Below are 50,396 nucleotides of genomic sequence, written 5' to 3'. Positions count from 1 at the left end.
GGGACGCTTGAGCTCCTTGGGGGCTCCGCGCCCCATCCCGTTGCACCACCGAGCCAGATGGGCTCAAATGCAGAACGGGCTCTACCCATCGCTGGATGAAACTCGGGGCTCAGGTCAGCCCGGCTGCCAGAAATTGACCTCGGCAAGGTCTGGCCTTTGGGAAAGGTACTGATACCAACCCCAGTCTGTGATCCCGACATAGAGAGAGATCATCGCTCTGTAACCCAGGCCACTTCACAAGGAGTTTAGGGACTGGAAACGCTCAGTAAGCGTTACTATAGGTCAGATATGCCGGTTCGAATTGTATCAACGCCAGTAATACCCTTGAGAGTAACTCTTTAGCGGCGAAAAATCTGGGCCAATGTCGGGGCCTCGCCCCCGCCCGCCTGGACACGCCCCATCCCCGGGCGCTAAAACCCCTGACCCCGGTAAAATCCCGGCAGGCTCCTTAGTTCGCAAGCCCTTGCCGGGCTTTGGATTCCGGCCGTCGAGGTTCTAAAGTCGATCCCATGCAAAGCGTCAACGACATCCGCCGCGCCTTCCTCGACTACTTCGCCCGCCACGGCCACCGGATCGTGGAATCGTCGCCGCTCGTGCCGCGCAACGACCCGACGCTGATGTTCGCGAACTCGGGCATGGTCCAGTTCAAGAACGTCTTCACCGGTCTCGAGGCGCGGCCGTATTCGCGCGCCACCACCGCGCAGAAGTGCGTGCGCGCGGGCGGCAAGCACAACGACCTCGAAAACGTCGGCCACACCGCGCGCCACCACACCTTCTTCGAGATGCTCGGCAACTTCTCGTTCGGCGACTATTTCAAGGACGTGGCGATCGAACTCGCCTGGAATCTGGTGACCAAGGAATTCGGCCTGCCGGTCGATCGCCTTTTGGTCACCGTCCACACCACCGACGAGGAAGCCGCCGGCCATTGGCGGAAAGTCGCCGGGCTTCCCGACGCCAAGATCATCCGCATCCCGACCTCCGACAACTTCTGGTCCATGGGCGAAACCGGGCCGTGCGGGCCCTGCACCGAAATCTTCTACGACCACGGCCCCCACATCCCGGGCGGCCCGCCCGGCACGCCGGACGCCGACGGCGACCGCTTCATCGAAATCTGGAATCTGGTCTTCATGCAGTTCGAGCAGGTCGACGCCCAGACGCGCCGGAACCTGCCCAAGCCCTCGGTCGACACCGGCATGGGGTTGGAGCGCATCGCCGCGGTGATGCAGGGCACCCACGACAACTACGCCATCGACCTCATGCGCGCGCTGATCGAGGAATCGGCCCGCGCCTCGGCCACCGAACCGGACGGCCCGCACGCCATCTCGCACCGGGTCATCGCCGATCATTTGCGCGCGTCGTGCTTCCTGATCGCCGACGGCGTGCTGCCCTCCAACGAAGGGCGCGGCTACGTGCTCCGCCGGATCATGCGCCGGGCCATGCGCCACGCCCACCTGATCGGCTGCACGGAACCCCTCATGCACCGCCTGGTGCCGGCGCTGGTGGCGCAGATGGGCGTCGCCTATCCGGAGTTGGAGCGCGCCGAGGCCCTGATGACCGAGGCGCTGAAGCTGGAGGAAACCCGCTTTCGCCGCACCCTCGAGCGCGGCCTCAAGCTGCTCGACGAGGCAACGGGGAAGATGGCGCAGGGCGCCAAGCTCGACGGCGAAACCGCGTTCCGGCTCTACGACACCTACGGCTTTCCCCTCGATCTCACCCAGGACGCGCTGAAATCGCGCGGCCTCGGCGTCGACGAGGCCGGCTTCCAGGCGGCGATGGAGCGCCAGCGCGCCGAGGCGCGCAAGGCCTGGGCCGGCTCGGGCGAGGCCGCGACCGAACAGGTCTGGTTCCAGGTGCGCGACGACGTGGGCGCCTCCGAATTTCTCGGCTACGCGACCGAGGCGGCCAAAGCCAAGATTGTTGCCATAGTTAAAAACGGTGCACCCGTAACCGAGGTTAAGACAGGCGAAGAGGCAGTTGTCGTCGTCAACCAGACACCTTTTTACGCCGAATCCGGCGGCCAGATGGGCGACACTGGATGGATGTCGACCGATGACGGTGTGACGTTTCAAGTCACGGATACTCAAAAGAAAGCCGGTGATCTACATGCGCATATAGGAACCGTTAGTGGAAACTGGGGAGCTTTACGCGTTGGGGATGAGGTAACGTTGGCGGTTAATGCAGACCGCCGCGGGGGCTTGCGCGCGCACCATTCGGCGACCCATCTGCTGCACGAAGCGCTGCGCCGCCGCCTCGGCGCGCATGTGACGCAAAAAGGCTCGCTGGTCGCCCCCGACCGGCTCCGTTTCGACATCAGCCACCCGAAAGCGCTCGCCGCCGACGAACTCGCCGACGTGGAGGCCGACGTCAACCGCCAGATCCGCCTCAACGAAGCGGTGGTCACGCGCCTGATGGACCCGGAAGAAGCGGTCAAGGCGGGCGCCATGGCGCTCTTCGGCGAAAAATACGGCAGCGAGGTGCGGGTGGTGTCGATGGGGGCGGGACGGGACAAGGATCCGGCCCATCCGTTTTCGGTCGAGCTGTGCGGCGGCACCCACGTCAGGCGCACCGGCGACATCGGCTTGCTGCATGTGGTCGGCGAAAGCGCGGTCGGCGCCGGCGTGCGCCGGATCGAGGCGGTGGCGGGTGCCGCCGCCGCCGATTACTTCCGCGCGCAGGAAACACTGCTGCGCGAAGCCGCCGACTCGCTGAAAGTGCAGCCGGGCGAGGTGCCCGCGCGCATCGCGGCGCTGATCGACGAGCGCCGCAAGCTGGAGCGCGAACTCGCCGAAACCCGCCAGAAGCTCGCGACCGGCGGCACCGGCGGCGGCGCGGCGGAAGCGAAGGACATCAAGGGCGTGCGCTTCGTGCCGCGCCTGTTGGAAGGGGTGCCGGCCAAGGACCTGAAGCCGATGGCCGACATCATCAAGAAGAACATCAAGTCCGGCGTGGTCGCCCTGGTTTCGGTCGAGGAGGGACGCGCCTCGCTGGTGGTCGGCGTGACCGAGGACATGGCGGCGAAGGTGAGCGCGGTCGACCTGGTCCGCGCCGGCGCCGCCGCGCTCGGCGGCAAGGGCGGCGGCGGGCGGCCCGACATGGCCCAGGCCGGCGGGCCCGACGGCGCCAAGGCGCCCGACGCCCTCAAGGCGATCGAAAGCGCGCTCGCGGGCGGAGGGTGACGATGGACCGCAAGCGCTTCGAGGGCACCGACACCTTCATCGCGACCGAGGACTTGCGCGTCGCGGTCAACGCCGCCGTCGCGTTGGAACGGCCGCTCCTGGTCAAGGGCGAACCCGGCACCGGCAAGACCGTACTCGCGCACGAAATTGCCAAGGCGCTCGGCGCGCCGCTGATCGCCTGGCACATCAAGTCCACCACCAAGGCCCAGCATGGGCTTTATGAATACGACGCGGTCGCGCGGCTGCGCGATTCCCAGCTCGGCGACGCGCGCGTGCACGACATCCGCAACTACATCCTCAAGGGCAAGCTCTGGCACGCCTTCACCTCGGACAAGCGCCCGGTGCTGCTGATCGACGAAATCGACAAGGCCGACATCGAGTTTCCCAACGACCTGCTGCTCGAACTCGACCGCATGGAATTCCACGTCTACGAAACCGACGAAACGGTGCGCGCCCGCGCCCGCCCGGTGGTGGTCATCACCTCCAACAACGAGAAGGAACTGCCCGACGCGTTCCTGCGCCGCTGTTTCTTCCACTACATCAGCTTCCCCGACCGCGACACCATGACGCGGATCGTCGACGTGCATTTCCCCGGCATCCAGAAGCGCCTGGTGCGGGAAGCGCTCACCCTGTTCTACGAGGTGCGCGAGGTGCCGGGCCTGAAGAAGCGCCCTTCGACCTCGGAGCTGCTCGACTGGATCAAGCTGCTGCTGGCCGAGGAGATTCCGCCCGAGGCGCTGCGCGCCGCCGACCGGCGCACGCTGATCCCGCCCCTGCACGGCGCGCTCCTGAAGAACGAGCAGGACGTGCAGCTGTTCGAGCGCCTCGCCTTCATCAACCGGCGGGAAGAACGCTGAGGCCGCCCGTGTTCGCGGGGTTCTTCTTCGAGTTGCGCGCGGCCAAGGTGCCGGTCAGTTTGCGCGAATACCTGACGCTGATGGAGGCGATGGATCGCAACGTCGCCGGCTATTCGGTCGAGGATTTCTATTTCCTCGCGCGCGCCGCGCTGGTGAAGGACGAACGCAACCTCGACAAGTTCGACCGCGTCTTCGGCCAGGTGTTCAAAGGCCTGGAAGGCGCGACCGGGCCGGGCGCCCCGTCGCTGGTCGCCGAAATTCCCGAGGAATGGCTGCGCAAGATCGCCGAGCGCGTGCTGACCGACGAGGAAAAGGCCCTGATCAAGTCCTTGGGCGGGTTCGACAAGCTGATGGAAACGCTGAGGAAACGCCTCGCCGAGCAACAAGGCCGCCACCAGGGCGGCAGCAAATGGATCGGCACCGGCGGCACCTCGCCGTTCGGCGCCTATGGCTACAACCCGGAAGGTGTGCGCATCGGCCAGCACGAAAACCGCCACCACCGCGCGGTCAAGGTCTGGGACAAGCGCGAATTCCGGAACCTCGACGACCAGGTCGAGATCGGCGTGCGCAACATCAAGATCGCGCTCCGCCGGCTCCGGCGTTTCGCGCGCGAGGGCGCGCACCTGGAACTGGATTTGCCCGATACCATTCGCTCGACCGCGCGCAAGGGCTGGCTCGACGTGCGCCTGGTGCCGGAGCGGCACAACGCGGTCAAGGTGCTGCTCTTTCTCGACATCGGCGGCTCGATGGACCCGCACGTGCGGGTGATGGAGGAGCTGTTCTCGGCGGCGCGCTCGGAATTCAAGCATCTCGAATACTTCTACTTCCACAACTTCCTCTACGAGCGGGTGTGGAAGGACAACCGCCGCCGCCACGCCGAGACGGTCGCGACCGCCGAGGTGTTGCGCACCTTTTCCGACGACTACCGGGTCCTGGTCGTCGGCGACGCGTCCATGAGCCCCTACGAGATCACCCATCCCGGCGGCAGCGTCGAACATTGGAACGAGGAGCCGGGCGCGGTGTGGATGCAGCGCCTGCTCGACGCCTATCCGCACGCCGTCTGGCTCAATCCGGTCGCGCCGCAGTGGTGGGGATCGACCGCGTCAATCGGCTTGGTCCGGCGGATCATGGGCGGGCGCATGTACCCGACCACCCTCGAAGGGCTCGATCGCGCCATGCGCGAACTCGCGCGCTAATAGGACCGGCGAACGCGCGGGCTACTGAAACAGCTTGTCGATTTCGTCCTGGGTGACGCCCTTGCCCTCGAGCTGCGGGCCGTGCAGCAGCTGCTCATCGGCGGTCTTTTCCTGGTCCGGCTTGACTTCGGTTTTCTCGACCTCGCCCCGGCCCCAGGTATCGATCAAGACATTGACGTGCTTTTCCACGTAGCCGAGGGATTTAGCGACCTTGCCGATGCGCTGGCCGGTGATGTCCTGGAATGAGCACGCCTCGAACACCGCCGCCGCGTTGTCGGCGATCTTGTCGAGCTTGGCGGCCAGCGCCTTGTCGGCGATCGCCTTCTTGACCTCGGCGACGATCTGCTCGTTTTCCTCCATCGCCGACATGATGGTGTTGGTCGCGTCGGCGGTCGCCTTGACGATGGCGTCGAGCTGTTCGGACATGCTGGCGAAGCGGTGCTCGTCGTCGGCCGGCTTGTAGAGCGCGGCGATTTCCTGGCGCACCCGCTGGATGTAGTGAAACAGGCCCGTGAGTTCGCTTTTGAGGACCTTGATTTCGGCGTCGCTGGTCATCGCCTCTCCCGGGCGCGGCCCTGCTGGGGTGCTGGCGGCCCGATGTTGGGTGGGCCGGTCGGCTTTGTCAAATGCGGGAGTTTCCCTAATCGGGGAAGAAATTGCGCTGTTAATGCTTGCGGCCGGGGTCCGAGTTGCGGCGCGGGCGGCGCAGTTCGCGTTCGATTTGGTCGGGCGGAATCCCGAACGCCTTGACGGCGGTGATGAGGAGCTTGGCCTTGGCGTCCTCGCTCAGATCGTCGAAGACGTGCTGCTTGGAGCGCTGCACCGCGAGCGCGCTGCGGATCAATTCCCGCCGGGCCTCGGTCATCGCCGGCGGCGACGCGGGTCCGGTCGCGGGTTTTTGAGGCGCGCCGGTCGACGGCGGGGCGGGCGGCGCGCTTTTTTTCGCCGCGTCGAGAGTCTCGCGCGCGCGCTTGTCCAGCACGAGGGTAAGCAGAGCCTTGGACACGAATTCGAACACGCGCGCCTCCCGGTTTCGGCGACCGGATCGTTGCAGCTTATGGTTAAGAAGGAGTTAACGCACGTTCGAATTCGGGCCGGTCTTGCCGGGACGCGTGTCCAGGCCCTAATCTCGGCGCAATATGCGACGTCGCCGCAGCGCAAAAATCATCGCCACCGTCGGCCCGGCCTGTTCGACCGAAGCCGTGCTGGCCAAGTTGTTCGAGGCGGGCGCCGACGTCTTTCGCCTCAATTTCAGTCACGGCAGCCACGAGGACCACAAGACGCGGTTCGACATCATCCGCGCGCTCGAGACGAAGCACGGCCGGCCGATCGGCATCCTGCTCGATTTGCAGGGGCCCAAGCTCCGGGTCGGCGAGTTCAAGGGCGGGCGGATCGAGCTCGCGCCGGGGGCCAAGTTCCGCCTCGATTTGAATCCGGATTGGGGCGACGAGCGCCGCGCGCCGTTGCCGCATCCCGAGGTCTTCCGCGCGCTTGCGGCGGGGACCGATTTGCTGCTCGACGACGGGCGGGTCCGCCTGCGGGTCGACCGGTGCGGCGCCGATTTCGCCGAAACGACGGTGATGGTCGGCGGCGAGATATCCGACCACAAGGGGCTGAACGTGCCGAGCGCGGTGCTCGATCTGTCGCCGCTCACGCGCAAGGACATCGAGGATCTCAACTACGGGCTCGAACTCGGCGTCGATTGGGTCGCGCTCTCGTTCGTGCAGCGGGCCGAGGACGTATCCGAGGCGCGCAAGCTGATCGCGGGCCGCGCCGGGATCATGACCAAGCTGGAAAAGCCGGCGGCGATCGAGCATCTCGACGAGATCGTGGCGCTGTCCGACGCGGTCATGGTCGCGCGCGGCGATCTCGGCGTCGAGCTGCCGCCCGAGGACGTGCCCGGCATCCAGAAACGCATCATCCGCGCCTGCCGCCAGGCCGGGCGGCCGGTGGTGGTGGCGACGCAGATGCTCGATTCCATGGTCCATTCGCCGACGCCGACGCGGGCCGAGGCGTCCGACGTGGCGACCGCCGTCTACGACGGGGCCGACGCGGTCATGCTGTCGGCGGAAACCGCGGTCGGCGAATATCCGGCCGAGGCCATCGCCATGATGGACCGGATCATCTATCGGGTCGAACGCGATCCCTTGTACCGCAAGATCATGCAGGCCGAACACCACGACCCCGAGGCGACGTCGGCCGACGCCATCACGGCGGCGGCTCGCCAGGTGGCCAAGACCATCTCGGCGGCGGCGATCGTGACGTTCAGCTCGACCGGCTCGACCACGCTGCGCTGCGCGCGCGAACGGCCGGGCGTGCCGATCCTCGGCCTGACGCCGCGCCCGGACACGGCGCGGCGCTTGGCGCTGGCCTGGGGCGTGCATTCGGTCCAGATCGACGACCTGCACAGTTTCAGCGAGATGGTGACCAAGGCGGTCGCCGCCGCGTCGCGCGAAGGCTTCGCCAAGCCCGGCCAACGGGTGGTCGTCACGGCGGGCGTTCCCTTCGGCACGCCGGGCGCGACCAACATCCTGCGCATCGCTCTGGTGCCTTGAGACAACTGGGCGCCGGCCCCGGGGGCGCGGGTCCGCACATGATCGGCCGGACATGATCGAGAAGCTGGTTGCCGTCGTCGCGCCCGTGTTCCTCTGCGCCGTCCTCGGCTACGCCTGGGCGCGCAGCGGCCGCCGTTACGACGCCGACGTCGTCACGGTGCTGGCCACCAACATTTCGCTGCCGGCGCTGGTATTCGCCACCCTGATCGATACGCGGCTCGACACGGCCGCGCTGAGCGTCATGGCCGCCGCGGCCCTCGCCGCCACCGCCGCGGTCGGCGTGGTCGCGGCCGCCGTACTCGCGGCGGCGCGAATTCCGCTGCGGTCGTTCCTGCCGGCCATGATGTTTCCCAACGTCGGCAACATGGGCCTGCCGCTCGCCGCGCTCGGCTTCGCCGCCGACGGCCTCGCGCTCGCCATCGTCTTTTTCACGGTATCGGTGGTGCTGCATCTGACCGTCGGCGTCGCCATCTCGGCGGGCACGTTCTCGCCGCGCGCGCTGGCGCGCATCCCCGCGCTCTACGCGGTCGCCGGGGCCGCGATCTTCATGGGCGGCGGGGTCGAGCCCCCCGCATGGCTGATGAACACGGCCCGCATCCTCGGCGGCATGATGGTGCCCCTGATGCTGATCACCCTTGGCGTCGCGCTCGCCGGGTTGAAGGTCGCCGGCTTCGCCAGGGGACTCGGCCTCGCGGTTCTCCGCTTTGCCCTCGGGGTGGCCGCCGGTTTCGGCGTCGGGCACGCGTTCGGGCTGGAGGGCACCGCGCTCGCCATCCTGGTGCTGCAATCGGCGATGCCGGTCGCGGTGATGAACTTCCTGTTCGCCCAGCGCTACGGCACCGATCCGTCCGAGGTCGCGGGACTGGTCATGCTGTCGACGTTGCTCGGCTTCGCCACCTTGCCGTTCCTGATCGGAGTCTTGTGGTGAGCGGATCGAGCGCCATCCCGCTGGCCGCCGGGGTCGTCACGTTCATAACCTGGGGCCTGTTGCCCATCTATTTCAAGGCGATGGCCGAGGCGCTGCCGACCGAGATCGTCGCGCATCGCATCGTCTGGGCCGCGCTGCTGGTCGCGGGTTTCGTGGTGCTGACCGGGCGTTGGGCGCGAACCGCGGCTCTTCTCGGTCGGCCGCGCGTGTTGCTCGGTCTTGCCGCGTCGGCCGCGTTGCTCGGGATCAACTGGCTGGTGTTCGTCTGGGCGGTCAACAACGACCGCGTGCTGGAAACGAGCCTCGGCTATTTCATCAACCCGCTGGTCAACGTCGCGCTCGGGGTCGCCGTCCTTGGCGAGAAGCTGACGCCGGTGCGCTGGGCCGCAGTCGGATTGGCCACGGCCGGGGTCGCGATCATGGCGACCGGGTCCGGCGTGCTGCCGTGGGTGGCGCTCGTGCTCGCGTTTTCGTTCGGCCTCTACGGCCTTATGCGCAAGATCCTGCCGGCGGACCCGGTCGGGGGGCTGCTGGTCGAAACCGCGATGCTGGCGCCGGCGTCGATCGCCTACATCGTCTGGCTCGCGGTCGCGGGCGAGGGATCTTTTCTCGTCAAATCGATTGCGCTCGACGCAATGTTGCTGGCGACGGGAGTGGCGACCGCCGTTCCGATCACTTTGTTCGTGATCGCCGCGCGGGGTTTGCCGCTCGCGACCCTCGGCCTTATCCAGTACCTGTCGCCGAGCACCACGTTCCTGCTTGGCGTTTTCCTGTACCACGAACCGTTGACCGGGGCGTCGATCGCGACGTTCGCCTTGGTTTGGGCGGGCCTCGCGCTCTACAGCTTCGATCTGCTGCGAAAGCGCTAAAGGGTTATTCGGCGGCGCGGGCGCGCGGGCCCGGTGTCGCGCGCAGGCGCGCGAGCAGGGCGGCTTCGGCCACCTTGACGCGCGCGATCGCCGCGCTCTTGATCGGGCCGAAGCCGCGGATGTCGAGCGGCAGGGCGGCGAGTTCGGTTGCCAGCGCGTGAGTTTCGGGCGCGAGCCGCCCGATCAATTCCGCGACCAGGGTTTCGTAGTCGGCGATCAGGCGGCGCTCCGCCTTGCGCTCGGCCGTGCGCCCGAAGGGGTCGAACGGCGTTCCGCGCAGCACCTTGAAGGGCGCGAGCAGGCGCATCGCCGCCAGCATCCACGGGCCGAACGCGCGCTTGACCGGGGCGCCGGTCGCCGGATCGCGTTCGCCCAGGAACGGCGGCGCCAGATAAACGGTAAGGCGCGGCGCGCCCTCGAACGTGTCGGCGAGCGCGCGGGCGAAGCGGCCGTCGCCGTAAAGCCTGGCGACCTCGTATTCGTCCTTGTAGGCGAGCAGCTTGTAATAGGCGCGGGCGACCGCCTCGGCGAAGCCGCGGCTATCGGGGGCGCGCGTCGCCTCGGCCGCGCGCGCGGCGGCCACCAGGGCGCGGTAGCGTTCGGCGTAGGCCGCGTTCTGGTAGAGGGCGAGATCGTTGGCACGGCGCGCGACGAAACCGTCGAGGCCGCCCTGGTCCGCGCGCGCGGGCAAGGCGGCGGCAAGCCCGGCCGCGCGGGCGACCGCGAGCGGATCGACGGCGAGCCGGCGGCCCCAGGCGAACGCCGCGAGGTTCATGTCGGTCGAAACCCCGTTGAGTTCGATGGCTTGTGCGATGGCCGAAGGCCCGACCGGCAGCAGGCCCTTCTGGCAGGCGAACCCGAGCAGCAGCACGTTGGCGCCGGCGGCGTCGCCGAGGAGCGCGCGGGCAAGGCCGGTCGCGTCCACCCAGTCGGGGTCGCGGCCCGCGGTCGCCGCCGCGATCGCCTGGCGCAGGCGCGTTTCCGGAAATTCGGCGTCGGGATCGTGGGTGAAGGCGGCGGTCATGGTTTCGTGGGTGTTGACCACCGCCCGCGCCCGGTCTGGGGCGAGAGTGGGCAGCGTTTCGGCGCTGGCCGCGGTGACCAGGTCGCAACCGAGCAGCAGGTCGGCCTCGCCCGCGCCGATGCGCGCGGCGCGCAAGTCCTCCGCGCTCGCGGCGATCCGCACGTGGCTGAAGACTTCGCCGTTCTTCTGGGCGAGGCCGGCGACGTCGAGCACGGAAACGCCCTTGCTTTCCATGTGAGCGGCCATGCCGAGCAGCGCGCCGATGGTGACGATGCCGGTACCGCCGATGCCGCTGACCACGATGCCGTAGGGACCCTTGCCGGACGCGCGCGCGGGTTCGGGCAGCGCGGCATCGAAGGCTTCGGCCGACGCGCCCGCGTTTCGGCGGCCGCGGAGCCGCCCGCCCTCGACGGTGACGAAGCTCGGGCAAAATCCCTTGAGGCAGGAGAAATCCTTGTTGCAGGAGTCCTGGTCGATGGCGCGCTTGCGTCCGAGTTCGGTCTCGACCGGCACGATGGCGACGCAGTTGGACTGCACGCCGCAATCGCCGCAGCCTTCGCACACCTCTTCGTTGATGAACGCGCGGAGCGGCGGGTCGGGTATCTTGCCGCGCTTGCGGCGGCGGCGCTTTTCCGCGGCGCAGGTCTGGGCGTAGACGATTGCCGACACGCCCGGCCATTCGCGCAAACTCCGCTGCACCTGATCCAATTCGTCGCGGTGATGCACGGTGGTGCCCGGCGCCAGGCCGGGATGGCCGCGGTAGAGTTCCGGCTCCTCGGCCACCAGCGCGATCCGCTCGACGCCTTCGGCGCGCACCTGGGCGATGATGCGCGGCGGATCGAGCGGCCCGTCCATCGGCTGGCCGCCGGTCATGGCGACGGCGTCGTTGTAGAGAATCTTGTAGGTGATGTTGACGCCGGCGGCGACCGCGGCGCGGATGGCAAGCAGGCCGGAATGGAAATAGGTGCCGTCGCCGATGTTGGCGAAAACGTGCGGCGTGGCGGAAAACGGCGCCTGGCCGATCCAGGCCGCGCCTTCGCCGCCCATGTGGGTGAAGGTGGCGGTCTCGCGATCCATCCACAGTGCCATGTAGTGGCAGCCGATGCCGGCGAGCGCGCGCGAACCCTCCGGCACCCGGGTCGAGGTGTTGTGCGGGCAGCCGGCGCAGAAATAGGGAATGCGTTTGGGAAGATTCGCGGGCGCAGCACGGCGCTTTTCGATCGCGTCGAGGCGGGCGAGGCGCTCGGCGATCCGGGCGCCGTCGCCCAAGCGGGCGAGCCGGGGCGCGAGCGCGCGCGCGATCGCTTCCGGTCCGACCTCGCCCGAAGGCGGAAACAGCCAGGAGCCCCCCTCGTCGCGCTTGCCGATCACGCGCGGCGCGCCGGCGCCGTAGAGAATGTCCTTCACCTGCGGTTCGAGCAGCGCGCGCTTTTCCTCGACCACCGCGATCTCCTCCAGCCCGCGCGCGAAATCGCGCACGGTCAGCGGATCGAGCGGCCAGGCGAACCCGATCTTGAGCAGGCGCACGCCGTGGGCCGCCGCCCAGGCTTGGTCGACGCCGAGAAGCGCCAGCGCCTCCGTCAGGTCGCGGAACGTCTTGCCGCCGGCGATCAGGCCGAGGCGGGCGTGGGTGCGGTTCCACATCGCCCGGTCGAATCCGTTGGCACGGGCGAAGGCGGCGGCGGCCGGAATCTTGAAGCGGTAGAGCCGGTCCTCCTGTTCCATCGGCGGATCCGGCCAGCGCGTGTGAAAGCCGCCCGGCGGTTGGGCGACATCGGAGGGAAGGACCGCCCGCGCCCGGGCCGGATCGAGAACCACGGAGGACGCGGCGTCGATCACGTCGGCGACCGCCTTGATTCCGACCCAGCAGCCGGAAAAGCGCGACAGCGCGAAGCCGAGCAGGCCGAAGTCGATCAATTCCTGCGTGTCCGCCGGATGGAGGAGCGGCATGCCGGCGTCGACCAGGGCGAAATCGCTCTGGCTCGGCACGGTCGAGGATTTGCACGCGGGATCGTCGCCGGCAAGCGCCAGCACGCCGCCGAGTCGCGAGGTGCCGGCGAGATTGGCGTGGCGGAAGACGTCGCCGGAGCGGTCGACGCCCGGGCCCTTGCCGTACCAGATCGCGAACACGCCGTCGCGGCGCGCGTCGCCGAACAACGGCAACTGCTGCGTGCCCCAGATGGCGGTGGCGGCGAGGTCTTCGTTGACCGCGGGGTGGAAGCGCACGTCGGCGGCGGCGAGAAACGGCTGCGCGCGCCCGAATTCCCGGTCGACGCCGCCGAGCGGCGAGCCGCGATAGCCGGTGACGTAGCCGGCGGTCGCGAACCCGGCTTCGGCGTCGCGCCGGCGCTGGTCGAGGCACAGGCGCACCAGCGCCTGGGTTCCGGTCATGAAGGCGCGGCCCTCGGTCAGGCGGTATTTGTCGTCGAGCGCGACGCGGACATGCGCCATGCGATCTCTCCTCCCCCGGAAAGGTTAGTCGCGGGCCCCGGGCGAAACAACGGCGACGGGTTTGCAAAGCTCGCGGGAGCCTGTATACGGAAGTTTATCCGGGCTTTCGGGCATTTTTCCCATGACCGTTCTCGTCACCGGCGCCGCCGGTTTCATCGGGTATCACGTCGCCGCGGCGTTGCTGGCGCGGGGCGAATCCGTGCTCGGGCTCGACAACGTCAACGCCTATTACGACGTGAAGCTGAAGGAAACGCGGCTTGAGCGGTTGCGCGCGGCCAAGAACTTCGCGTTCGTCCGGGCCGATGTCGCCGACGCCGACGCGCTCGCGGCCTCGTTCGCCGCCCATCCCGCGATCGATCGGATCGTGCATCTCGCCGCCCAGGCCGGCGTGCGCCATTCGCTGAAGGAGCCGATGGCCTATGTCCGGAGCAACGTCGGCGGCCAGGTCGCCCTCCTGGAGGCCGTCCGGCGCCAGCCGAAACTGCGCCATTTCGTCTACGCCTCCTCGTCGTCGGTTTACGGCGGCAACGCCAAGCTGCCGTTCTCGGTCCACGACCGGACCGACTCGCCCTTGTCGCTCTACGCCGCGAGCAAGAAGGAGCAGGAACTGATCGCCCACGCCTACGCCCACATCTGGCGGGTGCCGGCGACGGGCTTGCGCTTTTTCACCGTCTACGGGCCGTGGGGGCGTCCCGACATGGCGGCCTACATCTTCGCCCGCCGGATCGTCGCGGGCGAGCCGATCCCGGTCTTCAACAACGGCGACATGCGCCGCGACTTCACCTTCATCGACGACATCGTCGCCGGCGTGCTCGCCGCCCTTGATCGCCCGCCCGTCGACGACGGCCGCCACCCGCCAGCGAGGCTCTACAACCTCGGCAACAGCCGTTCCGAACCGCTGACGCGCTACATCGATCTGATCGAAAAGGCGCTGGGGCGCAAGGCGGCCATGGAGATGCTGCCGCTGCAGCCGGGCGACGTCACCGACACCTACGCCGACATCGAGGACAGCCGGCGCGATCTCGGCTTCGAGCCGCGCGTGACGATCGAAGAAGGCATTCCCCGCTTCGTCGCTTGGTTCCGCGACTACCACAAGCTCTGAGACTCAGCCGTACAACGCTTCCAGCCTCTCCCCGTAGATCGCGCGCAGCTTGTGGCGGCGGATTTTCAGCGTCGGGGTCAACAAGCCGTTTTCGATGGTGAAAGGTTCGGGAGCAACCAGGAAGCGGCGGATTCTTTCGATCGGCGACAGCCCGGCGTTGACCCGATCCACGGCGGAGGCGAGCGCGGCGACGAGGTCCGGGTCGGCCGCCAGCTCCGCCGCGTCCCCGGTCTTGCCCCGGGCGCGCGCCCAGCCGTGCAGCCATTCCGCGTCCGGCACCAGCAGCGCGACCAGGTGGGGATGGCGGTCGCCGTAGACCATGGCCTGGGCGATCTCGTGTTCGAGCGTGAGCAGGCCCTCGATCCGCTGGGGCGAGACGTTGTCGCCGCCGGACACGACGATGATGTCTTTCTTGCGGTCGGTGATGACCAGATGCCCGTCGCCGTCGAAATGGCCGATGTCCCCGGTGTGCAGCCAGCCGTCGCGGATCGCCTCGCGCGTCGCCGCCTCGTTGTTCCAATAGCCTTGCATGACCAGTTCGCCGCGCACGAGGATTTCGCCGTCGGCGGCGATCCGCACTTCGGTGTCCGCGAGCGGCGGGCCGACCGAATGCATCTTGGCCGCGTTCGGGCGGTTGACGCTGATGACCGGCGCGGATTCGGTCTGGCCGTAGCCCTGCAGGATGCGCAGGCCGAGCGCGGTGAAGTAGAGTCCGATCTCGGGGTTGAGCGGCGCGCCGCCCGACACCAGCGCCTTGAGCCGCCCGCCGAACCGGGCGCGAACCTTGTCGCGCACCAGCCGCTCCAGCAGTCCATCGAACAGGCGCGCGCCGAGGCCGAGCGCCTTTGGGTCCAAGTATCGGCGCCGACCAAGTTCGAGGGCCTTGGCGAACAGGAAGCGGCGCAGCGCGCCGCTCTTGGCGACCCCGCGCGAGATGCGGGCGTGCAGGGTTTCGTAGAGGCGCGGCACGGCGGTCATGATGGTCGGGCGCGCCTCGACCATGTTGGCGGCGAGTGCCTCGATGCTTTCGGCGTAATAGATTTCGGCGCCGATGGCGATGGGGAAGAACTGGCCGCCGGTATGCTCGTAGGAATGCGACAGCGGCAGGAAGGAGAGAAACACCTCGCGCTCGATCCCGAGTTCGGCCAGCGCCCGCGCGGCGCCGCGGCAGTTGTGCAGGATGGCGCCGTGGCTCAAGACGACGCCCTTGGGTACGCCGCCGGTGCCCGACGTGTAGATGATGCACGCGGCGCGCGAGCGCGGCCACGACCAAGCCTTCTCGACCACATTCTCGTGACGCGCGCGCCCGGTTTCTATCAACTGGTCGAGATGGACGAGGCGCGGGCCCCGCCGGGGCGGATCGGGCGGCGGGTCCATGGCGGCGATGAAGCGGAGATCGGGCGCCTGGTCGGCGGCGGCGGCGATCCGTTCCGCGAACCGGCGCTGGGAAACGATCACGCCTTTTGCGCCGCTGTCCCTCAGGATATGGGCATAATCGGCGACGGTGTTGGTGATGTAGGCGGGCACCGTGATGCCGCCGATCGCCATGATGGCGAGATCGGCGATCACCCACGCCGGGCGGTTTTCGGACGCCAGCACCACGCGATCGCCCGGCTCGACGCCGGCGGCGACCAGGCCGCGGGCGAGCGCGCTCACCCGCGCCGCGGCGTCGCCCCAGCTGAGCGGCCGCCAAACATTGTCGCGCTTGCCCCACAGGAACGGACGGTCGCCGAGCGCGTCGACTTGATCGAAAAACATGGCCGCGAGGTTCGGCCAGCGCTCGAATCGGTCGCTTCCGGGGTGCATGGAATCCTTCGAATTCACGGCCCTATGCGGATGTCCGTTTACCGTTGCCTCCGGACTAATCCACCCGTATAGCTCTCGCCTTGCAAGGAGATTTTCCGTCCATGGTCCGGGCTCCCAAGGCGCGGCGGTCGGCCCGCGCCGCCAAACCCAATAAGTCCAAAACGCCGCCGCGCTGGTCGCTCGCCGATCTCTACGCCGCGCCGGACGACCCCCGGATCGAGCACGATCTTGCCTGGGTGGAGGAACGATCTCGGGATATGAACCGGCGCTGGCGCGGCCGCGTCGCGGGCCTCGCCGGCGCCGAATTCGGCGAGGCGGTCGCCGCCTACGACGCGATCGCCGACCGCCGCGCGAAGATCCACGCTTATGCGTCGCTGCGCCATGCCGCCGATCTCGCCGACCCGGATACCGGCCGGATGCTGCAGAACGTGACCGAGCGCCTGACCGACGCCGCCAAGCACACCCTGTTCCTGACCCTCGAGCTCAATCGGATGGAGGAAGACGCGCTCGCCCGCGCGCTCGAAGACCCCGCCGCCCGGCGCTACGCCCCGTGGGCGCGCGACACGCGCGTCTTTCGCGATCACCAGCTGTCGGACGAATTGGAAAACTTCGAACTCGACCGCTCCGCCACCGACGGAGCTTGGCCGCGCCTGTTCGACGAGACGCTCGCCGGAATGCGCTTTCGCGTCGGCGCGAGGACGCTGACCATCTCCGGCGCTCTCGATCGGCTCTCGGATCCCCGGCGGCCGTTGCGCCGGCAGGCGGCGCGGGCGCTGGCCGAAGGGCTCGCCCAGCGCGGGTCCCTGTTCGCGCTGGTCCTCAATACGCTCGCCAAGGACAAGGAGATTTCCGACCGCTGGCGCAAGTACGCCAGCCCGCTCGCCTCCCGCAATCTCGCCAACCATGTCGAGGACGAGGTGGTGAAGGCGCTTGTCGATTCGGTGCGGGAATCTTTCCCCCGACTCGCGCACCGCTATTACCGGCTAAAGGCGCGCATGCTCGGTCTCAAGTCGCTCGACTATTGGGACCGCAACGCGCCGTTGCCCAAGGTGTCCGTCCGTACCTACGGTTGGGGCGAGGCCGAAGCGATCGTGCTTGATGCGTTCCGTGCCTTTTCGCCGCGCATGGCGGAGATCGCCGGACGATTTTTCAGGGAACGCTGGATCGACGCGGCGCCCGCGCCGGGCAAGGATTCGGGCGCCTTTTCCCATCCCACGGCGCCGTCGGTCCATCCCTACATCCTGATGAACTACCACGGCCGCGCCCGCGACGTGATGACGCTCGCCCACGAACTCGGCCACGGCGTCCATCAAGTCCTCGCCGCGCCGCAAGGAGCGCTGATGGCGGACGCGCCGTTGACGCTCGCCGAGACCGCTTCGGTGTTCGGCGAGATGCTGGTGTTCCAGGCGATGCTGCGCAGCGAAACCGATCCGGCGCGGCGGCGCGTGCTGCTCGCCGGCAAGATCGAGGACATGCTCAATACGGTCGTGCGCCAGGCCGCCTTTCACGAATTCGAGCGCCGCTTTCACGACGCCCGTCGCTCGGGCGAGCTCGCGCCGGAAAGCATCGGCGCGCTGTGGCTCGACGTGCAGCGCGAAAGCCTCGGTCCGGCGTTCCGCTTCGCGCCCGAGTACCGCTGGTACTGGGCCTACATCCCCCATTTCGTCCATTCGCCGTTCTACGTTTATGCCTACGCTTTCGGCGATTGCCTGGTGAACGCGCTCTATTCGGTCTACCGCGGCGGGTACCCCGATTTCGAGCGGAAGTATCTCGACATGCTTGCTGCGGGCGGGACGCTGCGCCACCGCGAGTTGCTCGCCCCGTTCGGACTCGACGCCGGCGATCCGGCGTTCTGGCGGCGCGGCCTCGACGTGATCGCCGGTCTGATCGACGATCTGGAGGCGACGTGAGCGCGAAGCGCGGCGGCAGCGAAGACTCGCTCCGGCGGCGCGCGATCCGCGTCGCCCGGGTCGGCACGGCCATGGGCGGGATCGCCGCCAAGGCCGCGGGCCGGCGCCTGCTGCGCCGCCGCCCCGATACCGCCGCCGACGCCGCCGCCCTCAAGGCCGTGCTCGGCGCGCTCAAGGGCCCATTGATGAAAGTCGGGCAGATTCTTTCGACCGTGCCCGACCTGTTGCCCCCGGAATACACCGCCGAACTTGCCCACTTGCAAACCAACGCGCCGAGCATGGGCTGGGCGTTTGTGCGCCGGCGCATGGCGTCGGAACTGGGTCCCGATTGGCAATCGCGCTTCCGCGCCTTCGAGCCGGTGGCGGCGGCGGCCGCCTCGCTCGGCCAAGTGCATCGGGCGACGTCTCTCGACGGCCGATCGCTGGCCTGCAAGATCCAGTACCCCGACATGGGCGCGGCGGTGGAAGCCGATCTCGCCCAACTCAAGATCGCGTTCGCCGTCTACCGGCGCATCGACCGCGCCATCGACACCTCGCGGATTCACGAGGAGCTATCGGCGCGCCTGCGCGAGGAACTCGATTACCGGCGCGAGGCGCGCAACATGCGCCTCTATGGCGCGATGCTCAAACCGGAAAAGACGGTCCATGTGCCCGAGCCGGTCGCGGAACTGTCCACCGGGCGGTTGCTGACCATGAACTGGCTCGAAGGCCGACCGCTCAAGAGCTTCGTCGACGCGCCGCTCAAGTTTCGCAATACGCTCGCGCACAACATGTTCCGCGCTTGGTACGTGCCGTTCTACGACTACGGCGTGATCCATGGCGATCCGCACCTCGGCAATTACACGGCGCGATCCGACGGCGACATCAACTTGCTCGATTTCGGCTGCATCCGCGTCTTCCGCCCGCCGTTCATCCGCGCGGTGATCGACCTTTACTACGCGCTGCGCGACGACAACGAGGAACTGGCCGTTTCCGCCTATCGCACCTGGGGATTCAAAAATCTGGACCGCCGGTTGATCGCGATCCTGAGCCAGTGGGCGCGGTTCCTCTACGGCCCGCTGATGGAAGACAAGGTGCAGAAGATCCAGGACACCGGCGACACCGCCTACGGCGCGCGCGTCGCCGGCAAGGTGCACCGCGAGCTGCGTGACTACGGCGGCGTGACGCCGCCGCGCGAATTCGTGCTGATGGACCGGGCCGCGGTCGGCCTCGGCAGCGTGTTCACCCACCTCAAGGCCGAGGTCAATTGGCACCGCCTGTTTCACGACTTGATTAAGGATTTCGACGAGAAAGCCCTGAGCGAACGGCAGCGCAAAATTCTGGCGCGGTTCGACATTCCCCCGTCGGACTGAATGGTGATAGACTGATCGGCGCTAAATAAAAGCGGGGGCGAGGGATGATCATTACCACCACCGACGGCGTGGACGGACGCAAGGTCGCGTCTTACCTCGGTCTCGTTTCGGGCGAGACGGTGATGGGAACCAATATCTTCCGTGACCTGTTCGCCAGTGTCCGCAACATCGTCGGCGGCCGCTCCGGGGCCTATGAGAAAGAATTGAAGGCCGGTCGCGAAGCCGCCATCGCGGCGTTGACGGAACAGGCCCGGGCTCTCGGCGCCGATGCGGTGGTCGGGGTTGATCTCGACTATGAAGTGATCGGCGGCGACGACAAGACGATGCTGATGGTCAGCGTCAACGGCACGGCGGTCAAGTTGGCCTGATCGCCGGGGCGCGCTGGACCGGGGGATTCGGTGGAACGGCTCAACGTCAAGAAGGACACATTCGTCTTTCGCGAAGGGGACCAAGGCGACGCCGCGTATGTCGTCGATCTCGGCGCCATCGCCATCGTCAAGGCTATCGACGGGGAGGCGATGCGGCTCGCCACCGTCAGGCAGGGCGGCATGTTCGGGGAAATGGCGATCCTCGACGGCTCGCCGCGCATGGCGGGCGCGCAGGCGATCGAAGACACGACCCTCATCGTCGTGCCGCGCCACGCCATCGAATCGAAGCTCGGAAAATCCGACCCGTCGCTGCGGACCGTGTTCCGGGTCCTGGTGCAGAACCTGCGCAACGTGCACCACGCCTACATCAGGCGCCCGCGCAGCACCCAGGATTTTCTCAATCTGATCGAATACAACCTCACCAGTCTCAGCGCCTACATGGACAAGACCGAGGACCGCGCGCTCGCCGAGTCGGCCCGAAGTCCGATGCGCTCGATCGCTTCGGCGCTGCTCGACCTCAAGCGCACGTTCGACGGACATGCCGACCGGCGCGGCAGCGTGTTGGAGGAAGCGGAACTGACGGTGCCCCGGAAACGGGACAAATCGCCCGGAAATTAAGATTTATTCTCTTCGCGACGGCTTGCTTTGCGCCGCCGGGCGCGGCATAACCAGCCCTTATCGAGGGCTCAATACGACCCGGTTCCAAACCCCCAACGATCCCATCATGAAAATCGCCGTTCTCAAGGAAATCCGTCCGGGCGAACGCCGGGTTGCCGCCTCGCCCGACGCGGTCAAGAAGCTCGCCGCTCTCGGCGTCGAGGTGGTGATCGAAGCGGGAGCGGGCGCAGGCAGCGCCTTCGCCGACGACGCGTTCAAGGCGGCCGGCGCGACCATCGCGTCGACCGCGGCCGAGGCGCTTGGGCAGTCCGACATGATCTGGAAGGTACGCGCGCCGCAGGCGGGCGAAATCGCGGCCATGAAGAAGGGCGCGATTTTGGTCGCTCACATGGCGGCGTTGACCGACCGCGCCGGGGTGCAGGCGTGCGCCGACGCCGGGCTTACCGCGTTCGCCATGGAATTGATGCCGCGCATCACCCGCGCGCAAAGCATGGACATTCTGTCCTCCCAATCCAACCTCGCCGGCTACCGCGCCGTGATCGAGGCGGCTTCCGAATTCGGGCGCGGTTTCCCGATGATGATGACGGCGGCGGGCACGGTGGCCCCGGCCAAGGCGTTCGTTATGGGCGTCGGCGTCGCCGGCCTGCAGGCGATCGCCACCGCCAAGCGGCTCGGCGCGGTGGTGACGGCCTATGACGTCCGCGCCGCGACCAAGGAACAGGTCGAAAGCCTCGGCGGCAAGTTCGTGGTGGTGGACGAGGAGGCGATGAAGACCGCCCAGACCACCGGTGGCTATGCCAAGGAAATGAGCGAGGACTACAAGAAAAAAGAACAATCGGTTATCGCCGAACATATCAAGAAGCAGGATATCGTCATCACCACCGCCCTGATCCCGGGCAAGCGCGCGCCGATTTTGGTGACCGAGGACATGGTCCGCTCGATGGCGCCGGGCTCGGTGATCGTCGATCTCGCGGTCGAGGCGGGCGGCAACGTCGCCGGGGCCGAGGCGGACAAGGTGGCCGTCAAGCACGGCGTCAAGATCGTCGGCCACACCAACATGCCGAGCCGCATTGCCGCCGACGCCAGCGCGCTGTTCGCGCGTAATCTGCTCAATTTCCTTACGCCGATGATCGACAAATCGACCAAGGCGCTCGCCATCAACTGGGACGACGAGATCGTCAAGGGCACGCTGGTGACCCGCGACGGCAAGGTCGTCCATCCCATGCTCGCGGGAGGGAACTGACATGGACGTCAGCCAGGTCGCCGGCCACGCCGCCCGCCTCGCCGAGGAAGCCGCCAAGCTCGCCGCGTCCGCCGGCAAGCTCGCCGCCGAAACCGCCCAGCTTTCGGGCGCGACCTCGGGCGCGGGCGATCCGTTCCTGGCGCTGTTTACCGTGTTCGTGCTCGCCTGTTTCGTCGGCTTCTACGTGGTGTGGAGCGTGACGCCGGCGCTGCATTCGCCGCTGATGGCGGTGACCAACGCGATTTCCTCGGTGATCGTGGTCGGCGGGCTGTTGGCGGCGGGGCCCCAGGACATGAATTTCGCCAAGATCATGGGCTTTCTCGCGGTGATGCTCGCCTCGGTCAACATCTTCGGCGGGTTCATCGTCACCCAGCGCATGCTCGGCATGTTCAAGAAAAAGGCGAAAAAGCCATGAGTGCGAGCACGAGCGGGTTTGCCTATCTGATCGCCTCGGTGCTGTTCATCCTGGCGTTGCGCGGTTTGAGCTCGCCGGAAAGCGCGCGCACCGGCAACCTGTTCGGCATCGCCGGCATGGCGGTGGCGGTGCTCGCGACGCTTGCCGATCCCGGCGTTCTCTCCTACGGCATGATCATCCTCGCGATCCTGATCGGCGGCTCGATCGGCACCGTGGTCGCGCTCAAGATCAACATGACCGCGCTGCCGCAGCTGGTCGCCGCGTTCCACAGCCTGGTCGGCATGGCGGCGGTGTTCGTGGCGGCGGCCGCGTTCTACAACCCGCAAGCGTTCGCCATCGGCACGCCCGGCGCGATCAAGACCGCGAGCCTGATCGAAATGGCGCTCGGCACCGCCATCGGCGCGGTCACGTTCTCGGGTTCGGTCATCGCCTTCGCCAAGCTGCAGGGGATCATGAGCGGGGCGCCGATCACGTTCCCCGGCCAGCATAAGCTGAATGCCGCCATCGGCGCGGCGATCGCTTTGCTCACGGTCGTGTTGATCTTCAGCCAATCGGCATCGGTGTTTTGGCTGCTGGTCCTGCTCTCGCTGCTGATCGGGTTCCTGCTCATCATCCCGATCGGCGGCGCCGACATGCCGGTTGTGGTGTCGATGCTGAATTCCTATTCCGGCTGGGCGGCCTGCGGCATCGGCTTCACCCTTTCCAACCCGGCGCTGATCATCGTCGGCGCGCTGGTCGGCTCCTCGGGCGCGATCCTCAGCTACATCATGTGCAAGGGGATGAACCGCTCGATCATCAACGTCCTGCTCGGCGGCTTTGGCGGCGAAACCGCGGGCCCGGCAGCGGCGGCCGGCGGGCGCGACCGCAACGTCAAGGCCGGCAGCGCCGAGGACGCCGCGTTCCTGATGAAGAATGCCTCCAAGGTCATCGTCGTGCCTGGCTACGGCATGGCGGTCGCCCAGGCCCAGCACGCGCTGCGCGAAATGGCCGACAAGCTCAAGGCCGAGGGTTGCGAGGTCAAGTACGCGATCCACCCGGTCGCCGGGCGCATGCCCGGGCACATGAACGTGCTGCTGGCGGAAGCGAACGTACCCTACGACGAGGTGTTCGAGCTCGAGGAAATCAACCACGAATTCGCCACCGCCGACGTCGTCTACGTCATCGGCGCCAACGACGTGACCAACCCGGCAGCCAAGACCGATCCCAAGAGCCCGATCTACGGCATGCCGGTGCTCGACGTGGAAAAAGCGAAGGCGGTGCTGTTCGTCAAGCGTTCGATGGCGTCAGGCTATGCCGGCGTCGACAACGAACTCTTCTTCCGCGGCAACACGATGATGCTGTTCGGCGACGCGAAGAAGATGACCGAGGAGATCGTCGTCGCCCTCGGCTGATCCCGCGCGCGGTCGTTCACACCGGAAAGCGGAACTGTTCGGGCCGGGTCGTGGCGCGTCCGTCGCTCTTGCGCCGCCCGGTGCGCGAACGGAGCTTGGCGTTCTCCTCCTCCAGGAAGCGGGTCTGCAGGGCGAGCCGCACGGCCTGCGCGGAAATGCCCTGGACGCCGTGGACGAACCAGTCCTGGACGGTGCGGCGGTGGCAGTCGAGCACCTCGGCGAGTCGGTCGGCGTAGCGCGCAAGGCTCATCCCCGGACCGAACAGCGCGACGCAGGCCGCGCGCACGTCCTCGGGTTTCATCCGCGCCGGCGGATGCCTGCCGGCGGGAACTTTGGAGCGTAACCGCGCCATGGCGGGTCTCCCCGGGTCAGGACGCGAGATTAGCACCAATCCGGCGCGGCTGGGGAGGGGAGCGCGTCAGCAGCAAGATCCCGCCCCCTTGCCGCCCTGTGCTTGGACGGGCGGGCAGGGGACCGAACCGTAGGAGCAGAACACGCAGCAATCGCCGGCCTTGGGCTTGAGGGCCGCGCCGCAGCCGGGGCAAGTCCAGCGGACCAGACAGTAATCCTCGGGCATGCGCTCGGGCGTCGCCCGCGCGCACGAAGGACAAGTCAGTACCGAGTCGAGGATCGGGGCGGGAGTGTTCACGCGACGGATCATAGCACCCCCACAAACGACGTCAGGCGAATGCGTGCTAAACAGCATAACGCCGCCGGGACACGGCGGCGTTTTTTCAGCCCTGGGGCCGGGTTCAGAACCCTTCGCGTTCGAGGCGCTTGCGTTCGAGCTTGCGGGTGCGGCGGATCGCTTCGGCTTTTTCCCGGGCCCGGCGTTCGGACGGCTTCTCGAACGCGCGGCGGATCTTCATTTCCCGGAACACGCCCTCGCGCTGGAGTTTCTTCTTCAGGACCTTGAGGGCTTGATCGACGTTGTTGTCGCGAACGGTAACCTGCACGGGCTCTTTCGCCTCCAATGGCGTTAAACTTCGGGTTGGTCGGGCTCGCGACCGGGGTTTTCCCCCGCTTCGGAGCGGGCAGGGCTTCTAGCACGCGGGCGACGGCTTGAAAAGGCCGGAAACGGCGGGTTAACTGGCCCCACCGTCCCACGGGAGCCCCTTAAGGAGCCCAAGACCTTGGCCATTCTCAAGATTGCCCGCATGGGCCACCCGGTTCTGGCCCGTCCCGCGGAGCCGGTGGCGGACCCGACCGCGCCCGAAATCCGGGCCTTGGTGCAAGACATGGCGGAAACCATGCGCGATGCGCCGGGAATCGGCCTCGCGGCGCCCCAGGTCCACGTGCCGCTGCGGGTCGTGATTTTCGACGTTCCGCCCGCGCGCGGCGAGGCCGACACCGAAGGTCCGGCGCGGTTCCCGGAAGGGCTCAACATCCTGGTCAATCCCGTCATCGAGCCCTTGGGCGAGACGATGGAGGAAGACTGGGAAGGCTGCCTTTCGGTGCCGGGCATGACCGGCCGGGTCCCGCGCTTCGCCCGCATCCGCTATTCGGCCGTCGATCTGGATGGGCGCAGCTTCGCGCGGGAGGCTGCCGGGTTTCATGCCCGCGTCGTGCAGCACGAATGCGATCATCTCGACGGCATCGTCTATCCCATGCGCATGCGCGATCTCGCGAGCTTCGGCTTCGTCGAGGAAATCCGCAAGGCGCACGGGCAGGAGGCGGGCGAGGAGGAATAAGCGATGGCCAAACGGAAATCGAAAGCGCAACCGAAACCGAAAGCCGGCCGTGCGACGGATATGGAGCGCCTGCGCGACGCCATTCTTGCCGCCGCTCTCGTTCACGTCGCCTTCGACGGCTGGACGGCAAAGGCGCTCGCCGCCGGAGCCCGGGACGCCGGCGCCGGGCCGGCCGGGCTCGCGCGCGCTTTCCCGGGTGGACCCAGGGATGCGGCCCGGCATTTCGGCGCGTGGGCCGACCGCCGCATGACCGAGGGGCTCGGCCGCCAATTGCGCCGCAAGCCGATGCGCACCCACGAGCGCGTCGCCGCCGCAGCGCGCGCCCGGTTGCACGCACTCGCGCCGCACCGGGAGGCGGTCCGCCGCCTGGTCGCGTTTCTCGCCCTTCCCAACAACGCCCGGTTGGCGCCGAAGCTCATGTGGCGGGCGGCCGACGCGATTTGGCGCGCGGCCGGGGATGCATCGACCGATTTCAACTACTACACCAAGCGCGCGCTCCTTTCGGGCGTCTACGGCACCACCCTGATGTTCTGGCTCACGGACGAGAGCGAAAATTTCGCCGCGACCGACGCGTTTCTCGATCGGCGCATCGCCGACGTTATGAAAATCTTCTCGCTGCGCGCCCGCCTCAAGTCGGCCGGCGACGGAATCGCGTTCGCGAAACGGGTCGCCGACGCCTTCGGGCGCCTGGTTCCGCCCGGGCTCGCGCGCCGCTGGGGACAAGGTTTTGGGCGGGGCCGGCCGCCCCGGGCGGCGCGGACGTAGGCTCCGGCCGGGGTGCGTGCTAGGCTGGCCGGTAACGAGCGAAAGGCACAGGCCATGACGCCTCGGGATGATCCCCGCGATCGCAACCAAACGGATGCCGACGCCGATGTGCGTTTCGGCGGCGGCGTCGCCTCGCCGTTCGCGCCCCGGACCGACGCGCCGATCCTGGTTCGGGGGTTGGATTCCGGGCGCGGCGCCGCGGCCGCGGCGTCGGACGACGCCGGGACCTTCACATCCGCGTTCGCGCCCGCGGCCGGCGAAAGCACGCTCGCCGACCATTTTCTCGCCTGCTGCCGGTTGGGGCGCTATCTCACCGTCGCCGCCGGCGGCCGATTCGTCATCACCGACGATTTCCGTCTCGCCGCCGCCGTGCCCCCCGCCGACGCCGCGGCGATGGCTTCGATCTATTCGCGCGATTTTCTGGTGGCGGAGGCGGCGCTGTTGCCGCTCGGCCGGTCGGCGGCGGCGCTCACCGGCCGCGAGCGCGCGAAATACGAGCGCCTGTTCGACCTGATCGAGGCACACGCGCTTGCACCCGGCGTCAAGACCTCGGCGCACGCGATGCTGGAGCGGGATTTCAGCCTGATCGATTTGAGGGCGATCGAGGGTGAGCTCGACCTTCGTCTGTCGCCGGCCCGCAACCGCTATCGCGAATTCCTGGCGGTGGTCGCCCGATTGATTCAGGGCGACGTGGCGGCGCGCGATTTCGTGCAGGAATTCGTCGACTTCACCCGCACCGTGGCCGGCCGGCTCGATTTCGGCATCTACAGCTTCTGCATCGATCGGATCTTCGGCAGCGAACGGATCTCCCAGGGGGTCAAGCGGGTGCTGGCGGCGGAAATCGTCAAGTATCCCCCGCTGGTGCGGCGCGAGCTGATCACCAATATCCTGGTTTTGCCGGGAGTGGCGCCCGAAATCGTCGCCTTCGTGCGCAAGCTGATCGCCGACCGGCTCGACCGGGCGCAGCTGATCGAGATCGAGCTCCTGGAAGCGGTGAAGGTTTCGCGCCTGTCCATGGGCGAGATCGAGCAGCGGCTTCGCCGCGAAGCCCGTCCCGCCTATTAATACCCGCTAGTGGGTGCGCGTGCGCTTGTTGGCCCAGGCGACGACCACCGCGAACACCGTGAAGGCGGCTAGCGATGCGACGAGAAAAATCGTTTCTCCTCCGGTCATGGCGATTCCCCTTAATCCATAATTGAATTATGGGAATATTCGCCGAAAGACCTAATAACATCAAGAAATTTATGGGTTTAGTTTTGCCGCGCCCGACTGGGCGAGGGATCCCTTGGGGAAAAGCCGGGTGACGTGACCCATCTTGCGGCCTTCGCGCGCCTCGCCCTTGCCGTAGAGGTGCAGGCAGGCCCCGGGTTCGGCCGCGAGCTTGGGCCAGCTCTCCACGTCCCGGCCGATCAGGTTGGTCATGATCGCGTCCGAATGGCGTTCGACCGTGCCGAGCGGCAACCCGGTGATGGCCCGCACCAGTTGCTCGAACTGGCTGACGGGACAGGCGTCCAGGGTCCAGTGGCCCGAGTTGTGCGGCCGAGGCGCGATTTCGTTGACCAGCAGCCGCCCGTCGCGCGCGACAAACATCTCGACCGCGAGCAATCCGACCACGCCGAGCGCGGCGGTGATCGCTTCCGCGTATTGGCGCGCCCTCTCGGCAAGCGCGGGCGCGATGCGCGCCGGCGCCGTGGTGGTGTCGAGGATGTGGCGGGTGTGCACGTTCTCGACCGCCGGATAGGCGGCCATGGCGCCGTCGAGTCCGCGCGCGACGATCACCGAAATCTCCCGCTCCAGGTCGATGAACCCTTCCAGGATGCCCCATTCGGCGCCCATCGCCTTCCAGGCGGCGGCGAGGTCGTCGCCCGGCGCGATCTTGACCTGGCCCTTGCCGTCGTAGCCGAGTTGCGCGGTCTTGAGCACGGCGGGCAGGCCGATGTCGCGCGCCGCGACATCGAGCGCTTGGACGCTCCGGATCGTCCGCCATGGGGCGGTGGCGATGTCGAGTTCGTTGATGAACGTCTTTTCTTCGATCCGGTCTTGGGCCACGGCGAGAACGTCGGCGTTCGGGCGCGTCGGCTTGAACCGAGCGAGATGGCGCACGCACTCGACCGGAATATTTTCGAATTCAAAGGTGACGACATCGACGGCGCGGGCGAAAGATTCGAGCGCGCCGCCGTCGTCGTAGGGCGTGACGACGGTTCGCTCTGCCACCTGGCCGGCCGGCGAATTCGGCTCGGGCGTAAGGATATGGCAGCGGTAGCCGAGCCGGGCGGCGGCGAGCGCGGTCATGCGCCCGAGTTGGCCGCCGCCGATGATGCCGATGACGCTTCCGGGCGCAAGCGGCGCGGTCGGGTTCATCGCGAACGGCGCCGCCGCGATCGAGTTTCGGGCGGTTCGTCCTTCGGCTTTCGCGCGATGGCGGCGGTTTGCGCCGCGCGCCAGGAATCGAGCCGGGCGCGCACGCGCGCGTCCCCGGTCGCGAGCACGGCGGCGGCGAGCAGCGCCGCGTTGATCGCCCCGGCGCGGCCGATCGCGAGAGTCCCGACCGGTATGCCGGGCGGCATCTGGGCGATGGAGAGCAGGCTGTCGAGTCCCTTCAGGGCCTTCGATTCGACCGGAACTCCGAACACGGGCAACGCGGTCAGTGCCGCCGTCATGCCGGGCAGGTGCGCGGCGCCGCCGGCGCCGGCGATGATCGCCTTGAGGCCGCGCGCGCGGGCGGAAAGGGCGTATTGGTAGAGGCGCTTCGGGGTGCGGTGGGCGGAGACGATTCGCGTCTCGAACCGGACGCCGAGTGCCTTCAGCGTCTCGACCGCGTGTCGCAACGTCGCCCAATCGGACTGGCTGCCCATGATCACGCCGACCTCCGGCTTGCGCCGCGATCGAGCCGATTTGCGTTGTTTTCGGGGCGAGGGCATGGGCGCTTCCGGGGTGCGGGAAGCGGGGGATTATAGGCGCGGAGCCTTGGCTGACAAGCCTCGACCGGGCGCCATTAACCTCGAATGCGCGCGATTGGCTATACTGAACGTACGGGCGGATCGAGTCCCGGCTTCCGGCCGCGGCGTCCGCCCGGAGGTTAGACCCCCGGAGGTCGAGCGATGGAAAAGGACCTCGGTCCGCCTCCCATCGTACCGTCGCGCGATGGCGGGCGGCGATCCCCCTATCCCGCGCCGCGTCGCCAGGGCGCGGGCCAAGACAGCGCGCGCGAGGATGACCACGGGCGCGAGCACGAAGGCGCGCGCGGGGGCGGCGCCGATCATTTGCGGTCCGAGGGCGCGACCGACGTGACCATCGCCGGTCTTGCCGCCGACAAGCTTTCGCCCGAAACCGAGCGGGTGATCGAGAACCTTCTCGCCGAGCTCGGCCAAGTGCGCGGCGAGTTGGACGCCGCCCGGCGGCGCCTCGCCCAGCTTGAACAGATTGTCGACCATCACCCTTATTTGCCGGTGTTGAGCCGTCAGGCGTTTCGTGGGCAGGTCGCGCATGTGCGCGGTCGATTGCAGGAATTTTCGTTCGCGCCCAGCCTGTTCGTCATCAGCCTGATCAACGGCGACGCGATCCGGCGCGAATTCGGCATCGCCGCGCGCGACAAGGCGCTCGGCCTTTTGTGCGACGCGCTGCGGGCGGTCGTGGCGCCGGGCGATTTCGTCGGCAGCCTGACCGGCAACGAACTTGCCGCGTTGGTGTTCGTCGCCGACGAGGCCGGCCGCGCGGCGTTGCGCGCGGCGCTTGCGCGCGCGGTCGCGGAACGCCCGTTCGTCGCCGGGGCCCGCCGGGTGGATTTGGACGTGGCGGTCGGCCTTGCCGTGTTGAGCGCGGGCAGCGATGTGGACGGGCTGATCGCCGCCGCCGACGCCAATCTGATGGCCGGCATACGGGGCCAGCCCTAATACCGTCATACCGGGGCGCGTGCGACAATTAAAAAGTTAATTCCGCCGACCTCGGTGTGCGAACGGTTCGCGGACGGGGCGATGAAGAAGGAATCGCCGTGCCTGGAAACTCGGAACGAAAACGTCAGCCGGCGCGACGGACATTCTCGATTTTCGAGTTGATCGACGCGCTCGCCACGGCGCTCGACGCCATCAATCCCGCCATCGACGCGCACCATAAACAGGTTTGCTATATCGCCGCGACCATCGCCGAGGAACTGGGGCTGCCGCGGCCGGCCTATAACGATCTTTTCGTTGCGGCCTATCTTCACGACATCGGCAGCCTGCCGCTCGCGGAGCGGATGAAAATCCTCGAGTTCGAGATGAAGTCGCCGCATCTTCACGCCGAATTCGGGTACAACCTGCTGGGGAAGTTCCCCCACATCAACGAGGCCGCCACGCTGGTCCGTTTCCATCACGTGCCCTGGAAATACGGCGAGGGGCATAGGTTCCGCGATCTGCCGGTGCCGCACCTGAGCCACCTGATTCACCTCGCCGACCGGATCGCGGTCCTTTACGACCGGAAAGTGCCGGTCTTCGCGCAAGTCGACGGCATCCGCACGACCATCGCCGGCTTTGCCGGGCTTCAGTTCGACCCGGAGCACGTGGCCGCGTTCAACAGGGTGTCGGATCGGGAGGTTTTCTGGCTCGATCTTTCCTTCGGTTCGCTCGAACGGACCCTGCGGCGGATGTGCCATCTTCCCCGCGTGGTCGTCGATCTCGACGAACTTTTGGACATATCCAAGTTCTTCGCCCTGGTCGTCGATTGCCGGTCGCGATTCACCGCCACCCATTCCGGCGGCATCGCGGCCTGCGCCGCCGAACTCGGCCGGCTTGCCGGAATGTCCCGGAGCGAATGCAAGATGCTGAAAATCGCCGGCTACGTGCACGACATCGGCAAGCTCGCGGTACCGAACACGATCCTCGAAAAAGACGGATCGTTGACGCCCGAGGAATGGCACGTCATGCGTTCGCACACCTACCACACCCGCAACATTCTGGGGCGGGTCACGGGCCTCGAGGAAATCACGGCGTGGGCGGCCGAGCATCACGAGACATTGGACGGCAAAGGCTATCCGCTGCGGCTGGCCGAGGCGAACATCTCGCTCGGATCGCGCATCGTCGCCGTTTCGGATATCTTCACGGCCCTGTCCGAAGACCGCCCCTACCGCAGGGGATACGAGGGCGCGAAAATCCGCGAGATTTTCGGACAGCACGTGGCCGCGGGCCGGCTTTCGCGCGAAATCGTTCAACTGCTGTTCGACCATTTCGACGTCCTCGACGAGGTGCGGCGACGGGCGCAGCACGAGGAGCAGACGCAACTGGCGGACTTTTGGGAAACGGCGCGCAACGGCAGCCTGACCCGTCTCGAAGACGCCGACGCCGCGCGCGCCACCGCCTGACCGCCCGTCAGGCGATGATGTCGGGAATCAGCAGGTTCTCGATGGTCGAAATCTGGTCTTTGAGCAGAAGCTTCCGCTTCTTCAGGCGCTGAAGCTGGAGTCGGTCATGGCGATCGTTCTCGGTCAGGCGCCGGATGACGTCGTCGAGGTCGCGGTGTTCCAGCCGCAACGCCTCGAGGCGTTCCTTGAGAGCCTGTGGATCGTTCATGACGGCTTTCAATCCCCCGCGCGACTATCCCGGCTTCCGGCCGTTTTTTTGAATGATGCCAAACTCGACCGGGACCGATCCGCGGCCCCGGCTCAAGGCCCCTTTTTGTGGAATCGGGGCGCTGTTTCGGTTATCATAACCGAATGCGCCGGGGGCGAGAACCGCTCCTCCAAACGCCGAGAATTACGGCGGCCCCGCGACGGGCGAGCCCGGCGCCGCATTCGTAGTTGCAATGTGGAAACAGGGAATCATCCATGAGCCAGCAGGAGAGACTGAACGCTCTCAAGGCCCGGCACGAGGCGCTCGAGTCCGCCATTGCCGAGGAAAATGCCCACACCCACCCGGACGAGGTCCGGATCCATAACCTCAAAAAGCAGAAGTTGAAGATCAAGGACGAGATCGCCGGCCTGTCGTCGCACTGAACCGGGGTTTCGCTGCCGAGTGTTCGGGGGCCCGCGCGCGCTTGCGTTTGGGCGCGGTCGGCGCGAGGTTACATGTAACCTAGTTGGATTTCGCCATGCCGGTTTCCGCCAAGCGTTTGTCGACCCGTCGCAAGGCCGCGTCGCGCGACAAGGTGCGCGCGCAAGGACTCCGCCCCATCCAGATTTGGGCCCCGGACGTGGGCTCGCCCGCCTTTAAGGCGGAGGCCCGACGCCAGTCGCGGCTGATCGCGGCGAGCCGATACGAGGCCGAGGATCAGGCATTCATCGACGCCATCACGAACGAGTCCGAACGGTGAGGCGCGCGGCGAAATTTGGACCGTTGCGGGCGACGCGGATTACGCCGGCAAGCCGCGCCCCGTGGTCATCGTGCAAGACGACCGATTCGCGGCGACAAATTCCGTAACCGTCTGCGCTTTCACCAGCGATCCCACCGATGTGCCGGCGATCCGCCCTATCGTCGAGTCGGACGAGACAAACGGGCTGAAAGCGCGCTCGCGGCTCATGACCGACAAAATCACGACGATTCCGAGGGGAAAACTGGGCCGCCGCATCGGCCGTCTCGGTCCGGCGGACATGGGGCGCCTCGACCGCGCGCTCTTGGTATTCCTCGGGCTGGCGGGGTAGAAGAACCCTTCGGCGTTACCCCGCGCCCGGACAAGATTGTCATATCATGGGTGATATGATATCTTTTATGATGTGAGGCTTGTGCTCGACACGGACGTGGTGGTCGCTGCCCTGCGCAGTCCCCGGGGCGCGTCGGCGGCGATCCTGCTGGCGGCGGCGGATGGCCGCGCGACCCTGCTGATGAGCGTTCCGCTAGTGGTGGAATATGAAGCCACCTGTACCCTTGCCGAGCACAGGTTGGCCGCGCAACTGAGCGAAGGCGAGATCGCGCAATTCCTGGATGGCCTGGCGGCGTTGGCCGAACCGGTCGACAGTCACTTTCTGTGGCGTCCGCAATTGCGCGATCCGGGCGACGAAATGGTCCTGGAGGCGGCGGTGAACGGGCGGGCGGACGCCATCGTGACTTTCAATGTCCGCGACTATGGCGGCGGACCGGCGAAATTCGGCGTCGCCGTGCTCAAGCCGGCCGAAGCGTTGAGGAGAATCGAAAAATGACGACAGTTTCCACGTATCCCTTGCGTCTGCCGCGTTCGGTCAAGGCGGCGGTCGAAAAAATCGCGCGGGAAGAGGGCATCAGTCTCAACCAATTCGTGGCCACGGCGGTAGCGGAAAAACTCGCCGCGATGACGACCGCCGCGTTCTTCGCCGAGCGCAAGGCCCGCGCCGACATGGCGGCCTTCCGCCGCATTCTGAAGCGCAAGGGCGGCGCGCCGCCGCGTTCCGGCGACGAGCGAAAGTGACCCGCGCGCGGATGGTGTTTTTCGGGCTGGCGGGGTAGGGGGGGCGGAGTCGGGCACCTCGAATGGTTGCAGAGCCTATTTTTTTTGCAACACAATGTGTTTAACATCCGGGCGGAACGAATCGCGGGGGGCGAAACGGCGGGAAGGCGATGGAGTTCGACTTTCAATCCGAGCGACAGAAACGATCCGCGATGGCGGAGCTGGACGTCATGGGCGTCGAGTACCGGGACAAGGGACGGTCGCTCGACGTCGAGGAGGAATACATCGGCGTCGAGCCGCTGGATACGGTTTCCGCCTAGCCTCTACATCCCCTTCGCCATTTCGCGCAGCTTGAATTTCTGGATTTTGCCGGTCGAGGTCTTGGGCAGCGGCCCGAACACCACCCGGCGCGGGCACTTGAACTTGGCCAGCCGCTCGCGGCAGAAGGCGATGATTTCGTCCTCGGTCGCGGTCTTGTCCGGCTTGAGTTCCACGAACGCGCACGGCGTTTCGCCCCATTTCTCGTCCGGCTTGGCGACCACGGCGGCCAGCATGACGGAGGGGTGCGCGGCGATGGCGCCTTCGACCTCGATCGAGGAAATATTCTCGCCGCCCGAGATGATGATGTCCTTGGAGCGGTCCTTGATCTGGATATAGCCGTCCGGGTGCATCGCGGCGAGATCGCCGGAATGGAACCAGCCCCCCTTGAAGGCCTCGGCGGTCGCCGTCGGGTTCTTGAGGTAGCCCTTCATCACGATGTTGCCGCGGAACATGATCTCGCCCATGGTTTGCCCGTCGGCGGGAACCGGGGTCATGGTTTCCGAGTCCATCACCGCGAGGCCGTCGAGGACGTGGTAGCGCACGCCCTGGCGCGATTTCAATTCGGCCTGCTTCTCGATCGGCAATGCGTCCCATTCCGGGTGCCACGCGCACATCACCGCCGGCCCGTAGGTTTCGGTAAGCCCGTAGACGTGGGTGACGTTGAATCCGGCGCGCTGCATGCCGGCCAACGTCGCCGCCGGCGGAGGCGCGGCGGCGGTCATGACCTGGACGGTGTGGGGAAGCGGCTTCCTTTCCGCCTCGGTCGCGTTGATGACGAAATTGAGCACGATCGGCGCGCCGCAGAAGTGGGTCACCTTGTGTTCGGCGATGGCGGCGAAAATGGTTTCGGCGCTCACCCGCCTGAGGCACACGCTGGTGCCGGCGACGGCGGCGAGCGTCCACGGGAAGCACCAGCCGTTGCAATGGAACATGGGCAGCGTCCAGAGGTAGATCGGATGATGGCCCATGTTCCACCCGACCGCGTTGCTGAGCGCGTTCAGGTACGCGCCGCGATGGTGGTAGACGACGCCCTTGGGATTGCCGGTGGTGCCGGACGTGTAGTTGAGCGAAATCGCGTCCCATTCGTCGGCCGGCATGGTCCAGGCGAAATCCGGATCGCCCCCGGCGATGAACGATTCGTAGTCGGTTTCGCCGAGCCGCGCGCCCGGGCCGCCGTATTCGCTGTCGACGATGTCGATCACCGGTATCTTGTTCCCGAGTCGGGCGAGCGCGTCCTTGATCGCGGGCGAAAACTCGGTGTCGGTAATCAGCGCCTTGGCTTCGCCGTGTTCGAGGCAGAAGGCGAGCGCCGGACCGTCGAGCCGGACGTTGAGGGTGTTGAGCACCGCGCCGAGCATGGGCACGGCGAAGCTCGCCTCGTAGATTTCGGGCGTGTTCGAGGCCATAACCGCGACCGTATCGTTGCGGCCGATACCTCGTTTGGCGAGCGCGCTCGCGAGCCTTCGGCAGCGGGCGTAGGTCTCCTTCCAGGTAAAGCGTTTCCGCCCGTGGATGACGGCGATGCGATCGGGATAGACGGCCGCCGCGCGTTCGAGGAACGTGAGCGGCGAAAGGGGCGCGAAGTTGGCGGCGTTGCGGTCCAGGTCGCGGTCGTAAATCGAGGGCATTGCGGGAACCTTATCGGGCGCGCGGTCCCGCCGCTAGGCGGGCGAACCAAAGAACCCCGCGCGCATAGGATAATGCGCCCCTTCCGGGACGAACGAGGTGGAATTTGCCACAAACCCGACTGGCGAAAAACGAGCTTTTGTCGCAAACTTGTCCGGCGGCGGAGCGGGAGAGGGGACGCCCGCGCCGCGATCAATGGACGCCCGGTCAACGGGCGCCCGCAACCGGGGAGATCCCATGCCCAACCCCTATGACGTCGCCCACGAACGTTCGCTCAGGGACCCCGAGGGGTTCTGGGGCGAGGCCGCCGAGGCGGTCCGCTGGACGCGCAAGTGGTCCAAGGTGCTCGATGCCTCCAACCCTCCGTTCAACCGCTGGTTCGTCGGCGGCGAATTGAACACCTGCTTCAACGCCCTCGATCGCCACGTGGAGGAAGGCCGCGCCGAACAGCTGGCGCTGATCTACGACAGCCCGGTCACCAACCAAATCCGCAAGTTCACCTACCGCGAGCTGCAGGACCAGGTCGCGCGCGCCGCCGGCATGCTGGCCGCGCGCGGCGTTACCAAGGGCGACCGGGTGATCATCTACATGCCGATGGTGCCGGAAGCGGCGATCGGCATGCTCGCGTGCGCCCGTCTCGGCGCCGTCCATTCGGTCGTGTTCGGCGGTTTCGCCGCCAACGAACTGGCGGTGCGAATCGACGACGCCAAGCCGAAGGTGATTCTGTCGGCCTCCTGCGGTATCGAGGTCAACCGAGTGATCCCGTACAAGGGCCTGCTCGACGGCGCGATCGATATCGCCAAGCACAAGCCCGCCGCCTGCATCGTCCTGCAGAGGCCTCAGGCCAAGGCCGATCTCAAGCCGGGCCGCGACCTCGACTGGGCGGACGAAATGGCCAGGGCCAAGCCGGCGGCGTGCGTGCCGGTGGCGGCGACCGATCCGCTCTACATTCTCTACACCTCCGGCACCACCGGCCAGCCCAAGGGCGTGGTGCGCGACAACGGCGGCCACTGTGTCGCCCTCAAGTGGACCATGAAGGCGGTCTACGACTGCGATCCCGGCGACGTGTTCTGGGCGGCCTCCGACGTCGGCTGGGTGGTCGGGCATTCCTACATCGTCTACGCGCCGCTCTTTCACGGCTGCACCTCGATTCTCTACGAGGGCAAGCCGGTCGGCACGCCGGACGCGGGCGCCTATTGGCGGGTGATCGCGGCGCACGGGGTCAAGGCCCTGTTCACGGCGCCGACCGCATTCCGCGCCATCAAGCGCGACGATCCCAACGGCGAGCTGCTGAAGAAGTACGATCTCTCGTCGTTCAAGATCCTGTTTCTCGCCGGCGAGCGGACCGACCCCGACACCCTCAAATGGGCCGAGGACAAAACCCGCCGCCCGGTCATCGACCATTGGTGGCAGACGGAATCGGGCTCGCCCATGGCCGCCAATTGCATGGGTCTGCACCGTTTCCCGGTCAAGCCCGGCTCGCCGACCAAGGCGGTGCCGGGTTGGAAGATCGAGGTGCTCGACGAAAACGGGCGCGCGGTCAAGCCGGGCACCATCGGCGCGATCTGCTGCAAGCTGCCGCTGCCGCCGGGCACGTTCCCGACGCTGTGGAACGCGGACCAGCGCTTCAAGGAATCCTACTTCACCGAGTTCCCCGGCTACTACAAGACCGGCGACGCGGGCTTCATCGACGAGGACGGCTACATCTCGATCATGGCCCGCACCGACGACATCATCAACGTCGCCGGCCATCGTCTGTCGACCGGGGCGATGGAGGAAGTGCTCGCCTCCCACCCCGACGTCGCCGAATGCGCGGTGATCGGCGTCGCCGACTCGCTCAAGGGCCAGGTGCCGCTCGGCTTCCTGGTCTACAAGGCCGGCGTCAAGCGCGCGCCCGAGGAGGTGGTGGGCGAGGTGGTCAAGCTGGTGCGCGACAGGATCGGCCCGGTGGCCGCGTTCAAGACAGCGACCGTGGTCCAGCGCCTGCCCAAGACCCGTTCGGGCAAGATTTTGCGCGGCACCATGCAGAAGATCGCCGACAGCGAGGCCTACAAAATGCCGGCGACCATCGACGATCCGGCCATCCTCGACGAAATCGCCGCCGCGCTCGGCAAGCTCGGCTACGCCAAGGAGAACAAGCGCCAAGGCTGACAACGCGCGGGCCTATGACCAGAACATGTCGTAGAGCGTAAGCAGGATCGAGGCCAGGATCAGGATCACGATGTACCACTCGACCCGCAGCAGGTGCCGAGTCTGCTGCAGGTCGAGCGCGGTGGTCGCGGTGCGCGAGATCAAGTCGAACTTGCGTTCGACCGCGCGGGCGCGCTCGGTCAGTTCATATTCCTCCTGCAGGCGGGCGTAGAGCCGCTCCAGCTCCGGGTGGTCCCACAGCAGATCCGGCTTTTCCCCGATTTCGACACGGCCCACGGTGCGCTGCTGCATCAACAGCACGTCGCCGATCTCGCGCAGCAGCTCGCGCCCCTCGGCGCCGATGGCGCCGGTGCGCTTGAGGGAGGCGGCGAGCGGCTCGATCCGGTCGAACACGGCGGCCAGGCCGCGCTCGTAGAATCCGAGCACCACGCTTTTCGCCAGCACCGTGGCGACGATCTGCAGGCGTTCGACCGACGCCGCCGAAAGGGCGATCGATCCGTCGGCGTTCACGATTCCATCACTGCCGGGCACGACGGCGATGGTCATGCGCTCGAAGTCGGGCTCGGGATAAGGGTCGGCGACGTAGGGCTTGATGGCCTCGAGGAAGGCGGTCTCGTCGTCGACGTCCATGTTGAACAACACGACCGCGCCGTAGCGCAGCACGGCGGCGGCGCGCCCGGCACCGGCGCGCACCAGCAGCGGGCCGGCCGCGATCCGGTCGGACGAGCCGAACGCGCGCACGTCGATCCTCTCGCCGATGGCCATCGCCCGGACGGAAATGCGCGCGTTCGCGGGGAAAAGGGGGTCGGTCATGGCGCGCCCCCCGATGCGGCTTTAGGACGCCGTGCCGCCCGAGCCGGCCGGCTCCGTCTTCTCGGCCCCGGGCGTTTCCGGGGCGAGCGTCTCGGGCGCTCCGGCGTGAACCTCGGCGGTTTGCGCTTCGGATTCGGCCGCGGCCTTGGCGAGCTTTTCCGCGCGCGCTAACGCGTTGCGCGCCCGGGTGCGGGCGAGCGCAATCGCCTTTTCCAAATCGGCGCTGGTGCAGAGACCAAGGTTGACCGGGTTCTGCGGCTTGATGTTGGGGGCGTTCCAATGGGAACGGTCGCGCACCGCGGCGATGGTCGATTTGGTGGTGCCGAGCAGACGGGAAATCTGCCCGTCGCCCAGCTCCGGGTAGTTCTTGAGCAGCCAGGCGATGGCGTCGGGCCGTTCCTGGCGCATGGCGATCGGGGTGTAGCGCGCGCCGGAGGGGCGCGCTTTCGGCTGCGGGATGGTCGGCTTCAGGGGCTTGAGGCGCGCGTTGGGGTTCTTCTGGCAGCGCTCGATTTCCTCGGCGGTCAAATCGCCCTGGGCGACCGGGTTGATGCCCTGCATGCCGCCCGCCACTTCGCCGTCGGCGATGGCCTGGACCTCGAGCGGGTGCAGGCCGCAGTAGTCCGCGACCTGGTCGAAGGTGAGCGACGTGTTTTCGATGAGCCAAACGGCCGTGGCCTTTGGCATCAGAGGAGGGGCCATCGTCTCGAACGTCCTGTCTGAGGCTGAGCGCGCCCTATATATAGGCCGGAACCGGGCGGGTCAAATCCGGAAAACGGGCCGCCGCGGAAAAAAACAAACGCGCGCGGTTCGTCAACCGGCGCTTCGCGCGCCCGTCTTCCGGCCGCCGCCGCGCGAAAGATCCTCGATGATGGGGCAATCGGGCCGCTCATTGCCGTGGCAGTGGGTTACCAAGTGGCGCAAAGCGCGCCGCATGTCCTCGATCTCGTCGGATTTTTCCTCCAGCCGCCGCAGGTGCCGCTGCACCAGGCGCTTGACGTCGGCGCTCCGACGCCGCCGGTTTTGCCAAAGATTCATCAGGCGCGCGATGTCCTCGACGGCGAAGCCGAGGTCGCGGGCGCGCCGGATGAAGTCGAGGGTCCTAAGGTCGGATTCGCCGAAAAAACGATACCCGGATCCGCTGCGGGTCGCCTTGGGCAAGAGGCCGAGCTTTTCGTAGTGGCGGATCATGCGGGCGCTGACCCCGGAATGGCGGGCGGCATCGCCGATAGTCATCATGGGCAACAGATCGCATTTCTCTCAAGGGGCTGCGGTGGCCCCGAAAATCTCCCTTGACCTTAACATGATGTCAAGCCCGAGGATCGCCGCCGTTCGCAAAAACCCCCCGTTATTCCCGACCCACCAACGGAGAGAAAAATGTCACATCCCCACCACGTCCATGCCTCTCACGGTCCCGACGGCGCGTCGCTGAACCGGGTCGCTTGGCTTGCCACGCTCCACTGCCTCAGCGGTTGTGCCGTCGGCGAAGTGCTCGGCATGGTCATCGGAACCGCGCTTGGCTGGAGCGACGTCGCGACCATCGCCCTCGCCGTCGGCCTCGCTTTCTTGTTCGGCTACGCCTTCACCTTGTGGCCGCTCTGGCGCGCTGGTCTCGGCGTCGCGGCCGCGCTCAGGACCGCGCTCGCCGCCGATACCGCCTCGATCGCGATCATGGAACTGGTCGACAACGCCGTGATGCTCGCGATCCCGGGGGCCATGGACGCGCCGCTGACCGCGCCGCTGTTCTGGGGCAGTCTCGCGTTTAGCCTGGCGGTCGCCGCCGTCGCCGCCTTCCCGGTCAACCGCCACCTGATCGCGCGTGGGCGCGGTCACGCGCTGGCACACCGGCATCACCACGCGCATCATGCCCAGGCTTGTTCCTGAGTAACCTTGCCATCGATGCGGGTCCTGGCGCTTTCCGAAAGGAGCGCCAGGACCTCATCATGTGCGGTTCACGCGGTCAAAATGATCTTGCCGATGTGGGCATTGCTTTCCATCAGGCGATGCGCCTCGGCGGCGCGTTCCAACGGAAAGGTGGCGTGGATCACCGGTCGGATGGCGCCGGACTCGATCAGCGGCCACACGCGCTCCCGCAGCGCCCGCGCGATGCGGCCTTTGCTCTCGACGCTTTGGATGCGCAGCGTCGAGCCGGTGTAGGTGAGGCGCTTCAGCATCAACGGCATGAAGTTGACCTCGGCCTTGGCCCCCTTCTGGAACCCGATCTGGACCAGCCGGCCCTCGGTCGCGAGGCAGCGGATGTTGCGTTCGATGTAGTCGGCGCCGACCATGTCGAGGATCACGTCGACGCCCTTGCCGCCGGTCAGCGCCTTGATTGCCTCGACGAAATCGGATTCCCGGTAATTGATCGCCTGGGCGGCGCCGAGGCGTTCGCACGCGGCGCACTTTTCCGCATTGCCGGCGGTGGCGAACACGCGCGCGCCGAGCCGGCTCGCCATCTGGATCGCGGTGGTGCCGATGCCGCTCGAGCCGCCGTGGACCAAGAGCGTTTCCCCCGGCTGGAGCCGCCCGCGTTCGAAGACGTTGGTCCAGACCGTGAAGAAGGTTTCGGGCAGGCCCGCGGCTTCGACCGGCGACAGGCCTCTGGGGACCGGCAGACATTGCGGCGCGGGCGCGAGGGCGTATTCGGCGTAGCCGCCGCCGGTGACGAGGGCGCATACCGAATCGCCGATCTTCCAATCGCCCGCGCCCGCGCCGAGCTGGACGATCTCGCCCGCGATTTCCAGGCCCGGAATGTCGCTCGCGCCCGGCGGCGGCGGATAGCCGCCCTGACGCTGCAGCACGTCGGGGCGGTTGACGCCAGCGGCGCCGACCCGAATCAGGACTTCGCCTGCGCCCGCGACCGGGCGCGGGCGGGTCGCGATTTTGAGGACCTCGGGCGGGCCGCCCTTGCCTTCGATTTCGACGCAACGCATGGTTTCGGCCATGGGTTGGCTCTAATATCCGAGGCCGACCGACGCAAGGGAGGAATCGCCTTGGATACCGACGATCTCGAACCGCGCGCGAAAAAACCCGCGCCCAAGAATCTCGACGAGATGTCGCTCGCCGCGCTCGAGGACTACATCGCCGGGCTCGAAGCCGAAATCGCCCGCGCCCGCTCGGCGATCGCCGCCAAGAGGGCCTCGCGCCATGGCGCCGAGGCGTTTTTCAAGAAGAAGTAGACCGCCTTCGGCGTCGCGGGCGAGAGCCCGCGCTTACGGTGTCCGCCGCCTCCGGCGTCGCGGGCGAGAGCCCGCGCTTACGGTGTCCGCCGCCTCCGACGGCGGGCGGCCACGAACATCAGCCAGCCCGCGAACGGCAACAGCGTCACTATGATGATCCAACCGAGCCGGGGACCGAACGGGCAACGGGCGCCGGGCTCCGCCTTCCAGCCGCCACCGCCGGGAGCGAACGCGACATGCGCCGCCGGAAGCAGGATGCCGAAAAACAGGATGGTCCAGGCGATCAGTTGGTCCATACGATTCGCCCCCCGTCCAATCGGGTAGGTCGCCTTCAATTCCGTCTTTAAGCCTTATTTAACAGATCGGGCCTACTTTGGGCACGGGACGCAAAGTCGTCCCGTCAACTTTTGACGCCTCCCTGTCAACTCGCCGCCCCGCAAGGGGCGGCTTTTTTTTGCTCTTTGGGTGATTTTTCCCTGTTGCCCTCGATCGGGTCCAGCCGTAAGGTTTTTCCCCGATGGGAAGTGGCGAGTTCGACAGGGGACGGGTTTTACCAATAAAAAAAGGCCGCCGGGAAAGGCGGCCTTAGTCTTTTCCGGGATCCCGAATTCCCATCCGAGTTTCGAAACATGGAATTCGACATCGACGGCCACCGAGCGTTCGCCTCGACCGGCGAGCGGCCGTTCGCGCCGAACAAGGGAGCCCTGGTCCTGCTGCACGGCGCCGGCATGGACCATACGGTCTGGAGCTTTCAGGCCCGCCGCTTCGCCCATCGCGGAATGGCCGTATTCGCGCCGGATTTTCCCGGCCACGGCCGGAGCGGAGGCCCGCCTCGCGCCAGCATCGAATCGCTTGCCGACTGGACCATCGGCGCCCTCCGGACGCTTGGACTCGACCGGCCCCTTCTGGTCGGGCACAGCATGGGTGCGCGCGTCGCCCTCGAGGTCGCGGCCCGCCTCGGCCCGCGGGCGGGCGGACTGGTTCTCGTCGGCATCGCGGAGCGCCTGGCGGTCAATCCCGAATTGCGCCGGGCGGCCGCGGCGGGCGAGGATCGCGCCGTGGACATGATCCTCAAATGGAGTTTCGGCGGCCGGCCAGCAGATCGCCATGGGCGCGCGGCCCGGCTCGCGCGGCGCGTGCGCCGGTCGATGGCGCGCACGCCGCGCGCCGTTCTCGGGGTTGACCTGGCCGCGTGCGACGAGGACAAAGGCGCCGTGGATGCGGCCGGGAAGGTGGCGTGCCCGGCGGCCGTGGTCTCCGGCGCCGGCGACCGCATGACTTCGCCCGCCTCGGCCCGGCGTCTCGCGGAAAAGATCGCGGGCGCCGCGTGGATCGAAATTCCCGACGCGGGCCACATGAGCCCGATCGAAGCCCCGGCGGCGGTGGCCGCGGCAATCGCGAGGATCGCATGACGACGAAACCAACGAAGCCTTCAGCCCCGCCGGTGGAAACCCGCGCGCGCTATCGGTATTTTACGCCGCTGCAAACCCGTTGGGCGGACAACGACATCTACGGCCACGTCAACAACGTGACCTATTACGCCTACTTCGACACGATCATCAATTGCTACCTGATCGAGAAGGGCAGGCTCGATATCGTCGGCGGCGCGGTGGTCGGATTCGCGGTCGAAACCATGTGCCGCTTCGTCAAGCCGCTCGCCTATCCCGACGCGCTCGATGCGGGCCTCAGGGTCGGCCACCTCGGCCGCACCAGCGTGCGCTACGAGGTCGGCATTTTCCGCAAGGGCGACAAAGCCGCCGCCGCCCACGGCCATTTTGTGCATGTATTCGTGGATCGCGCGTCCGGCCGCCCGATACCGATACCAGCGCGCATCCGCAAGGCGCTGGCGCGCATCCGGGTGCGCTGACTCCGCCTACCGGCGCGCGTGTATCAAACGATGTGCCTCTACCGGGGCATGGCCGCTGCTGCCGGGCGCGCGGCGGCGGGACGCGCCGGCGCGGCGGCGGGCTTGGGGGCGGGTCCCTTGGGCTCGCCCGCCTGCTTGCGCGCGAACAGCTCTTCGTCCCACACCACCTCGTAAAGCGTGATGTCGCCTTCGAAGCCCTTCATGGCGTAGCCGCCGCGGCTGACGAAGCGGTAATTTTTGCCCGCGCACAGGAGCCTGACCGAGTCGGGAACGAATATCTCGTTGGCCTTGGCCTTGTCGGTGATACGGGCCGAGAGCTGCACGGTCGATCCGAACAAATCGCCGTCCTCGGCGATCGGTTCGCCGGCGTTGAGACCGATCTTCAGCTGCAGCGGCAGGTCGGGGTAGTCGCGGCAATGGGCGAGGGTGTCCTTCTGGATCTGGATCGCGGCGTCGACCGCGCTCGAGGCCTGGGCAAAAGACGCCATGATGCCGTCGCCAGTGTGCTTGATCTCGCGGCCGTGAAAGCGCGTCAGCGCCTGACGGACGATCCGGTTGTGCGCGCGCACCACCTGCTGGGCGACTTGCTGGCCGCGGGTTTGGGTCAACGCGGTGGAACCGACCATGTCGGTGAACATGACGGTGACGACCTGCGACGCCTCTTCCCTCGGTTTCGGCTTGCTCCAGTCGGCGATCGCCGCGGTCAGGTGCTTGAGGCCCTCGTCTTCGTCCGAGAAGTAGGTGTTCATGGCGTTGCGGCCGGCCTGGAACATCTGCATGTAGCGCGCGTCCTGGAGCAGGTAGCTTTCGTAGTTGCCGGCGAATCCGGCGGCGTGATCGGCCTTGAAGCCGAGTGCTTGCACGCCTTCCGCGAGCAGGCGCGCGCGCGTCGCCGCGTCGAGGTCGCGCTTCTGGCACATGATTTCGCACGCGCCCGCGAGAAACAGGTTGAGGCCGAACTTGGTGTAGCTGTCGAGCTTCTTTTGGGTCGTTGCCACCTGCTCGAGGGTACGGCCGAGAAAACGGAGCATGTACGTTTTCTGCTTCTCGACGTTCGGGTCGAGTGGCGGACTGATGCCGGTGTCGGCCGCCGCCGGGGCTGCCGCCGCGGGTGCGGCTTCGGTCTCGGCCATTGGCGAGGCTTCCTCGGCCTTGCCGGCCGCGGCGTTCAGAATGTCGGCCGCGGCCTCGCGCAACTGCTGAGCCAGCTCGTCGGGCGTCGGCTCGGGCGCTTCCGGGGCGGCCTTGACCCCGCTCGGCGTCGGTTGCGCCGGGGCCTTCTTCGCCGCCGCGGCCTTGGGCTTGAACACGGGCATTTCTTTTTTCTGCTCTTGCATCTCGATGCCTTTGCCGCCGAGCAAGATCGAAGACATCAGCCCGGCGACGGCGAGGAACGAGATGATGAAGACGGCGAGATAAAAGTTCGCGCCCGAATCGCCGAGCAGCGAAATGCCGAACAAATTCGCCCGGCCTGCCAGAGCCGAATGGATGCCGAAGGTGATGGCGGCCCCGCCGATGCCGCCGCAAATCAGAACCGCCAGCAACCGCAGCATCACCTCGCCGAGCGAGCTCTTCGACTTCCTGGCCGGGGCGGCCATCGGCTTGGCGGCGGGTTTGGCCGGACGCGGACGAGGGCGCTCGTCGGCTTGGGGCTCGTCGAAGGACGCGGCGGCGGGCGACGGGCGCGCGGGCGCCGCCGTCTTGCTCGTCTCCATCTTCACGGTGGCCGATTTGTAGACGATGTACTCGGAACTGGTTCCGCGCTTCTGGTCGTAGACGTCCTTGATGACCTTAACCGCGCCGATACCGGGAGTTTTTTCGAGCGCCTTGGCTTCCTCGACCGCCGCGTCCTTCTTGGTGACGGGATAGCGTGCGTGAATGACCCAGCGGCCATGCTGCTGGACCATGATCTCAAGAGTCGTTTGCATCGCCATCGTATGCCGCCGGACACGCCTTAACTGCCGGGTGAATCAAGCCCACCCGCTCGGAAAACTCCCCGCTTACGACGGCCTGGGACGGTCGGATTTCTTTCCGTGCGTTCCCATGGGCGTCTTATGATCGCCCAAGAGCAATGGCCGGCGCCATTTTCTGGCGACCGTGTTTAAAATTAATCCTAACAAAATCCCAAGATCGGGGAAACCCCCGCGCCACGATAACGAGCGGAATTTATTGGGGTTTTTCGCCCGACGGCGGTTGGGTATGGTTAACCAGGATGGAGAACGATTGCCGCCGCCGGAGAGGGGCCTAGCCCTTGAGGCCGAAGTTCTTGAAACGCTTGTTGAATTTCGCAAGCTGACCGCCGGTATCGACGAGGCGATGCACACCGGTCCAGGCGGGATGGGTCTTGGGATCGATGTCGAGCTTGAGCGAATCGCCGGCCTTGCCGTAGGTCGAGCGGGTCTTGAAGCTCGATCCGTCGGTCATGACGACGGTGATCTCGTGGTAGTCGGGGTGGATGCCCTTTTTCATGGCGCTGCCCTTTCGCGTCCCGCCGGGGGCGGGCAAACTCGAACCGAAACACCTCCGCGCGCATCGGCCGGCGCGCGCGGGGGGCTTATATACAGACCGGGCCCGGCCGAAGCAAGGGGCCGGGAAAATGGGCACTTTCGGGGATCGGGGGCCATGACCGACGCAGAATTGACCGAAACGGAATTTCAACGACTCGCCGCCGACACGCTCGCCCGCCTCGCCGAGGCGCTGGAACAGGGCCTCGCCGACGCGGCCGAGGTTGAGCTGCAGGGGGGCATCCTGACCATCGATCTCGACGCGGGCGGCCAGTACGTAATCAACAAGCACGCGCCCAATCGCCAAATTTGGTTGTCGTCGCCCAGAAGCGGCGCGAGCCACTACGCTTTCGATGCCGCGCGCGGCACGTGGGTCGCGACCCGATCGGGTCGCATGCTCGCCGACGTTTTGGCCGAGGAACTGGGGTCGTTAGTGTCCAAGCCGCTGGCCTTGGACCGGATTTAACGTCCGGCGTCGCGTACGCGCCCGGCGGCGCAAGCCCCGCCCGAACGAAAGACCGGGCGCTGACCGCCGCCGGTCATCGGTTTGAGGGGCGCACGCGCCCGGCCAGCCACGCCAGCACGAGCATGAGCAGCGCGCCCGCCACATAGGGTGAATCCTTGCCGATCCAGCCGAAGATCGCGCCCGCGCATGCGGGCCCGAGCACGCGCGCGAGCGTCGTCGCCGAGCGGGCGAGCCCCATGATTCCTCCCCGCTCGTGCTCCGCCGCCTCGAGCGAGATCAGGCTGTTGAGCGCGGGCGTGACCAGGCTGAAGCCGATGCCGGCGAACGTCATTGCCGCCACCAACACCGGGACGTTGCGGGCGAGCGGCACGGCGCCGAGGCCGAGCGCGAGCAAGATCGCGCCCGCCGTCACCAGGCGCCCTTCGCCGAAACGCCGGGCGAGCCTGCCGATGGCGCCGCCTTGGATTACGGCGCCGAGGATTCCGACGAACGCGAACAGATAGCCGTTCTGTTCCGGTCCCCAGCCGAACTGGCGCCGCGACCATATGGCAAAGGTCGATTCCATCCCCGCGAAAACGAAGGTGGCGAGAAACATCATGCCGACCAATCCGTTGAGACGCGGCCGGCGCAACGCTTCCCGCCACGGCGCGGCGAAGCCGCGCGCGCGTTGGCGGATAGTCGCGCGCGTCGAAGCCGAGAGCGATTCGGGCAGAAGAAACCACGTCAGCACGAAGGCCAAGGCCGAAAGCGCCGCGGCGGCGAAGGCGGGCGTCTGGTAATCGGCCATCGCCGGGTCGGCGCCGGCGAGCAGGCCGCCGATGGCGGGACCGGCGATGAAGCCGAGCCCGAATGCCGCCCCGATCACGCCCATGCCGCGCGCGCGTTCGCCCGGCCCGGTGATGTCGGCGACGTAGGCGAACGCGGTGGCGATGTTGCCGGCCATGAATCCGGTCAGGATGCGGACCGCGAACAGCATCGCAAGGCTGTCGGTGACGGCGAGCAGCGCGGACCCGCCCGCCATGCCGACGAGTGTCGCCAGCAGCACCGGCCGCCGTCCGATCCGGTCGCTGACGCGGCCCCACACCGGCGCCGCCGCCAATTGCGCCGCCGAATAGGACGCCATCACCAGCCCGACCTGGAACGGCGTCGCGCCGAAGTGCTCGGCGAAGAACGGCAGCAGCGGAATGATGATCCCGAAGCCGATCAAGTCCACCAGGACGATAAGGAAGAGAGCGGGCATGGGGGCGGAGAAAAAACGAAAAGGCTTTCCGGTCGGATGGTATCACCCCCCACCCTAACCCTCCCCCGCAAGGGGGGAGGGAGATTTTTTAGATTCCCTCCTCCCCTTGCGGGAGGAGGTAGGGGGAGGGGTAAAGGAACGAGAGGAGAAGTTATGCACCAGGACGGAAATTCTACAAGTCAGCGTTCGGTGAGCTTGATTTCGATGCGCCGGTTGCGGCGGTAGGCGATTTCGTCGCGCCGTTCGTCGAGCGGATGGAACTCGCCGAACCCGGCGGCGGCGAGGCGGTGGGGCGGCACGCCGCGCGCCATCAGGAAGCGCAGCACCGACAACGCGCGCGCCGACGACAGCTCCCAGTTGGACGGAAAGCGCGCCGTCGAGATCGGCACGCGGTCGGTGTGACCGTCGATGCGCAGCACCCAGTCGATGTCGGGCGGGATCTTTCCCGTCAATTCGGTGAGTAACCCGGCGAGGCGGCCGAGTTGCTCGGCGCCGGCGGCGCCGATGTCGGCCGATCCGGTTTCGAACAGCACCTCGGATTGGAACACGAAGCGGTCGCCGACGATGCGGATGTCGGGATGCTCGCCCAGCACTTCGCGCAACCGGCCGAAGAACTCGGAACGGTAGCGCGACAGTTCCTGGACCTTGCCGGCGAGCGCCGCGTTGAGGCGGCTTCCGAGGGCGGTGATCTGGACTTTCTGGTCGGCGGACAGCTTCTCGGAGGCCTCCAACGCTTCGTTGAGGCGGGCGAGTTGTTCGCGCAGCGCGGCCATCTGGCGGTTGAGCAGCGCGACCTGGGCGCGCGCGCTTTCGGAAACCTTCCGTTCCTCGATCAGGTTTTTGTCCGCGGTTTCGACCTTGGCGGCGAGACCGGCCGCCTTTTTTTCCAATTCGTCGCGCAAGGCGGTCAATGCGGCGATGTCGGCGGCGAGCTTGGCGGCGCGGGCGTTCGCCTCGTCCCCGGCGTCGCGGGCGGCCTTAAGCTCGCGCTCGGTATCGCCGAGCCTGAGCCCGAGGGCGCGGGTCCGTTCCGTCAATTCGTCGCGCAACGCGACCGAGGCTTCCAGTTCCTGGGTGATCTGCGCCATATTGGCGCGCAGATTCTGGTTCTCCTTGCGCTCGAGCGACAACAGTTCGGCCATCGCGCTCATGTCGTCCTGCAACCGGCGCAGCGCGTTGTCGCGCCCGAGCAGCGCTTCGCCGAGGAAGAACTGGGCGAGCACGAAGATGGTGAGCAGGAAGACCAGCGCCAGCAGCAACGTCGTCAGGGCGTCGACGAAGCCGGGCCAGATGTTGATATCGCGTTGCGGGCGGCGGGAGGCGAGGGCCATGAGGGTGGCCTAACGATGGCCGGCGTCGGTGGCGACCGCGATGGTGCGGGCGAGCAGCTTGATCTCGTTGCGCATTTGGCCGACTAATTGCTCCCGCCCGGCGCGAGTTTCCTCGACCAGCTTGCCGAGCTGCAGATCGAGGTTGCGGATGTGGCCCCGCGTCACGTCGTCGATCGCGCCGCCGCCGCGCGCCCCGGCGTCGGCGATCTTGGCGAGGACCTGCTTCAATTCGTTGTGCGATTGGGCGAGCGCCTGCATCAGGCTCTGCTCGGTGCGCATGTGGTCGGTAAGATTGGCGAGCTGGGCGCCGAGCGCGGTGATCGCCGCGTGAGATTGGGCGCGGTTGTCCTCGCCCTTGGCGATGGTGCGCTGGAGGCTGTCGAGGCTTTCGGCGGTTTGTTCGAGCAGCGCCTGCACGTAGGCCGGGACCGACTGGTCGCCCTCGGCTGCCAGCAGTCCGCTGCCGAGCCGGGTTTGGCCCGAAAGCCATTCCTCCAGATCGTTGAAGAAGTGATTCTGCGCCTGGCCCGCCTGCAGGTCGAGGAAGCCGAGCACCAGCGACCCGCCGAGCCCGAACAGCGAGGTCGAAAACGCCGTGCCCATGCCCGCGAGCGGCGATTCGAGCCCGCGCTTGAGATCGCCGAACATGGCGGTCGGATCGCCGCTGCCGACGCCCAAGCCCCCGATCACCGAGCGGATCGAGGTCATGGTTTCGAGCAGTCCCCAGAAGGTGCCGAGCAGGCCGAGGAAGATGAGCAGCCCGACCAGGTAGCGCGAGATGTCGCGCGATTCGTCGAGCCGGGCGGAAATGCCGTCGAGCATCGAGCGGGTGGCGAGCGCGGACAGCGAGAGCCGCCCGCTTTTCTCGCGCAGCATGGCGGCCATCGGCGCCAGCAGGCGGGGCGGCCGGGAATCGGACAGCTGCGAACGGTCGCTGCGGAAGCTCTCCAGCCACGCCAGTTCCGGATAGAGCATCAGCACCTGGCGGAAATTGAACCCGATGCCGAGCAGGAAGACGCCGAGGATCAATCCGTTGAGCGGCGGGTTGGCGAGAAAGGCGTTGCGGATCGGCGCGATCCAGATCGCGGCCAGTGCGAACACCACCGCCAGGAACAGCGCCATGCGGATCAGGAACCGGCGCGGACGCGCCATGAGCGGCCTCCTCGAATTAGGGTCCGTACTCAATAACGGGCACGGTCGCGACGCCGCCGATTTTGCCTGATCCGGCAGGAGAAGTCCCGAAGGCGATACGGGGCCATCGGCGAGGGGCTTCGACGAACCGGGCGGGCAAAATCGGCGCGTCCCGGAGGGTTTCGGCGAAAATCGCCGCCTGGGGCGTCGAAGCGCTCGACCGTATGGCCCGATACGTTCTTCGCGCTTCTCCTGCCATGCGGCGATTTTCCCTCGAAACGCGGCTCGTGCCCGTTATTGAGTACGGACCCTAGGGCGTCGGGTCCGCCCGACCGCCCGCGATCAGCGATCGCCGAACGACAACGCGGTCAGCGGTCGCCGAACGACAGATCGACGCGATTGGCGGGCTGATCGGTCACCTTGTCGCCGAGCGCGCGCACGTCGATGCGGGTCGAACGGATGCCCTGCTCGATCAGCACCGTGCGCACCGCGAGCGCGCGCGAGAGCGAAAGACGCCGCGCCTCGCTCGCCGTCAGGTCGCCGCCGGCGGCGTAGGCGACGATCTGCAGGCGGAGGGATTCTTGCGCCTTCATGCGTTCGGCCAATTCCTTGAGCCCGGCCTGGGCGGCGGCGGGCACGCGGCTGTCGCCGGCCGGGAAGGCGATTTGCAGGGCGCGGTCCTTGGCGGGCGCGGTCGGGGCCAGCGGCACGGCGGCGACGC

General features: G+C 67.2%; 52 protein-coding genes. 30 read left to right on the top strand and 22 right to left on the bottom strand.

Going from position 1 to position 50,396, the window contains the following annotated elements; all coding sequences use genetic code 11:
• The first annotated feature begins 509 nt into the window (after positions 1-509).
• From alaS to FJ311_03395, 3 genes are read left to right on the top strand one after another with little or no spacing between them, the layout of a single operon-like run.
• Positions 510-3,176: an alanine--tRNA ligase gene (gene alaS / locus FJ311_03405; GenBank protein MBM3950481.1), complete on the top strand. Its 2,667-nt coding sequence runs from the start codon at positions 510-512 to the stop codon at positions 3,174-3,176.
• Between the two features lie 2 nt (positions 3,177-3,178).
• Positions 3,179-4,033, top strand: a complete 855-nt coding sequence (locus FJ311_03400; protein ID MBM3950480.1) for a MoxR family ATPase — start codon at positions 3,179-3,181, stop codon at positions 4,031-4,033.
• 8 nt (positions 4,034-4,041) lie between these two features.
• Positions 4,042-5,229 (top strand): VWA domain-containing protein, encoded by a 1,188-nt coding sequence (locus FJ311_03395; protein MBM3950479.1) that lies wholly within the window; start codon positions 4,042-4,044, stop codon positions 5,227-5,229.
• 21 nt (positions 5,230-5,250) lie between these two features.
• Here the strand turns inward: FJ311_03395 and FJ311_03390 are convergent, their stop codons facing one another.
• Positions 5,251-5,784, bottom strand: a complete 534-nt coding sequence (locus FJ311_03390; GenBank protein MBM3950478.1) for a protein phosphatase CheZ — start codon at positions 5,782-5,784, stop codon at positions 5,251-5,253.
• A 109-nt stretch (positions 5,785-5,893) separates the two neighbouring features.
• Positions 5,894-6,247, bottom strand: a complete 354-nt coding sequence (locus tag FJ311_03385) for a hypothetical protein (GenBank protein ID MBM3950477.1) — start codon at positions 6,245-6,247, stop codon at positions 5,894-5,896.
• Positions 6,248-6,368: 121 nt separating this feature from the next.
• Here FJ311_03385 and pyk point away from each other — a divergent pair, with 121 nt between their 5' ends.
• The 3 genes from pyk to rarD are packed head-to-tail and all read left to right on the top strand — an operon-like array spanning position 6,369 to position 9,581.
• Entirely contained in the window at positions 6,369-7,784 is a 1,416-nt protein-coding gene (gene pyk / locus FJ311_03380; GenBank protein ID MBM3950476.1) for a pyruvate kinase, read from the top strand.
• A gap of 52 nt (positions 7,785-7,836) precedes the next feature.
• A complete protein-coding gene (locus FJ311_03375) occupies positions 7,837-8,712 on the top strand; it encodes an AEC family transporter (GenBank protein MBM3950475.1) in 876 nt (291 codons plus the stop codon).
• A complete protein-coding gene (rarD, locus tag FJ311_03370) occupies positions 8,706-9,581 on the top strand; it encodes an EamA family transporter RarD (protein MBM3950474.1) in 876 nt (291 codons plus the stop codon). Before FJ311_03375 ends, rarD begins: the two co-directional genes overlap by 7 nt.
• Positions 9,582-9,585: 4 nt before the next feature.
• On the opposite strand, the gene FJ311_03365 is transcribed toward rarD, so the two are convergent.
• Entirely contained in the window at positions 9,586-13,056 is a 3,471-nt protein-coding gene (locus tag FJ311_03365) for an indolepyruvate ferredoxin oxidoreductase family protein (GenBank protein MBM3950473.1), read from the bottom strand.
• Between the two features lie 121 nt (positions 13,057-13,177).
• Between FJ311_03365 and FJ311_03360 the strand changes: the two genes are divergently transcribed.
• Entirely contained in the window at positions 13,178-14,158 is a 981-nt protein-coding gene (locus FJ311_03360; protein ID MBM3950472.1) for an NAD-dependent epimerase/dehydratase family protein, read from the top strand.
• A gap of 3 nt (positions 14,159-14,161) precedes the next feature.
• On the opposite strand, the gene FJ311_03355 is transcribed toward FJ311_03360, so the two are convergent.
• Positions 14,162-15,964 carry a long-chain fatty acid--CoA ligase gene (locus FJ311_03355; GenBank protein MBM3950471.1) on the bottom strand — a complete coding sequence of 601 codons (1,803 nt, stop codon included), beginning with the start codon at positions 15,962-15,964 and terminating at the stop codon, positions 14,162-14,164.
• Between the two features lie 101 nt (positions 15,965-16,065).
• Between FJ311_03355 and FJ311_03350 the strand changes: the two genes are divergently transcribed.
• From FJ311_03350 to FJ311_03320, 7 genes are all read left to right on the top strand, one after another.
• The gene (locus FJ311_03350; GenBank protein ID MBM3950470.1) at positions 16,066-17,874 is read left to right on the top strand and encodes a M3 family oligoendopeptidase; all 1,809 of its coding nucleotides are present in this window, start codon (positions 16,066-16,068) and stop codon (positions 17,872-17,874) included.
• A 71-nt stretch (positions 17,875-17,945) separates the two neighbouring features.
• Positions 17,946-19,226 (top strand): AarF/ABC1/UbiB kinase family protein, encoded by a 1,281-nt coding sequence (locus FJ311_03345; GenBank protein ID MBM3950469.1) that lies wholly within the window; start codon positions 17,946-17,948, stop codon positions 19,224-19,226.
• 44 nt (positions 19,227-19,270) lie between these two features.
• Positions 19,271-19,594: a YbjQ family protein gene (locus FJ311_03340; protein MBM3950468.1), complete on the top strand. Its 324-nt coding sequence runs from the start codon at positions 19,271-19,273 to the stop codon at positions 19,592-19,594.
• Between the two features lie 30 nt (positions 19,595-19,624).
• A complete protein-coding gene (locus FJ311_03335) occupies positions 19,625-20,212 on the top strand; it encodes a cyclic nucleotide-binding domain-containing protein (GenBank protein MBM3950467.1) in 588 nt (195 codons plus the stop codon).
• Positions 20,213-20,318: 106 nt separating this feature from the next.
• Positions 20,319-21,455 (top strand): Re/Si-specific NAD(P)(+) transhydrogenase subunit alpha, encoded by a 1,137-nt coding sequence (locus FJ311_03330; GenBank protein MBM3950466.1) that lies wholly within the window; start codon positions 20,319-20,321, stop codon positions 21,453-21,455.
• A gap of 1 nt (position 21,456) precedes the next feature.
• Positions 21,457-21,870: an NAD(P) transhydrogenase subunit alpha gene (locus FJ311_03325; protein MBM3950465.1), complete on the top strand. Its 414-nt coding sequence runs from the start codon at positions 21,457-21,459 to the stop codon at positions 21,868-21,870.
• Positions 21,867-23,261 (top strand): NAD(P)(+) transhydrogenase (Re/Si-specific) subunit beta, encoded by a 1,395-nt coding sequence (locus FJ311_03320; GenBank protein ID MBM3950464.1) that lies wholly within the window; start codon positions 21,867-21,869, stop codon positions 23,259-23,261. The genes FJ311_03325 and FJ311_03320 overlap by 4 nt, the downstream gene beginning before the upstream one ends.
• 16 nt (positions 23,262-23,277) lie before the next feature.
• Here the strand turns inward: FJ311_03320 and FJ311_03315 are convergent, their stop codons facing one another.
• The 3 genes from FJ311_03315 to rpsU form a co-directional block, all read right to left on the bottom strand.
• The gene (locus FJ311_03315) at positions 23,278-23,613 is read right to left on the bottom strand and encodes a hypothetical protein (protein ID MBM3950463.1); all 336 of its coding nucleotides are present in this window, start codon (positions 23,611-23,613) and stop codon (positions 23,278-23,280) included.
• Between the two features lie 66 nt (positions 23,614-23,679).
• Positions 23,680-23,922, bottom strand: coding sequence for a hypothetical protein (locus FJ311_03310; GenBank protein ID MBM3950462.1), 243 nt, complete (start codon positions 23,920-23,922; stop codon positions 23,680-23,682).
• 91 nt (positions 23,923-24,013) lie between these two features.
• On the bottom strand, positions 24,014-24,217 hold the full coding sequence (gene rpsU / locus FJ311_03305; GenBank protein MBM3950461.1) for a 30S ribosomal protein S21: 204 nt from the start codon (positions 24,215-24,217) through the stop codon (positions 24,014-24,016).
• Between the two features lie 177 nt (positions 24,218-24,394).
• Between rpsU and def the strand changes: the two genes are divergently transcribed.
• Genes def through FJ311_03290 form a run of 3 tightly spaced genes read left to right on the top strand, consistent with a single transcriptional unit; the run spans position 24,395 to position 26,782 of the window.
• A complete protein-coding gene (def, locus tag FJ311_03300) occupies positions 24,395-24,952 on the top strand; it encodes a peptide deformylase (GenBank protein MBM3950460.1) in 558 nt (185 codons plus the stop codon).
• A gap of 3 nt (positions 24,953-24,955) precedes the next feature.
• Positions 24,956-25,717, top strand: a complete 762-nt coding sequence (locus FJ311_03295) for a COQ9 family protein (protein ID MBM3950459.1) — start codon at positions 24,956-24,958, stop codon at positions 25,715-25,717.
• A gap of 54 nt (positions 25,718-25,771) precedes the next feature.
• Positions 25,772-26,782 carry a hypothetical protein gene (locus FJ311_03290; GenBank protein MBM3950458.1) on the top strand — a complete coding sequence of 337 codons (1,011 nt, stop codon included), beginning with the start codon at positions 25,772-25,774 and terminating at the stop codon, positions 26,780-26,782.
• A 177-nt stretch (positions 26,783-26,959) separates the two neighbouring features.
• Here FJ311_03290 and FJ311_03285 read toward each other — a convergent pair whose 3' ends face one another.
• On the bottom strand, positions 26,960-28,078 hold the full coding sequence (locus FJ311_03285; GenBank protein ID MBM3950457.1) for a 5-(carboxyamino)imidazole ribonucleotide synthase: 1,119 nt from the start codon (positions 28,076-28,078) through the stop codon (positions 26,960-26,962).
• Positions 28,075-28,638 carry a 5-(carboxyamino)imidazole ribonucleotide mutase gene (purE, locus tag FJ311_03280; GenBank protein MBM3950456.1) on the bottom strand — a complete coding sequence of 188 codons (564 nt, stop codon included), beginning with the start codon at positions 28,636-28,638 and terminating at the stop codon, positions 28,075-28,077. The genes FJ311_03285 and purE overlap by 4 nt, the downstream gene beginning before the upstream one ends.
• A gap of 180 nt (positions 28,639-28,818) precedes the next feature.
• Here purE and FJ311_03275 point away from each other — a divergent pair, with 180 nt between their 5' ends.
• Both FJ311_03275 and FJ311_03270 read left to right on the top strand, forming a co-directional pair.
• Entirely contained in the window at positions 28,819-29,610 is a 792-nt protein-coding gene (locus tag FJ311_03275) for a GGDEF domain-containing protein (protein MBM3950455.1), read from the top strand.
• Between the two features lie 56 nt (positions 29,611-29,666).
• Positions 29,667-31,052, top strand: coding sequence for an HD domain-containing protein (locus FJ311_03270; GenBank protein ID MBM3950454.1), 1,386 nt, complete (start codon positions 29,667-29,669; stop codon positions 31,050-31,052).
• 7 nt (positions 31,053-31,059) lie between these two features.
• On the opposite strand, the gene FJ311_03265 is transcribed toward FJ311_03270, so the two are convergent.
• Positions 31,060-31,260 carry a DUF465 domain-containing protein gene (locus FJ311_03265; GenBank protein MBM3950453.1) on the bottom strand — a complete coding sequence of 67 codons (201 nt, stop codon included), beginning with the start codon at positions 31,258-31,260 and terminating at the stop codon, positions 31,060-31,062.
• A gap of 254 nt (positions 31,261-31,514) precedes the next feature.
• On the opposite strand from FJ311_03265, the gene FJ311_03260 reads away from it, so the two are divergent.
• The 5 genes from FJ311_03260 (at position 31,515) to FJ311_03240 (ending at position 33,067) form a co-directional block, all read left to right on the top strand.
• Positions 31,515-31,682, top strand: a complete 168-nt coding sequence (locus tag FJ311_03260; GenBank protein MBM3950452.1) for a DUF465 domain-containing protein — start codon at positions 31,515-31,517, stop codon at positions 31,680-31,682.
• A gap of 95 nt (positions 31,683-31,777) precedes the next feature.
• Positions 31,778-31,999: a DUF3018 family protein gene (locus FJ311_03255; GenBank protein ID MBM3950451.1), complete on the top strand. Its 222-nt coding sequence runs from the start codon at positions 31,778-31,780 to the stop codon at positions 31,997-31,999.
• Complete coding sequence (locus FJ311_03250; protein MBM3950450.1) at positions 31,956-32,327, top strand: type II toxin-antitoxin system PemK/MazF family toxin; 372 nt, start codon at positions 31,956-31,958, stop codon at positions 32,325-32,327. The genes FJ311_03255 and FJ311_03250 overlap by 44 nt, the downstream gene beginning before the upstream one ends.
• 72 nt (positions 32,328-32,399) lie before the next feature.
• Positions 32,400-32,822 carry a putative toxin-antitoxin system toxin component, PIN family gene (locus FJ311_03245; GenBank protein ID MBM3950449.1) on the top strand — a complete coding sequence of 141 codons (423 nt, stop codon included), beginning with the start codon at positions 32,400-32,402 and terminating at the stop codon, positions 32,820-32,822.
• Positions 32,819-33,067: a toxin-antitoxin system HicB family antitoxin gene (locus FJ311_03240; protein ID MBM3950448.1), complete on the top strand. Its 249-nt coding sequence runs from the start codon at positions 32,819-32,821 to the stop codon at positions 33,065-33,067. Before FJ311_03245 ends, FJ311_03240 begins: the two co-directional genes overlap by 4 nt.
• 302 nt (positions 33,068-33,369) lie before the next feature.
• On the opposite strand, the gene FJ311_03235 is transcribed toward FJ311_03240, so the two are convergent.
• Complete coding sequence (locus FJ311_03235; protein MBM3950447.1) at positions 33,370-34,995, bottom strand: acyl-CoA synthetase; 1,626 nt, start codon at positions 34,993-34,995, stop codon at positions 33,370-33,372.
• A gap of 235 nt (positions 34,996-35,230) precedes the next feature.
• Between FJ311_03235 and FJ311_03230 the strand changes: the two genes are divergently transcribed.
• Entirely contained in the window at positions 35,231-37,144 is a 1,914-nt protein-coding gene (locus FJ311_03230; protein ID MBM3950446.1) for a propionyl-CoA synthetase, read from the top strand.
• Positions 37,145-37,156: 12 nt separating this feature from the next.
• On the opposite strand, the gene FJ311_03225 is transcribed toward FJ311_03230, so the two are convergent.
• The 3 genes from FJ311_03225 to cueR form a co-directional block, all read right to left on the bottom strand.
• Positions 37,157-37,957, bottom strand: coding sequence for an RMD1 family protein (locus FJ311_03225; GenBank protein ID MBM3950445.1), 801 nt, complete (start codon positions 37,955-37,957; stop codon positions 37,157-37,159).
• 21 nt (positions 37,958-37,978) lie between these two features.
• Positions 37,979-38,659 (bottom strand): DUF1013 domain-containing protein, encoded by a 681-nt coding sequence (locus tag FJ311_03220; protein MBM3950444.1) that lies wholly within the window; start codon positions 38,657-38,659, stop codon positions 37,979-37,981.
• Positions 38,660-38,770: 111 nt separating this feature from the next.
• Positions 38,771-39,193, bottom strand: coding sequence for a Cu(I)-responsive transcriptional regulator (gene cueR / locus FJ311_03215; protein ID MBM3950443.1), 423 nt, complete (start codon positions 39,191-39,193; stop codon positions 38,771-38,773).
• Positions 39,194-39,334: 141 nt separating this feature from the next.
• Between cueR and FJ311_03210 the strand changes: the two genes are divergently transcribed.
• Complete coding sequence (locus FJ311_03210) at positions 39,335-39,841, top strand: DUF4396 domain-containing protein (protein ID MBM3950442.1); 507 nt, start codon at positions 39,335-39,337, stop codon at positions 39,839-39,841.
• A 68-nt stretch (positions 39,842-39,909) separates the two neighbouring features.
• On the opposite strand, the gene FJ311_03205 is transcribed toward FJ311_03210, so the two are convergent.
• On the bottom strand, positions 39,910-40,890 hold the full coding sequence (locus FJ311_03205; protein ID MBM3950441.1) for an NAD(P)H-quinone oxidoreductase: 981 nt from the start codon (positions 40,888-40,890) through the stop codon (positions 39,910-39,912).
• A 60-nt stretch (positions 40,891-40,950) separates the two neighbouring features.
• On the opposite strand from FJ311_03205, the gene FJ311_03200 reads away from it, so the two are divergent.
• On the top strand, positions 40,951-41,136 hold the full coding sequence (locus tag FJ311_03200) for a DUF1192 domain-containing protein (GenBank protein ID MBM3950440.1): 186 nt from the start codon (positions 40,951-40,953) through the stop codon (positions 41,134-41,136).
• Positions 41,137-41,213: 77 nt separating this feature from the next.
• Here FJ311_03200 and FJ311_03195 read toward each other — a convergent pair whose 3' ends face one another.
• Positions 41,214-41,432: a hypothetical protein gene (locus tag FJ311_03195; GenBank protein MBM3950439.1), complete on the bottom strand. Its 219-nt coding sequence runs from the start codon at positions 41,430-41,432 to the stop codon at positions 41,214-41,216.
• A gap of 333 nt (positions 41,433-41,765) precedes the next feature.
• Here FJ311_03195 and FJ311_03190 point away from each other — a divergent pair, with 333 nt between their 5' ends.
• Both FJ311_03190 and FJ311_03185 read left to right on the top strand, forming a co-directional pair.
• Positions 41,766-42,548, top strand: coding sequence for an alpha/beta hydrolase (locus FJ311_03190; GenBank protein MBM3950438.1), 783 nt, complete (start codon positions 41,766-41,768; stop codon positions 42,546-42,548).
• A complete protein-coding gene (locus tag FJ311_03185; GenBank protein ID MBM3950437.1) occupies positions 42,545-43,003 on the top strand; it encodes an acyl-CoA thioesterase in 459 nt (152 codons plus the stop codon). The genes FJ311_03190 and FJ311_03185 overlap by 4 nt, the downstream gene beginning before the upstream one ends.
• Before the next feature lie 38 nt (positions 43,004-43,041).
• Here FJ311_03185 and FJ311_03180 read toward each other — a convergent pair whose 3' ends face one another.
• Both FJ311_03180 and rpmE read right to left on the bottom strand, forming a co-directional pair.
• Positions 43,042-44,937: an adenylate/guanylate cyclase domain-containing protein gene (locus FJ311_03180; GenBank protein ID MBM3950436.1), complete on the bottom strand. Its 1,896-nt coding sequence runs from the start codon at positions 44,935-44,937 to the stop codon at positions 43,042-43,044.
• A 310-nt stretch (positions 44,938-45,247) separates the two neighbouring features.
• Positions 45,248-45,472 carry a 50S ribosomal protein L31 gene (gene rpmE / locus FJ311_03175; GenBank protein MBM3950435.1) on the bottom strand — a complete coding sequence of 75 codons (225 nt, stop codon included), beginning with the start codon at positions 45,470-45,472 and terminating at the stop codon, positions 45,248-45,250.
• 153 nt (positions 45,473-45,625) lie between these two features.
• On the opposite strand from rpmE, the gene cyaY reads away from it, so the two are divergent.
• The gene (gene cyaY / locus FJ311_03170) at positions 45,626-45,973 is read left to right on the top strand and encodes an iron donor protein CyaY (protein ID MBM3950434.1); all 348 of its coding nucleotides are present in this window, start codon (positions 45,626-45,628) and stop codon (positions 45,971-45,973) included.
• 73 nt (positions 45,974-46,046) lie between these two features.
• Here cyaY and FJ311_03165 read toward each other — a convergent pair whose 3' ends face one another.
• The 4 genes from FJ311_03165 to FJ311_03150 form a co-directional block, all read right to left on the bottom strand.
• A complete protein-coding gene (locus tag FJ311_03165) occupies positions 46,047-47,213 on the bottom strand; it encodes an MFS transporter (protein ID MBM3950433.1) in 1,167 nt (388 codons plus the stop codon).
• 179 nt (positions 47,214-47,392) lie between these two features.
• Positions 47,393-48,544: a peptidoglycan -binding protein gene (locus tag FJ311_03160; protein ID MBM3950432.1), complete on the bottom strand. Its 1,152-nt coding sequence runs from the start codon at positions 48,542-48,544 to the stop codon at positions 47,393-47,395.
• A gap of 9 nt (positions 48,545-48,553) precedes the next feature.
• Positions 48,554-49,696 carry a flagellar motor protein MotA gene (locus FJ311_03155; GenBank protein MBM3950431.1) on the bottom strand — a complete coding sequence of 381 codons (1,143 nt, stop codon included), beginning with the start codon at positions 49,694-49,696 and terminating at the stop codon, positions 48,554-48,556.
• Positions 49,697-50,043: 347 nt separating this feature from the next.
• A partial coding sequence (locus FJ311_03150) for a lysophospholipase (protein ID MBM3950430.1) occupies positions 50,044-50,396 on the bottom strand: 353 nt, incomplete at its 5' end.

This window comes from Rhodospirillales bacterium (assembly GCA_016872535.1).
Taxonomy (GTDB): domain Bacteria; phylum Pseudomonadota; class Alphaproteobacteria; order Rhodospirillales; family 2-12-FULL-67-15; genus 2-12-FULL-67-15.
This window is presented reverse-complemented; position numbering and strand designations above follow the sequence as displayed.

Coding starts and splice junctions, on each gene's coding strand:
- FJ311_03315 (MBM3950463.1), bottom strand. CDS start 23,613: ATGGCGCGGTTACGCTCCAAAGTTCCCGCCGGCAGGCATCCGCCGGCG.
- FJ311_03185 (MBM3950437.1), top strand. CDS start 42,545: ATGACGACGAAACCAACGAAGCCTTCAGCCCCGCCGGTGGAAACCCGC.
- FJ311_03235 (MBM3950447.1), bottom strand. CDS start 34,995: ATGCCCTCGATTTACGACCGCGACCTGGACCGCAACGCCGCCAACTTC.
- FJ311_03190 (MBM3950438.1), top strand. CDS start 41,766: ATGGAATTCGACATCGACGGCCACCGAGCGTTCGCCTCGACCGGCGAG.
- FJ311_03400 (MBM3950480.1), top strand. CDS start 3,179: ATGGACCGCAAGCGCTTCGAGGGCACCGACACCTTCATCGCGACCGAG.
- FJ311_03330 (MBM3950466.1), top strand. CDS start 20,319: ATGAAAATCGCCGTTCTCAAGGAAATCCGTCCGGGCGAACGCCGGGTT.
- FJ311_03165 (MBM3950433.1), bottom strand. CDS start 47,213: ATGCCCGCTCTCTTCCTTATCGTCCTGGTGGACTTGATCGGCTTCGGG.
- purE (MBM3950456.1), bottom strand. CDS start 28,638: ATGCCCTCGCCCCGAAAACAACGCAAATCGGCTCGATCGCGGCGCAAG.
- FJ311_03310 (MBM3950462.1), bottom strand. CDS start 23,922: ATGATCCGTCGCGTGAACACTCCCGCCCCGATCCTCGACTCGGTACTG.
- cyaY (MBM3950434.1), top strand. CDS start 45,626: ATGACCGACGCAGAATTGACCGAAACGGAATTTCAACGACTCGCCGCC.
- FJ311_03345 (MBM3950469.1), top strand. CDS start 17,946: ATGGGCGGGATCGCCGCCAAGGCCGCGGGCCGGCGCCTGCTGCGCCGC.
- FJ311_03275 (MBM3950455.1), top strand. CDS start 28,819: ATGGAAAAGGACCTCGGTCCGCCTCCCATCGTACCGTCGCGCGATGGC.
- FJ311_03320 (MBM3950464.1), top strand. CDS start 21,867: ATGAGTGCGAGCACGAGCGGGTTTGCCTATCTGATCGCCTCGGTGCTG.
- FJ311_03255 (MBM3950451.1), top strand. CDS start 31,778: ATGCCGGTTTCCGCCAAGCGTTTGTCGACCCGTCGCAAGGCCGCGTCG.
- FJ311_03390 (MBM3950478.1), bottom strand. CDS start 5,784: ATGACCAGCGACGCCGAAATCAAGGTCCTCAAAAGCGAACTCACGGGC.
- FJ311_03220 (MBM3950444.1), bottom strand. CDS start 38,659: ATGGCCCCTCCTCTGATGCCAAAGGCCACGGCCGTTTGGCTCATCGAA.
- FJ311_03295 (MBM3950459.1), top strand. CDS start 24,956: ATGGCCAAACGGAAATCGAAAGCGCAACCGAAACCGAAAGCCGGCCGT.
- FJ311_03260 (MBM3950452.1), top strand. CDS start 31,515: ATGAGCCAGCAGGAGAGACTGAACGCTCTCAAGGCCCGGCACGAGGCG.
- FJ311_03350 (MBM3950470.1), top strand. CDS start 16,066: ATGGTCCGGGCTCCCAAGGCGCGGCGGTCGGCCCGCGCCGCCAAACCC.
- FJ311_03375 (MBM3950475.1), top strand. CDS start 7,837: ATGATCGAGAAGCTGGTTGCCGTCGTCGCGCCCGTGTTCCTCTGCGCC.
- FJ311_03365 (MBM3950473.1), bottom strand. CDS start 13,056: ATGGCGCATGTCCGCGTCGCGCTCGACGACAAATACCGCCTGACCGAG.
- FJ311_03265 (MBM3950453.1), bottom strand. CDS start 31,260: ATGAACGATCCACAGGCTCTCAAGGAACGCCTCGAGGCGTTGCGGCTG.
- FJ311_03225 (MBM3950445.1), bottom strand. CDS start 37,957: ATGACCGACCCCCTTTTCCCCGCGAACGCGCGCATTTCCGTCCGGGCG.
- FJ311_03210 (MBM3950442.1), top strand. CDS start 39,335: ATGTCACATCCCCACCACGTCCATGCCTCTCACGGTCCCGACGGCGCG.
- FJ311_03180 (MBM3950436.1), bottom strand. CDS start 44,937: ATGGCGATGCAAACGACTCTTGAGATCATGGTCCAGCAGCATGGCCGC.
- FJ311_03340 (MBM3950468.1), top strand. CDS start 19,271: ATGATCATTACCACCACCGACGGCGTGGACGGACGCAAGGTCGCGTCT.
- FJ311_03290 (MBM3950458.1), top strand. CDS start 25,772: ATGACGCCTCGGGATGATCCCCGCGATCGCAACCAAACGGATGCCGAC.
- FJ311_03360 (MBM3950472.1), top strand. CDS start 13,178: ATGACCGTTCTCGTCACCGGCGCCGCCGGTTTCATCGGGTATCACGTC.
- FJ311_03355 (MBM3950471.1), bottom strand. CDS start 15,964: ATGCACCCCGGAAGCGACCGATTCGAGCGCTGGCCGAACCTCGCGGCC.
- FJ311_03155 (MBM3950431.1), bottom strand. CDS start 49,696: ATGGCGCGTCCGCGCCGGTTCCTGATCCGCATGGCGCTGTTCCTGGCG.
- FJ311_03230 (MBM3950446.1), top strand. CDS start 35,231: ATGCCCAACCCCTATGACGTCGCCCACGAACGTTCGCTCAGGGACCCC.
- FJ311_03195 (MBM3950439.1), bottom strand. CDS start 41,432: ATGGACCAACTGATCGCCTGGACCATCCTGTTTTTCGGCATCCTGCTT.
- FJ311_03205 (MBM3950441.1), bottom strand. CDS start 40,890: ATGCGTTGCGTCGAAATCGAAGGCAAGGGCGGCCCGCCCGAGGTCCTC.
- alaS (MBM3950481.1), top strand. CDS start 510: ATGCAAAGCGTCAACGACATCCGCCGCGCCTTCCTCGACTACTTCGCC.
- rpmE (MBM3950435.1), bottom strand. CDS start 45,472: ATGAAAAAGGGCATCCACCCCGACTACCACGAGATCACCGTCGTCATG.
- FJ311_03240 (MBM3950448.1), top strand. CDS start 32,819: ATGACGACAGTTTCCACGTATCCCTTGCGTCTGCCGCGTTCGGTCAAG.
- FJ311_03325 (MBM3950465.1), top strand. CDS start 21,457: ATGGACGTCAGCCAGGTCGCCGGCCACGCCGCCCGCCTCGCCGAGGAA.
- FJ311_03160 (MBM3950432.1), bottom strand. CDS start 48,544: ATGGCCCTCGCCTCCCGCCGCCCGCAACGCGATATCAACATCTGGCCC.
- cueR (MBM3950443.1), bottom strand. CDS start 39,193: ATGACTATCGGCGATGCCGCCCGCCATTCCGGGGTCAGCGCCCGCATG.
- pyk (MBM3950476.1), top strand. CDS start 6,369: ATGCGACGTCGCCGCAGCGCAAAAATCATCGCCACCGTCGGCCCGGCC.
- FJ311_03285 (MBM3950457.1), bottom strand. CDS start 28,078: ATGAACCCGACCGCGCCGCTTGCGCCCGGAAGCGTCATCGGCATCATC.